Origin of the sequence: Ramlibacter sp. (genome assembly GCF_036676645.1) — a bacterium.
GTDB lineage: Bacteria > Pseudomonadota > Gammaproteobacteria > Burkholderiales > Burkholderiaceae_C > Ramlibacter.
Genome location: NZ_JAKFCM010000005.1, coordinates 1 through 55471 on the forward strand (window position 1 = coordinate 1; position 55471 = coordinate 55471).

Sequence of the window (55471 nt, forward strand, 5' to 3'; positions counted from 1 at the left end):
ATCCGCATCGGCCGAGTGCCCATGGCGGGCCTCCCGCCTGGCCAGTGGCGTTACCTCGCACCGGGGGAGCGCTTCTAGCGCCGACGTGCAATCCGCGGGTCGAGAATGTCTGCTCCTGGCCGGGAGCAGTCTGCCGCCTGGTAGTGCAATTGGGGCAGCAACGGCGTCGGCTGCCGCTCCTTGGACAGAGACTGCTTTGCAGCGGTACCAGTCTTTTGCGTAGGCGACCCTAATGTCGCCGGTGCGCGCAACAGCTGCCACTCGCGCCTCTGCCGTCGGCCGCGTTAGGTAGCCGGAATCCGGCTCGATGTACTGCCTGCCTACGCTCGACGAAGTGATCAGTAGCCAGCGAAACCGGGACGTAGATTGATGGATTTTGATGCCGGCCGCGCGTCGAAGCCGTCGCGGCCACGGGCGAGAACGCAGAAGTCCAGGAACTCCTGGAAGCTTGGCAACGTGCTGACCGCGGGGACGGAGACTGACGAGCGCACCCGGCCTGCCCGATGGGCCCCATGTTCTTGCACCGTAGTAACATAAGTGCTACCTAGCGAGCACACCCAAGGTGAAGCAGTGGCCCTAACTCGTGACTTCAAGGAAATGGTGCTGGCGCGCGTCCAAGCCGACCCCAAGTTTCGCGATGCCTTACTTAAGGAAGGCATCGAGACCCTGCTGGCCGGAAACGTGGACACTGGCAAGGCGATCCTGCGCGACTACATCAAGGCGACGGTCGGCTTCGAGCAGCTTGGCGCCGAGACCGGCTCATCGCCCAAGAGCCTGATCCGCATGTTCGGCCCGACTGGCAACCCGCAGGCGCGCAACCTGTTCAGCGTCATCAGCCACCTGCAGCGCCATGCCGGGCTGACCCTGCATGTGACGGCCAATCCACAGTAGGACGGGGCCCGGCTCAAGATGAACAACAACACGCCGGGGCAAGAAGGAGCGGAGCCACTGCCAGCAGCCGCGAAGCTGGTGGCGTTCTATCTCAGTCGCGACCGCGTGCTGTCGCTGATCGACACCGAAAGGCTGCCACCGCTCCATCTGCAAGCCCTTCAAGGCGCCGATGTGCCGATGGCAACGGCCATCCTGACGAATGCCGTCGGCGCGCATTTGCTGCAGGCAATCGCTGCCGGGGGAGTTCGAACGCTGCAGCAGCTTGCCTTCGACGGGTCTCTGACCGACGGCACGCCGTTCATCTACAACGGCCACTTCTTCGGCAAGGGATTCGGCGCCGACAACAAGAAGCCCGGCCTGACGCTGACCGGGCCGCTCGACGAGCCGCTCGAAGGCAAGAAGCTGGTCCTGGAGTTCTCCAAGAACGGGCTGGTCAACGACACCGCATACACGCGCATGTCTGGATCGACGCGCCTCTTCGCATACGCCTACGTCGCGGAAATCACCGATGACACGGTGCGGGCCATCCCGTACGCGATCGGGGATCTGGTGACGAGCCGCTCTACGATGGCACTGCCGTTCGCCTCGACCTTGGAGCTGCGGCCCAACGACATCCAGCAGTTCTCCGGCAGCGACCCGATGTGGGCTCCGACGAAGGCCGAGTTCGCTCGCATGGCCGAGGTGACGGAGCGAAAGGTCAAGGAGACCATCGCCGGCTTGCTGGGCGAGCACGAGGTACCGGCGGACTGGGGCGGCGAGGAAAGCGATCTGTTCTCTGCGGAACTGCTTGTCCGCGGCCAGCGCCGCACGGGCGCATTCCTGCTCAAGGGTCCGGCAAAATTCCATCCGATGATGCCGAGAGACCTCGGGAAGAACGGCGACCAGCTGTACCGCTTGTTCAACATTCCCGCGGCCATCTACATCGTCCAGCACTGCCACACGATCAGCCCTTCGGTCCGCAAGACCGTCGAAGCCTTCGCGCTTCAACGGTCGCTTACGGCCCCTTGCCGCTACGTGATCATGGATGGCTACGAAACGGCGCGCCTGCTTCGCGCAGCCGGGGCGTGGCCGGCATCGAAGGGTTCGCCGCAAGAGATGGCGGGAGGACGTTCATGACGCAGAACACGTTCAAGCCGGAGACACTGGGTGCCTGGGTGGTCCATCACGGTCGCAAGCTGCAGAGCGACCAACGTGGACCTGCCGAATTTTCGGCCATTGACGGCGCCGCCAAGGGTAGCTTGCTCCTCGCCGGGATGGCGTCATCGGACAAGGCGGACCTCTCGGCCAAGGAGGTCTCGGCGCTCGCGCAAGCGGCAAGCCTGAACCCGAAGACCGAACTGGCCGGCTATCTCGCCATGTTGAAGTCGCGTCAGTTGATCGATGTGACGGCCGGCGGCGCGGTGTCTATTCTGGGCCTCAGCTCGCGCAAGGTCCTGCAGGAGTCCGCCGCGATCTTCGAGTCCCTCGGCCCCACGACCGAAGAGCGCGCTGCAATCGATCTGGCCGAAGAGGCATCGATCACGCCGCGAATGCAAGCGCGTGAGCGGAAGCGCCTCTCGGACGCGTTTGCCATGCAGCTCGGCGACGTGGATGAGCTGCTGCGGCGTTCGGCCGAGATCGGCTTCGTCGATGTCGAGCAGGACGGTACGGATCGCCTGCTGTTCAACGGCAACCTGTTTCGCCGCAACAGCGTGATGAAGTCCAAGCATGTGCTGGACAGCCTGACCGCAGGCGAGCGCGACCGCATCGCACAGGTCACCGAGCTCTTGTCGCAAAGCGGCTGCGTCGACCGCGACCGGGTGAAGAAGATGCTGACCGAGCCCTTGTTCGACAAGCTCATGGCTGCAGGCTTCTACGACGTGAACATGGTTACGAACGACCAGGGTGAGCACGCTTTCGTGACCGCACCGGCGGCGTTCCACAAATTCGTCGATCCGATGGTCGACGACGCGTTCGACCTGGCGAAGGCGCTCGTGGCCGCGCTCACCTACGGCATCGCCAAGAGCGATCCCGGACGCGGCCGGATCATGCTGCCGTCCGTGCTGCTGAACAGACTCGTGCAAGGCTATGAAGTCGGACCGGCGACCGCGATCGGCCAAGACTACAAGGTGCTCGAACTTCGGCGCGTCATCAGCCTGCGACCAGCCGGGAGAGGCATGTACTTCATGAAGCTGCAAAAGCGCGACATCGGCCAGGTCGCGCAGCAAGTGTTGCTGCACGGCGGCGCTAGCGACCAGGTACTGGGCTCGATCCCGTCCGCGGCGATGTCGGGCTACACAGGCCCCGAGGAGTCGCGGGCCACTTTCAGACGGAATCAGAACCGGCCGAGCCGGAAGCATACGGGGGACATCTTGCAGACGCTCCGTGAACAGGGGGGCGCATGATCAAGACCGTCGCAACAGACAAGGGCGGACGCGCCGAAGAGGGACTCGCCGCGCACTTCCGCAACATGGGCTTCTTCGCCCTGCGTGGCTTGCCGTTCCGCCACGACGAAGAAGACATCACCGATGTCGACGTATGGCTGTATGAGCGCGGTGCTGGCGCAGAGCGCCGTCGCTTCATCGTCGATTCGAAGAACAAGGCCAGGCCGAAGCTTGTCGAGCGCCTCTTCTGGACCTACGGTGCGCGCGACGCCCTCGGGATCGATGGCGCCTACGTGGCATCGGCCGGCATCCGCGAGGCCACGCGCCGGCTCGCCAGACGCCTGCGCATCACCGTCGTGGACCTGCAGACCGTCGTGATCGACGAGTCCACGGTCACCCATCGACTGACCCGCGAAGAGCTTGGCAAGCTCATCGGCGAGGCGGATCGCAACCGAGACAGTAAGAAGTGGCGTACGCATCTACACGACACCCTTGCCGCTCTATTGACCACCTTCGGAGGCAGTAGCGCGAACGTCGCACTACGCAGTGCCGGCTACTTTGCCGATCAGGTATTGACGGCAGCACCGGGCTCGCCGACTTGCCAGCTCGCAGCCCGAGGGTTCTATCTGTCCGTCGCGGCAGCGGCCATTGGCCTCGACTACGTCGTCGCGCAAGCTGCCTATCAATCCGCAGACCGATTGCAGCTGGAGGTGGAAGACACCGTTCGGTACGGATCGGACCACGCCGAAACGAAGCGCCGGCTCGATCTTGCCCTGCAGGTGGTGCGCCAGTACCTCCCCAACGGGGCGGCGCAGGCGAATCAGTTGCGCGAGAAGATCGCCAGTGACACGGAAGACTTCCAGGCCGACGTGATCGCGGAAGTCGCCCTGAAAATGGGCCGCACCGGAAGTCTTTTTGATGCCGCCCAGGATCTGGAGATGGCGGCCCATCTTCGCCGGTTGCCGGCCTACTCGTCATTGAGCACAGAAGCCCGCTCCATCTGCGGGGCGGTCATGGACTTCTTCGAGCTAGACCGCGCCCAACTTGCAGAAATGCTGGATTCCAGCGGGTCGCGCGGCTCAACCTCAGTAGCTCATGCCGCACAGACGGAAGAAGGGTAAGGGACAGCTGCCACGATGACGAAGCTCATCCTCAATGCCGTTCGCATCCGGCCCGCCGAAGGGAGCCACCTGCTGGTCGGCGTACAGCCCTACGACAAAGAGACGCTTGCCGGACTTCGTCGTGAGCGGGCCGGACAGTACTTCTTTCGCAGGGGCGGTGTCGACGGAAACAGCATCCTATCCGTTCCGCTGGACGCCGTCTTGGCGAGCATAGGCAACCAGGTCGATGAAGTCGATCTGTCCAAAGCCCATTGGCTGGTGGCGCCTCTCGCACTCGACGCATTGCTTCGAACATTCGTGCGTCTGGGTCGGCCAGTCATCCGCGCGGCGCACCCGCTTAGAGTGCTCTCGCAGCGGCCGGCGAACTTGCTGCCGACTGACGCCGGACTGCCGGAATGGCTGCAGCGCCGTATCGTGCTCGAATTCGAGACACGAACGTTATGGGCCACCGGGAGCAAGCCGCAGACCGTCATCCTCTGCAGCGTTCGAACACGCAACATCATTGACGCCGACAGCCGCGTGCTGCTTGAACACGATATCCCGCTGATCGGCCGATACGTTGCACGAAAGCACCTGGAGGACGATCCGCGCACGATCGACTCGTTCAAGCTCGCGGGTCGTGTTGCACGGGTCGACGGTGGCAGACTGATCCTTGAAGACACTGGCGATGGACCTCAATGGATCGCCCTACAGGACGCCTTCCTTGAGCCAAGAAAGGAGAACGTCAATTGGTGCATCGAACACTTGCTGAAGGGTCGCGCCGTCCGGGCCATCGAGCAAGCTGACGACGCAGCCGCACATCATCTGTCGGGACCGCAACGGCTGGAGTTGATCCGACGGACCTTTGACTACCTCCGCGGCCTCGACCTCGAGCTCGCGCCGGGCGTAGCACTCGAAATCGGACAGATGATCTCGCAAGCTGCCAACACCTGGCGCCAACGAACCGAAGCGATTCAGAAGCCGTTGCTGGTGTTTGATCCCGACGGCACGCGCACGGACCGTTGGAACGAGCGCGGTCTGGACCAACACGGGCCGTACGATCGCCGCAGCTTCACCCCCAAGCAGTTGCGCATTGCCGTGGTTTGTCAGGCGCACTACGAAGGCCAGGTCGACGCCTTCTTGGCCAAGTTCCTCGAAGGCCTGCCCGAAATCCAGACGGGCAAGGGCGAATGGGTACGTGCGCCTTACGCGAAGGGATTCGTGCGCCGCTACATGCTGGAGTCAGCGAAGATCACGTTGTTCGCCGCCCGCGGACAACGCGCGAACGACTATGCGGCGGCGTGCCGTGAAGCGATCGCAGCCGCCACGAATGGCGGCTTCGAGTGGAGCCTGGCCATCGTCCAGATCGACCAGGAGTTCAAGGACCTGCGCGACGAGCTGAATCCGTACTACGCCACCAAGGCCATCTTCCTGAAGCATCGCGTCCCGGTTCAAGAGATCACCGTCGAGACGATGAACTTCGCGAACCAGCAGTTGGTGTTCGCGTTGAACAACATGAGTGTGGCCACCTACGCGAAGATTGGCGGCATCCCTTGGCTCCTGAAATCCCAGCCGAGAGGCGCGCACGAACTCGTGATCGGTATCGGTTCGCAGGACCTGACGTCGGACAGGCTCGCGCAGCGGAAGCGAATCGTCGGCCTGACCACGGTCTTCAGCAGCGACGGCAACTACTTGCTGGACGACATGACAGCAGCCGTGGACTATGACGGCTACGCCTCAGCGCTCTTGGACTCCTTGAAGCGGTCGATCTCCCAGGTTCGCAACGCCGATGGCTGGCGCAGCTCGGATGATGTGCGCTTGATCTTCCATGTGTTCAAGGAAATGGCAGATGGCGAAGCCGAGGCGGTTGGCAAGGTCGTGCAGCAGCTCGGCCTGACTCAGGTGAAGTTCGCGTTCCTGCATATCGTCGACCACCATCCGTTCGCGATATTTGACGAGGCCAGTAAGGGAACGCGGAGCCGAGACGGCATGAAAGGAGTTCTCGCGCCGGAGCGCGGGCTTTCGGCGCAGATCAGCGATCGAGAAACCCTGTTGTTCTTCACCGGCGGCCGTGACCTGAAACAGGCCCGGGACGGCCACCCCATGCCGACGCTCTTGCGCCTGCATCGTCAATCGACGTTCCAAGACATGACGTATTTGACCCGCCAGGCCTTCGACTTCTCGTGCCACAGCTGGCGCATGTTCACGCCGGCGCCGCTGCCGATCACAATTCATTATTCGGAGTTGATGGCGCGGCTACTGAGCGGGTTGCGCAACGTACCCGACTGGGACCCCGACACGATGCTCGGCCCCGTGAGTAGAACGCGATGGTTTCTCTAACGGACCTCGACCACTGGTCGCTTCGAAGGACTCTGGCGCGCGCAGCGGCAGACGACAGCAGTCAGCCTCCGCAGGCGCGCGGCTTCGCCGCCTGGGTCCAACAGGATCTCCCGGTTCAGCTCGCTCTCCTCAAGGCGCTGGCAGGCGAAGCGGTGTGCTTGGCAGATCAGCGACAGTCCAACATCGTTGCCCTCCTAGGATATGCAACCACTGTGGACGCGTCGTACGCGTCGGGCTTTGCTGACGGCGTTGCGTGGCTTCGACAGCGCCAATACTTCATCGCGGGCCGGGCAACGGGCTTCGAAGTCAACGGCCTTGCGCTGTTGGGCGTCGCCATCGGCCTGCGGGCGACCGCCGATGCGGGCGGCGAGGCAATCGCATGGCTCAAGGGCCTCCTGACGCAATCGTTGCAGCAGCATCGTCCGGCAGACTGGAACGAAGCGCTGATCGCTGCCGCCGCTGAAGTGCTCGGCGATCGATCTGCAGTCGGCAAGATTGCGGCAGATCTTCGGGTCGCCTTAGGAGCAAGGGGTGTGCTGACGGCAGAGCCGGCCACACGGGCCGAGGCGTGGGACCTCATCGCCGGGCTGACTGGTGCGGACGACGGGATGAGCCGCGCCGCGACTCAAGCTGCAGCACTCGGCTTCCTCGTCAGGGAATCGTCCACGCTGCGGACTGGTACGAGTTCCATCTCGGATGTTGCCAACGTTCTGAGCGGGCTGAATCGCTCAATGCGGCGGTGGGTCTGGGAGTCCAAGCCGAGAACGCCGCGGTCCGCCCTCGCGCGCTGGGTCGTCGACAACGAGTACCACGTCCAAGACATGCTTTGGGTCGTTTTGGCGCCTGTGTTCCCGGACCTTGACGACGAGGAGTGGCTGAAGTCGCTGGGCCAGCACCATCCCCGCGCCGATCTCGCGATCCCTTCGCTGCGGGCCATCATCGAGGTGAAGTTCGCGCGCAAAGATGGAAAGTCGTTCAGCGAACTCATTCAAGAGGTCGCTGCCGATGCCAGCACTTATCTGCAGGACGGCAGCGGCTACGCCAGCATCATTGCGTTCATCTGGGATGATGCCGCACGAACCGAAGAGCATGCCGAGCTGCGCCAAGGCTTGCTCCGCGTCCGCGGAGTGGTCGACGCCATCGTTCTGTCCCGTCCACAGAAGATGGATCGATCCCCTCCTGCCGCTTCGGGCAACAAGGCCTAAGCGTGTGCCGCGCGTGCCTGGCTCGAGCCTCTCGACAGTAGGCTTCGAGGTCGATCGCCATCGGTGGCCATCCATGGCCAAAAGACGCCTCCGATGGCCCTAAATACAGTTGCGGTCAATTCGAAGGCCCTGGACGATGCGAGTTGGTAGCCGGAATCGTCGGCGCGCCGAACGACTGGTTCCTTTCCAAGCTGTCATTGGCTGGCCCCATCTCGAACGGCGGCTATCAGTCTGAAGCGGTCATTCAGCGACGCTGCGCCTAGCCTGAAAGCCTCCGCGCGCAGTAGCAGCGCGATGGCTGCTTCCGACCCGAAGCGGACGTCGCTTGCGTGGGCTGGCAACGTGCCGTCCTCTGATCGAGCGGCTACGGCAAGTGCTCTCTCAGGGTTCGGATGCGTCCGGCTGGCGCAAGGAGTCCATGACGCTGCGCCAGCCATGCGCGTCGTCCGCGTCGCGCCCGAGCATCCATCGCATCCACGCGAGCGCGCGTGCGTGGTCCTGCGCCGCCAGCGCGAGATCGATGGCCTGCGCGACCAGGCGCAGCGTCGGCCGGTTCTTCGTATCGGCCCACGGGATCTGCGCGCCGGGCCAGCGCTGGGACGCGGCCACCACGAGTGCGGCGGCGGCATAGGCCAGTTCCCGCGCGGCGCGCGTGATCCCGGAGGTTGCGGCCTGTGCCGTCATTCCACGGGCCGCTATCAACAAGTCATCCATCACCGGCACCGTGCAGCACAGCAGCGGACGCTCCTGCAGCCAGCGCGCTGCCTCCTCGGGCGCGCCGAGCAGATCGTTCGCCTCGGCTTCCAGGCTGGTGAAGACGGGCACGACCGTGCCGAATCGGCGCGTCCATGGCGCCAGGGCGCGCTTGACCTCCTGGCCCGGCTGGATGCGAAGCAAGGTGACCCCGTCCGCCTGGTCCACGCGGACCGGGTGCAATTGCGCAAAGGCTTCCGCTTCGAGGTGAGGCAAGGGCGTGCGCAGCAGCTCCGTCCAGGCCTGCACCTTGCCGTGTGGCGGATGCGGCGCGACATCCCGGGGTGCGGGCGCCTCGGGGGCCTCCGGATCGGGGGGAAGCGGCTCGTTCCCGGGCCTCGCAAGCGTTGCGCTTGCCCGCAGTTGCGCGGATGCCGCCGCACTCATCCTGCGATTCGCCTGCGGCGCTGCGGGTGCCTGTTTCTGTGGATGCTCATGGAAGCCCTGCTCCTTCTTGCTGCGCGAGTCTAGTCAATCATGCATCCTCTGTACATCTTTGATCGCATCGGGAGCAGGGCCAGGCACATGGTGGTTGCATTGCCGTCCGCCCCGTAGTCTGCCCTGCACCCGTGCATTGCAAGAAGCAACAAGGTTGGACAACCCGGAGTGCGCCGCCTAGGCTGACTGGCCGTTCTTGAACCGGGGGCATCCAAGGTGGCATCGACGTCAGGCCTCATGGGCAACGCGATCGAACGCGACAGTCGTCCGGCCCTGATCACGTCGATCAGTGCCGTGACGCTGGCGACCCACGACATGGCGCGCTCGGTGCAGTTCTACCTGGCGCTGGGATTTTCCTTGCGCTATGGCGGGTCCTCTGCATCCTTCAGCAGCTTCAGTGCAGGCAGCGGGTGCCTCAATGTCACCACGGAGGGCAGCGAACGCGACTGGTCCTGGTGGGGCCGGATCGTCTTCCATGTGGCGGATGTCGATCTGCTCTACGGCCAAGCCCTGGCGGCCGGCCTGCAACCCCAGGCAGCCCCGATGGACGCCACCTGGGGCGAACGCTACTTCCACATCACGGATCCCGATGGGCACGAACTGAGCTTCGCCAAGCCCTCCGCGGCGCCGCCGGCCCGCAGTCACGGCTGACCCTGGATACACGGCCAATACAGAAAAGCCGATGACGAAACGCAGCGATTACATCGTTGGGGCAAATTGCCCCCTGCCGCGACACCCGTCAGCAGTTCCAGACCGCACCCGGTGCGGCCTCGAGGCGCCTGGCGCGGCAGCCACCACCCCGTCACTCCATCGATGAGGAGAGCGCCATGCCAGACCCGATCGTTTCCGCCCTGCAGCAAGCCTTGCGCGGACGTGTCGTCGGACCGGAAGACACCGACTACGACGCCGTCCGAGCCCTCTACAACGGCATGATCGACAAGAAGCCGCGCGTCATCGCCCGTTGCGTCGATGCAGCGGACGTCATTGCCGCGGTCAACTACGGCCGCGAGCAAAAGCTGCTGATCGCCATCCGGGGTGGCGGACACAACGGCCCGGGCCTGGGCAGCTGCGACGGCGGGCTGATGATCGACCTGTCCCTGATGAAGAGCGTGCGCGTCGATCCCGGGGCGAAGACGGTGCGGGTGGACCCGGGTTGCACATCGGGTGACGTGGACCACGCGACGCACGCGTTCGGCCTGGCGGTGCCGTTCGGCATCGTCTCCACGACCGGGATAGCGGGCCTGACCCTCGGTGGCGGCACCGGCTACCTCACGCGCAAGTACGGGCTGACGATCGACAACCTGCTCGAAGTGGACATGGTGCTGGCGGACGGCACCTTCGTGACGGCGAGCGAGCGCGAGCATCCCGACCTGTTCTGGGCCGTGCGCGGGGGCGGCGGCAACTTCGGCGTCGTGACCAGTTTCCTGTTCAGGGCGCATCCGGTCCGCATGGTGTACGCGGGACCGGTCTTCTGGGAGGCCACGCATGCCAAGGCGGTCATGTCCGCCTACCGCGATTTCCTGCCCACCGCGCCGGAGGACCTGGGCGTGTTCGTCGGCCTGAAGACGGTACCCCCCATGGACCCGTTCCCGAAGGACTACTGGGGGCGACGCGCCTGCGCCATCATCGGCAGCTACAACGGCAGCGCGGCCGAGGGCGAGAAGATCATGGCCGGGCTGCTCGGCAAGCTGCCTGCGCCCATCTTCAACTGGATGGGCGAGATGCCGTTCCCGGCGATCAACGCGTTGTTCGATCCGTTCTTCCCGAAAGGCCTGCAGTGGTACTGGAAGGGCGACTTCGTCAAGACACTGTCCGGCTCGGCCATCGACACCCACATCGCACAGGCGGCCGATGCGCCGAGCGACTTCTGCCTGATGCACCTGTACCCCCTCGACGGCGCCGCGCAGCGCGTCAAGAAGGATGCAACGGCCTGGAACACGCGCGACGCGACCTGGTCGATGGTGATCGCAGGGATCGACCCGGACCCGGGCAAGGCAGAGGCGCTCAAGAGCTGGGGACGCGCCTACTGGAAGGCCATCCATCCGTTCAACATGGAGGGCGCCTACGTCAACTTCATGATGGACGACGAGGCCGATGGCCGTGTGCAGGCGACCTACGCAGACAACTACGCCCGCCTCGCGGCGGTGAAGGCCCGATACGACCCGCGCAACCTCTTCCGCGTCAACCAGAACATCAAGCCAGCCGCCTGAGCTTGACATCGTGCCCGTGCGAAGGCGCGTTCCGGGACGCGGGGCGCACTTGTGGGCCCGGCATGCGAAGCGAACAATCCTCGTCCCGCCTTTCTCGCGCAAGGAGTTCGCCCATGTCTGCTGATCCGTTCGCCCAGCTGAAAGCGTCGCAGCGCGAAGGCTGGTCGCTGTTCGCCCCGCTCGAGACCCACACCACGGTGACCGCGGCCGAACTCGTTCGCCACGCGCGCATCCGCGCAGGGCAATCGGTGCTCGACGTCGCCTGCGGCACCGGCGTGGTGGCCCTGACCGCCGCGCGGATCGGCGCGAAGGTATGCGCCCTCGATCTTTCGCCGGCGCTCATCGAGCACGGTCGCAGGCATTCGGCCCTGGCCGGCGTGGAGGTCGATTTCCGCGAGGGCGACGTCGAGGCGCTGCCCTACGAGAACGCCGGCTTCGATGTGGTCGTCAGCCAGTTCGGCCACATGTTCGCTCCCCGGCCGGAGGTCGCCGTCGGCGAGATGCTGCGCGTGCTGAGGCCGGGTGGCACCATCGCCTTTTCCACGTGGCCGCCCGAGCACTACGTGGGCCAGATGTTCGCGCTGGTCGCCAGGTACGTCCCACCGCCCGCCGGGGCCGCGCCGCCGCCGCTGTGGGGCGATCCCGGTGTGATCCGCCAGCGCCTGGGCGAGGCCGTGGAGGCTCTCTCCTTCCGGCGCGGCGTGATGATCTTCCCCGCACTGAGTCCGCAGCACTATCGCAAGGGCATCGAGGAGACGCTGGGGCCCGTCGCCAAACTCGTCGCCGGGCTCGAGGACGACCCCGCGCGGCTCTCGGCTTTCCGCTCCGAGCTGGACGGGTTCGTTGCGCAGCATTTCGAGGGCAATGCGATCCGGCAGGACTACCTGATGACGAGCGCCCGGAAACGATAGTCCACGGGGCCCGTCCTGCGCAGGTCGGGCGGCCGCTTCACTGCCGGCGCCAGGCTCTCAAGGCTTGGCCGCAACCGCTTCGGCCAGGTGCCGCAGCAGCACCGCCCCATTCCCGCGCCACGCACTGCCGTGCATGCACGCCAGCGTGGTCGGCCTCAGCTGCGCCAGCCGCCCGAGGACCTCGGCGGTCTGCGGCGCATGGGCGTAGTAGTCCATCGGCTGGCGGAAGGCCTCGCTCGGCCCCAGGATGTCCGCCTCGGTGAGCGCCCGATCGCCGTGCCCCGGCTGGGTGAGGATGTCGCCGCAGAAGAAAGTGCCGGTCGACGCGTCCATCATCAGCCCGCAGTCCCACCCATGCGGCACGTGCGGCGTGTCCAGCCATTGCAGGGTGTGCCGGCCCAGGCTGAGCTGCTCGCCGTCGGCCAGCGCGCGCGGGGTGCGGTCGACGACGTCGGAGACGGACACCATCGCCGCGATGCGGCTGCAGACCGGTACGGCCTGCGGCGCGGCGGCCAGCCACAGGTCGAGCGAGCCGCACTCGTCGGCCTCGAAGTGGGACAGGCCCACGTAGCGCAGGCGCTCCACCGGCATGACGGCGGCCATGGCCTCGCGCACCAGCCCGTACAGCTTGCGTGGGCCGGTGTGGAACAGCAGCGGCTCGTCGTCCAGCACAAGGTACTGGTTGAAGCTGAAGCCGTTGCCGTCCGGGAAGTCGATCGGCGTGTTGATGCGGTAGATGCCGTCGGCGATCTCGTGGATGTTGGTGCGGGACTGGGGATTGGTGATCATCGGTTGGCCTCGCTGGTTGGGAGACCGCTCGTTTTAGCCCAAGGCTGCCGGACCGTTGCACGCAATCCCTGGGACATTGCTCCTGCCGTGCCGGCCGACCGCCGAGCCTTCCGCGGCTACCGCTGCCCGAACGCCAAGCCGGCGAACAGGTCCTTGTGCTCGCGCGGTTGCGAACGCCAGTACTGCCTGGGTGCCTGCACCTGGGCACCCAGCTCGGCCGCGGCGCGCCAGGGCCAGCGCGGGTCGTACAGCATGGCGCGCGCCAGCGCCACCGCGTCGGCTTGGCCACTGGCGACGATGGCCTCGGCCTGCGCCGGTTCGGTGATCAGGCCGACGGCGACCGTCGGCAGACCTGTTTCGGCGCGGATGCGTTCGGCGAAAGGCACCTGGTAGCCCGGGCCCAGCGCGATCTTCTGCTGCGGCGAGACGCCGCCGCTGCTGACGTGCATGGCCGCGCAGCCGCGGGCCTTCAACTCGCGCGCGAGTGCGATGCTGTCGGGCAGGTCCCAGCCGCCCGGCACCCAGTCGGTGGCGGACACGCGCACCCACACCGGCATGCCCGCAGGCACGGCCGCCCGCACCGCGTCGAACACCTCCAGCGGGAACCGCATGCGGTTCTGCAGGCTGCCACCATGGGCGTCGGTCCGGTGGTTGGCCAGCGGCGAGAGGAACTCGTGCAGCAGGTAGCCGTGCGCCAGGTGCAGCTCGATGCCGTCCAGGCCGAGCCGCACGGCGCGGCGCGCGGCCCCGGCAAACTGGTCGCGAACGCGGGCCAGGCCGGCGGCGTCCAGCGCGGCCGGCGCATGCTCGGCCGGCGAGTGCGGCACCGCGGAGGGCGCTTCGGCGATCCAGCCGTCCGGGTCGCCGGGCGGGATCTGCGCGCCGCCGTCCCACGGCGCACGGCTGGATCCCTTGCGCCCCGCGTGGGCGAGCTGCACCGCCACCGCAATGGGCGAATGCGCGCGGATCGCGGCGATCACCCGGCCGAGCGCGCGTTCGTTCGCGTCGCTGTACAGCCCCAGGTCGGCGGGCGAGATGCGGGCAGTGGGCGACACCGCGGTCGCCTCGATGATCAGCAGCCCGGCACCCGACAGCGCCAGGTGGCCGAGGTGGATCAGGTGCCAGTCGGTCGCGCTGCCCTCCTCGGCCGAGTACTGGCACATCGGCGCGATGACGATGCGGTTGGGCAGGCGCAGCGCGCCCAGTTGCAGTGGTTCGAACAGTCGGCTCATGCGGGCTCCCGTGGACGAGGCTCATTGTGTCGGCTCCCGATGGGATGGCACCCGCGGACATGCACGGCAATGGCGGAAAGGCCGCCTGCTCGGCCGCACATCGCGATTGCCAACGCCCTCCATCCCCGGCACGATTTCGTCGCGTGCGGGGCACCTCGTGACCCCGCCTGCCGGCGCCGGATGCGGAGCCGGGCTGAACACGAGGACCCACGGGCGCCGCCGATGTTCTTCCTGTGGCCCGAGTCCCTTTGGCTGATGCCGGTGCTGCCGCTGCTGCCGGTGGCCTACCTCTGGCTGCTGCGGCGCCGGCACCTGGCGGCCCTGCGCTACAGCAGCCTGCGCATCGCGCGCGAAGCGGCGCACGGGCGCCACTGGCGGCGCCACCTTCCACCGGCGCTGCTCTGGCTGGCCTGCGCGGGGTTGCTGCTGGCCGCCGCGCGACCGGTGGCGCGGGTGACGCTGCCGTGGGCGCGCTCGACCATCCTGCTGGCGATGGACGTGTCGCTCAGCATGCGCGTCACCGACGTGCACCCGACCCGCTTCGAGGCGGCGCAGGAGGCCGCGAAGGTGTTCCTGCACAACGTGCCCGGGGGCATCGAAGTCGGGCTCGTCACCTTTGCCGGCAGCGCGCACGTCGCCCAGCGGGCGACGCTCGACCGGGCGTCGCTGGCCGCCGCCATCGACGGATTCCAGATGCAGATGGGAACGGCCGTGGGCGACGCCATCCTGCTGTGCCTGGCGGAACTCTTCCCGGACCACGGCATCGAGGCGGGCGGCGTGGGCTTCGGCCGAAATCCGCAAGGGCGCAGCCTGGACGAGAGCGCCAGGCCGCCGCCCGGCCCGGTCCAGCCGGTGGCGCCGGGCTCGTACACCTCCGCGGCCATCATCCTGCTGAGCGACGGCCGCCGCACCATGGGCGTCGAGACGCTCGAGGCGGCCGGGATGGCCGCCGAGCGCGGCGTGCGCATCTACGTGGTCGGGCTGGGGACCGCCGGCGATGCCACGACGCCGGAGGGCCTGCCGATCTACGTCCAGCTGGACGAGCCGACGCTGCGCGAAGTGGCGCGCATGACCGGTGGCGCGTACTACCACGCGGGCACGGCCGAGACGCTGCGCGGCGTCTACGAGAACCTGGGCTCGCGGCTGGAACTGCAGGCGCGCGAGACCGAACTGGCCGGCTTGCTGTCGTTCGCGTCGGCGCTGCTGGCGCTGGCCGCGGGCGGCTTGTCCGTGCTCTGGTTCGGTCGCATCGCCTAGGGCCGCGCTCAGCGCACCGCGGCCTCCCCGAGGGGTACCTGGCGCGTGCCGGGCTGCGCGATCGGGAAGTCGCGCAAGGCGGCCTGCAGCAGCGCCACCGGGCTGGCGCCGGAGCTGCCGCTGGCCTGGGACTGGAACACCACCCGGCCCGCGGCCAGGTCGCGGATCTGCACGTCCACCCGCTGCGACGCCCGCACGCCGGTGCCGCCGATCGGAAAGCCCAGCCCGATGCCGATGCCGCTGCCGCCTCCGCTGCCGCCCGCGATGCCCACGCCGACCGTCGGCCCGCCTCCATACGGCCCGCCCCAGGGGCCATAGGCCGCTGGGTCCTGGCTGGCCCCCAGCTGCACCGACAGGCGCGGCGCGGCGTCGTCGCGGCGCAGCCCCGCGCGCGCCAGCAGCACCTCGGCGGCGGCCTCCAGTTCGCCCTGCCGCGGCTGGACGGCCTGGGAGGGCAGGCGCTCGAAGCGATAGCCGGTTCCGGCCGGCACCTGCACCGGGCCGGTGAAGACCTGCACGGTCGCCGGGGGCGGCGCGCCGGCGCAAGCCGCCAGCAGGGCGGCGAAGGACACGAGCAGCAGGCGGCGATGGCGGGACGGATTCATGGGCCAATGGTCCCGCTGCATCGGCCGGCGCGGTGTAGGACCGCAGCCGCTGCACAGGCGGTGCGCGGCTGACCGGATCCCCTGCAGCTGGCTCAGCGCGCCGCGCTTTCGTGCACCGGGCAGCGTGGCACCGTACCGGGCGGGCACGGCGTCCCATGTCACCATGCGCGCACCACGAAAGGCACCCATGCCCTACGAACTGCACTACTGGCCCACCATCCAGGGCCGCGGCGAATTCGTCCGGCTCGCCCTGGAGGCGGCCGGCGCACCGTATGTCGATGTCGCGCGCGAGCCAGGCGGCATGGACGCGATGGCGGACTACCTGGCCTCACCCGAAGTGCGGCGGCCACCGTTCGCGCCGCCCTTCCTGGTCGACGGCAAGGTGGTGGTGGCGCAGACCGCGGCGATCCTGCTCCACCTGGGGCCCAGGCTGGGGCTGGTGGGCAAGCGCGAAGCCGATGCGCTCTGGACGCACCAGATCCAGCTGACGATCGCCGATTTCGTCGCCGAGGTGCACGACACGCACCACCCGATCGCGGTCGGCCTACTACGGGGACCAGCAGGCGGAGGCGCAGCGCCGCACCGCCGAATTCCGCAGGAGCCGGCTGCCGAAGTTCATGACCTGGTTCGAGGCGGTGCTCGAGCGCAATGCGCGCAACGAAGGCGCTGCGATGCCCCATCTCGTCGGCGGACGGCTCAGTTATGCCGACCTGTCGCTGTTCCAGGTCGTGGACGGCTTGCAGTACGCCTTCCCCAGGGCGGCGCGCCGTGTGTTGAAGAAGGTGCCGCGGGTGGCCGCGCTGCACGCCGGCGTGGCCACCCACCGCTGCTTGCGCGCCTACCTGGCGAGCGAGCGGCGGATCGCCTTCAACGAGCAGGGCATCTTCCGGCACTACCCGGAACTGGACGGCTGACCCGGGGACGCCGGAGCCTCGCCCGGCGGCTCGCCCGCTTCGGCAAAGGCCTTCAGCTTGGCCAGTGCCGCCTCCCACTGGCGCCCGATGACCTCCAGGGTCCGGCGCGCGGCCTCCACTTGCGTGGGATCGAACTGCCACAGCCGCTCGCGGCCGATCTTCAGGTCCTTCACCAGCCCGGCCTGCGCCAGCACCTGCAGGTGCTTGGTGACCGCCTGGCGGCTGATGTCGGTGTTGGCGGTGAGCTGGGTGATGGAGAACGCGCCGCCGGCGCACAGCACCGCGACCAGGCGCAGGCGCGTGGCATCGCCCAGGGCGAAGAACACTTGGGCGAGCTGCGACGGCGCGGCAGTCGGCGCGGCGCCGCCCGGATCGGCGTTCGCGGATTCAGCCCGCGGCTTCGGCATGGCGGCGGATGTTCTGCAACTGGGCGTCCCAGCCGCGCGAGTTCATGCGGAAGGCCTCCAGCCGGCGCTGTGGCGGCACCTTGTCGAAACCGGACTCCACGGTCTTCACCAGCGTGGCGCCGTTCGGGGCATCGTGCAGGGTCCAGGTCACCAGCGTCGGCTCCTCGCCGCTGTAGTCCACCTGCGGGTCGACCGCATACGGGTGCCAGCGCCACGCCAGCAACTCCTGGGGCTGCACGCGCTCGACCCTCACCTCGAACAGGATGTGGGTGTAGCCCTCGATGGTGATCGGCCCGCGCGCCACCTGGCCAGCCGCGAAGGCCTGCCCGCGCAGGTCGGCGCCGAACCAGCGCCCGAACGCCTCGGCGTCGGACAACAGCCGCCACACCCGGGCGCGCGGCGCGTCGATGAGGATGCTGCGCTCGATGCGGTCGCTGGACTGGGGCTCGTTCATGGCGGGTCTCCTTGGGGTGGGGTGGGAGGAATGAAGAAACGCAACTGGATCGTTGCATGAATTCTGCGCCGGCTTCCAAATTTACGCAACCACCTGGTTGCTTTTTTTGACAAAACCCTCGAACCCGGCCATCCGGCGCGCACCGCGGCGGCCTCCCGACGCGACATATGCACGGGCCTGGCCCCTGGCACGGCAGCGGGGCCGGCCAACCCAGCCGGATCGTTTCTAATACGGACCCCGCCGCCAGGCTGCCGCCTCGGATCGCGGGCCGAGCCGGGCTCCGGCTCCCGGGCCTTGCAGGCCCACTTCGCACGGGCACTGCGCCCACCCGGACCACCACGAGGACCCGCATCGCCCGGCCAGGCACAGAGGATCGTTGTCTTGCACAGCACGTTCGGCACATCGCGGCTGGTCCGCCTGCTCGGCCACTGGACGCCCGTGGAGGCGGACCGGTCGGGCCTGGACTTCGCCGAGCGCACCAGCCTGTGGGTGGGCCCGCTGGAGGCGATCCGGCTGCAGGCGGCGCAGCAGCCGGTGCAGGCGCCGCCCGCCGCGGATCGCAAGCCGCCGACCGCCGCCGCCACGATCCGCGCGCTGGACGAGGACTTCCGGCGCGTGCACGGCGTGCTGGCCCGCGCCATCGGGCAAGACCCCCTCGCCCTCGCCAACCTGCAGGCGGGCGATCCGGACATCGGCTACGCGCCCTTCCGCCACCGCCACCTGGAACTGCAGCGCCAGATGGAGCCGATGGCATCGGCCCTGCGCGACCACCTGCGGCAGACGATGCGGCGGCTGTCGCCGCGGCTGCGCGAACTGGCCGAACTGGACGCCGCGCTGGAAGACGTGCTGGCCGTGCGTGGGCAGAAGCTCCTGGCCACCACCGTCGCCCGGCTGGAGCGCCGTTTCAGGCAGTTGCTCCCGACCGGCCCCGGCGACCCTGGAGCGGCCGGGCCGCCCGGCCACTGGCTGCACGCCTTCGGCGAGGACTGGCGCAACGCCCTGCTGGCCGAACTGGACCTGCGCCTGCTGCCCGCAGCCGGGCTGCTGGACGCGGTCCGCAACGAACACCTCCAACAAGCATGAGCAATCGAATCTTCGGACTGGCCTTCTGCCTCGGCCTGCTCGCCCTGGGCTGGGTTGCCAGCGGCTTCGTCGGCACCAGCCCGCTGGCGCTGGCCATGACGGCCGTGATCGCGGCCGCCTACGTCATCGGAGCGAATGAACTGCGGCAGTTCCGTGCCGCCACCGGCACGCTGCGCGCCGCGCTGGACGGCCTGTCGGCGCCGCCCGCCGCACTGGCCGACTGGCTGGCGCGCGTGCCCGAGAGCCTGCGCGACGCCGTGCGCCAGCGCATCGAAGGCGAGCGCGGCGCGCTGCCCGGCCCGGCGCTCACGCCCTACCTGGTCGGGCTGCTGGTGATGCTGGGCATGCTGGGCACCTTCCTGGGCATGGTGGTCACCTTCAAGGGGACGGTGTTCGCGCTGCAGGGCTCCACCGACGTGCAGGCGATCCGCGCCGCGCTGGCCGAGCCGATCCGGGGCCTGAGCCTGTCGTTCGGCACCTCGGTGGCCGGCGTGGCGGCGTCGGCCCTGCTGGGGCTGATGTCGGCGATCGCGCGGCGCGAGCGGCTGGAGGCCGCGCGGCTGCTGGATGCCAGGGCCGCCGGCGCGCTGCTGCCGTTCTCGCTGGCGCACCAGCGCCAGGAAACCCTGCGCGCCGTGCAGTCGCAATCGCGCCTGCTGCCCGAAGTCGCCGAGTCGCTGCAGGCGATGATGGAACGCATCGAGCGCCGCAGCGAGCAGCTCGATGCGCAGCTGCTGGAGCGGCAGGCGCAGCTGCAGCGCGAGGTGACGGCGGCGTACGCGGAACTGGCGCGCAGCGTGGGCGCCTCGCTGCAGCAGAACCTGGCCGCCAGCGCGCAGGCTACCGGCGAGACCCTCCGGCCGATCGTGCAGTCGGCGATGGGGCAGCTGGTGCAGGAATCGCAGGGCCTGCAGCGGCGGCTGGGCGAGGTGGCGCAGGCCCAGGCGGAGGCCCTTGCCGGCCGGTTCGCGACGGCCGAGCAGGGACACCGCGAGCGCATGGACGAGATGGCGTCCCTGTGGCGCACCGAACTCGCCGCGCTGCGGCAGGAAGAAGGCCGCCGCGGCGAAGCCGCCGTGCACCGGATGGGCGAATGGCAGGCCACGGCCGCGCGGCAGCTGGCGGCGTTGCGCGAGGAGGAGCACCAGCGCGGCGATGCGGCGGTCCGGCGGCTGTCCGATCTGCAAGGCGCCGTCGCGCAGCACCTGGCCACGCTGGGCGCGGCGCTGGAGGCGCCGCTCACGCGGCTGCTGGACACCGCCGCCGAGGTGCCGCAGGCGGCGGCCGGCGTGATCTCGCAGCTGCACGAGGAGATGAGCCGCGTCGCCGGGCGCGACAACCTCGCGCTGCAGGAACGCACCGTGCTGCTGGAGCGGCTGGGCGCGCTGCTGCAATCGCTGGAGCAGGCCTCGGGCGAGCAGCGCACCGCCATCGACGCGCTGGCCGGCACCGCGACGTCGGTGCTGGAGCAGGCCCAGGCACGCTTCGGGCAGGCGCTGGACGCGCAGGCCGGCCGGGCCACGGAGATGGCGGCGCACGTCAGCGCCGGCGCGGTGCAGCTGGCCGGCGTGGCCGAATCCTTCGGCGAGAGCGTGCGCCGTTTCCAGGCCAGCCACGACAAGCTCGCCGACACGCTGCAGCGGGTGGAAGCCTCGCTGTGCCGGTCCACCGAGCGCAGCGACGAGCAGCTGGCCTACTACGTGGCGCAGGCGCGCGAGGTCATCGACCTGAGCATCGCCTCGCAGCAGGGGCTGCTGGACAGCCTGCGCCAGCTGCAGGGCAAGGCCCGGCCGGCGGCGCTGGCGGAGGCAGGCGCCCCGTGATCGGCCTGGACGACAGCGACGCCGCGGCGCAGGAAGTCGCGCCCGCCTGGACGGTGTTCGCCGACCTGATGTCGGGCCTGCTGGGCGCCTTCGTCCTGGTGCTGATCGGCGTGCTGGTCGGCCAGATGGACCTGGCGGCCAGCCTGGAAGCCGAAATCGCGAAGCGGCGCATCGAGGAGCAGCGCCGCATCGCGCTGGAGCAGGCGCTGGCGGTGCCGCTGGCCAGCGGCCGCATCACCGTGGACAACGGCCGCATCGGCATCAGCGGCAGCGTGCTGTTCGCGGTCAACTCCGACCAGCTGCGGCCCGAGGGCCGGCAGCTGCTCAGGAGCCTGGTGCATCCCCTGCGCGTGTACCTGGGCGAGCGCAACGAACTGCTGATGGTCAGCGGCTTCACCGACGGCACGCCGGTCCAGGACGGCAATCGCCGCTACCAGGACAACCTGGAGCTGTCGGCGCAGCGCGCGCTGACCGTGACGAGGGCGCTGATCGAGGACGGCATGCCGCGGTCGCAGGTGTTCTCGGCGGCCTTCGGCGCCGAGCAGCCGGTCGCGTCCAACGCCGACGAGAAGGGGCGCGCGCTGAACCGGCGGGTGGAGATGGCGCCGGTGCCGCGGGCGGCGGGAGCCCGGCCGGGGGGCCCGAATGGCTGAAGCCCCATCGACCCGCGACGACCCGCCGCGGACCCTGGCGCAACTGAACGCCTACATCCGCCGCGCCACCGCGGCACGCCGCGCCGAAGGCGACCACCCGGACGAACTGGGCAGCGTGCGACGCTTCCGCCAGGCCTGGGAGCGACACCGCACCGGCGACCGGCTGCAGCAGGCCGTCGCGCGCTCGCCCGCGAACGCCGGTCCGCTCAACCCGCACGCGCTGGTGCTGCGATCGCTGGAGCGCATGGGCGACTTGAGCCCCGACTACCTGCGGCGCTTCATCGAGCTGATCGAGGCGCTGCAATGGCTGGAGCGCGCCGCCGCGCCATCCCCGCGCGAGCGGCCCTCCGATGCGAATCGACCGGCCCGCCGGCGGCGCAGGAAATGACCGTCTTCCCCTGGCTCGACGCCGCCCGCGCGTTCGCGGCCCTCAGCGTCCTCGTCTACCACCTCATCGCCCACTGGGACTGGACCGGGTTCCCCGCCAGCGGCCCGCTGGCCTGGTTCCGCGGCGGCTGGATGGCGGTGGACCTGTTCTTCGTCATCTCCGGTTTCGTGATCGGCCTGTCGGCGTTCAGCCGCATCGACGCGCACGGCAGCGGCTTTCGCGCCGGCTTCCTGCGGGCCCGGCTGGCGCGCATCGTGCCGCTGCACGTGCTGACCCTGCTGGCCTACGTGGCGCTGGTGGAACCGTCCTTGATCCAGCGGGCCGACTTCTGGCCGAACCTGGGTGCGCACCTGCTGTTCGTGCACAACCTGTTCTTCGACTGGTACGGTGCGATCAACGGGCCCAACTGGTCGCTGGCCACCGAGATGCAGTTCTACCTGCTGATGGCGCTGGCGGCTCCATGGCTGCGACGGGCGCGGCCCGGGTCGATCGCGCTGGCGTCCATCGGCATCGCCTGGGCCTGGCGCTGGGGCGCCTGGACCCTGTACCAGCCGGGCCCGCAGGACGTCGCGTACATGGCGCAGACCCAGCTGCCCGGCATGCTGGACGAGTTCGCGATCGGGCTGCTGCTGGCCCGGTTCGTCCGCGCGCCCAGCGGCCAGGCCTTCCTGCGCCGCCTCGCGGCCGACGCCCGCCGGCGCTGCGCCCTGCTGGCGCTGGCCGCGCTGGGCGGGTGGGCAGTCGTCTCGCTGGAGCAGGCCTGGGACTACTGGGAGTGGCCGGCGATGGCGGTGTTCTTCCGCACGGCCCTGGCCGCGTGCGCGGCACTGCTGGTGCTGGCGCTGTGCGGCTGGCCGCCGCCGAAGAAGGGGGTGCTGGCCGCCGGCGCGCTGTACCTGGGCAAGGTGTCGTACGGCATCTACCTGTGGCACCTGCCGGTGCTGTTCCTGCTGGGGCAACACAGCGAGCTGGAGCCCTGGCAGGCCCTGCTGGTCGCCGTCCCGGCCACCGTGGCCCTGGCGGCGCTCGGCTGGCATGCCGTGGAGCAGCCGCTGCTGCGGCGCTGGACCCGCCCCGCGCAGCCGGCTCCCGCCGGCACGGGCACCGCGCCGGCGCGGCCGCGGCCGACCTGAAGCCGGTCGGCCCGTGCGCCGGCCGCCTCCGAGGGTGGCAAGATCGCCGCTTCCCAGCAAGGAATGCCCATGGTCCTCCTCGAATTCGCGATGTCGCCCACCACCACCAGCGGCGGCGAGAGCCTCAGTCCCTGGGTGGCCCGCATCCTGGACATCGTCGACCAAAGCGGCCTCAGCTACCAGCTCACCGCCATGGGCACCCTCCTGGAAGGCGACTGGGACGAGGTCATGGCGGTGGTCGGCGCCTGCTTCCACGCGCTGCAGGCCGACTGCCCGCGCATCGGGATGAACCTGAAGATGGACTACCGGGCCGGCGACGCCTCGCGCCTGCGCAGCAAGGTCGATGCGGTCGAAGGCCAGCTCGGCCGCAAGCTGCGGACCTGAGCCGGTCCGTCACTGCGCCTGCTCGCCGCCGCCCACCATCCAGGGCGTGCCGAAGCGGTCGGCGCACATGCCGAAGGCTTCGGTCCAGAAGGTCTTGCCCATGGGCATGATCACCGAGCCGCCGGCGGACAGCGCATCGAAGATGCGGCGCGCCTCCTGGGCGGTCGGGTATTTCAGCGCCAGGCTGAAGCCCCCCATCGGCTTGTGCTGGCCGGCCGGCGAGTCCGAGGCCATCAGCCGGCGCTCGCCGTCGAGCACCAGGCAGGCATGCATGATCCGGTCGGCCGAGCCGGGCGGGCAGGCGGCGGGGTCGGGCGACTGGGCGTAGGTCATGAAAGTCTCCATGCGCCCGCCGAGCACCTGCTCGTAGAAGCGCATCGCCTGCGCGCACTGGCCGTCGAAGAAGATGTAGCTGTCGAGACTGGGCATCGCGTTTCTCCTGCTCGTTGGAAAAGCGACGGGCACCCGGCAATTCGCGCGCCCGCCTGGCCCGACGACGAACGGGCGACCCCGAAATCGACAGCCGGTGCGCGGACGCTCCGCCCGGCCGGCGCCGCGGCCGGCGCAACGGCCCGTCAGCGGCCGTGGTGGGCGCGCGAGTCCTCGGGCGCCTGGCCTCGCTCGGCCATGCCGTAGTCGCGCAACACGCTGGCCACCCGCAGGCGGTAATCCTCGAACACGCTGGCACGGCCCCGCTCCTGGGCCAGGCGGTGCGCGTGCAGCCCGCGCCAACGGGCGACGGCGGCCTCGTCGCGCCAGAAGCTCAGCGACAACACCTTGCCGGGCTGCGACAGGCTCTGGAAGCGCTCGACCGAGAGGAATCCGTCCGCCTGCTCCAGCAGCGGTCCAAGGACCGCAGCGGTATCCAGGTAGGCCTGCTGCCGCCCGGCGCGAGGAATCACTTCGAAGATGACGGCGATCATGGGCGCACCTCGTCCAGGTCCAGCCCGCGCGCGAGCGTGCCCGGCACGGCTTCGCAGAAGCTGCGCTCCTCGCGCAGGATGAAGCGCAGCCGCTGGGCCACCTCGAAGTTGGCGCGGGCTTCCGCGTCCGCCTTCAGCCGCGCCCGGTAGGCCTCGTACGCCGCCAGGCTGTCGAACGCGACCAGGCCCCAGGCGATGTCGCTGGTCCCTTCATGGGGCAGGAAGTAGCCGGCCAGCCGCCCGCCGCAGCGCGGGATGATGCGGCCCCACTGCCGGGCGTATTCGGCGAAGGCCTCGCGCTGGAAGGGATCGATCTGGTAGCGGATGAAGCAGGTGAGGGTCATGGTCGTGTCCCGGTGGATGCGAGGCCGCCATCGTGCGCGGCAGGCCCGGGGCCCGGCTTCGCTGCGGAGCGAAGCACGGCCGGCCGCCCTGCTGCACACTCGAATGCATGAACACCAACCAGGTCGCCCGGATCGCCGCGCTGGTCGGCGAACCGGCGCGCACCGGCATGCTGATGGCGCTGATGGACGGCCGCGCGCTGACCGCACGCGAGCTGGCCGACGCCGGCCGCATCACGCCGGCCACCGCCAGCCGCCATCTGTCGCTGATGGTCGAGGCCGGGTTGCTGCGGGTGGCGCACCAGGGCCGCCACCGCTACCACCGGCTGGCCACGCCCGAGGTGGCGCGCCTGCTGGAAAGCATCATGCAGCTCGCGGCGCAGTCGCAGCCGGCGCCGCGCCGGGTGGTCACCGGCCCGCGCGACGCCGCCCTGCGGCTGGCGCGCACCTGCTACGACCACCTGGCCGGAGGGATCGCCGTGGCCATCGCCGACCGGCTGGTGGAGGACGGCGCCGTGGTGATCGAGGACGACACCGCGGCGCTCACCGACCGCGCCGGCCATGCCCTGCACCCGCTGGGCCTGCCGATGGAGGCTCTCGCAGCCGCAGGCCGTGGCAGCCGTCCACCCTGCCGCCCCTGCCTGGACTGGGGCGAGCGCAAGATGCACCTGGCCGGGCGCTTCGGCGCCCTGCTCTGCTCGCATTGCCTGGCGCAGGGCTGGCTGCGGCCCAAGCCCGGCACGCGCGGGCTGGACCTCACGCCGCCGGGCGCCATCGCGTTCCGCGATTGGCTCGGCGAGGAGCGCTGGCGCGCGCTGACCGCGCACGAATGAGCTCTCGTCTTTCGCCCTCCCCCGAGAGCGGGGGGCGCCAGCAGACCCTCAGCGCCGGCCGCCCACCATCGCCAGGACCTTGCCGACGTCCAGCGTGCGCGCCTGCTGCTGCATCTGCGGCAGGTAGCGCGCCTGCAGGTCCTGCGCTTCGCCGGCGATGCCGGCATAGGCCTCCTTGAGCATCTGCGACGACAAGGTCCGTCCACCGGCGTAGTAGCGCCGCGCGACGTGGCCCAGCGCATAGGTGGCCGCGAAACTCATGCCGGAGCTCACCGCCTGCCGCCCCACGCCACCCAGCAGCCCGCCGCCGACCCGTCCGAGCAGGCCACCCAGCAGCTTGCGGCCGGCCTGCTCGAGGTATTGCGAGGTCAGGCCCACGCCCACCGTCGCCAGGAAGTCCTTGACGTGCCCCTGGTCCAGTTCGTAGCCGTACGACTGGCCGATCCGGTACACCAGCCGCATCTGCAGCGGAATGATGGCCAGCGTCGACAGCGACTCGGGCAGCAGCTCCAGCGCGCCGTTGGTGATCGCGGCATTGAGGATCATCTGGTCGAGCTCGGCCTCGGCCAGGGTGGACGGGCGACCGCCCACCGGCTGCACCGGTGACGGCGCCGCGCGCACGCCGGCATCGGGCATGGGGCCTTCCAGCGGCGCCGCCGCCAGCGCCTGCGCATCGTCCGTGAACTGCTGCGCGCCGGCGTCGTCCAGCCCCAGGGAGGAACGCAACTGCGCCAGGAACCGCTGCTCGGGCACGGACTGCACGCCGTCGGCATCGCACACGCACACCGCCATCTCGTAGGCCAGTTGCCGCGCCTGCGGCGACTGCAGTGCCGCCGCGGCCTGGCCGACCGCCACACGCTTCATCAGCACGTCCTGCACCAGCGTGGGCAGGTGCACGGCGTCGGCGTGCGCCAGCCCTTCGGCAATGCGCCTGACTTCCTCCCGTTCGCGGTCGTGCTTGCCGCCGTCGGCAAACGCCGCCATCAGGCTGAGCGTGACGACGGCCTGGGTTTCGGACGGGCTCATGCGCGGGCACTCCTGGAAAAAGACCGTTGGGTCCCGCGCCGCGGCCGGGGTTCCCGTGCGCCTACCCGGGCACCGGCATGGTGAACCAGAAGGTCGCGCCGAGGCCGGGCCGGGCTTCGGCCCACACCCTGCCGCCCTGGCGGTTCACCGCACGGGCGACGGTGGCCAGGCCCACGCCGGTGCCGGGGAACTCGTCCTGGCGGTGCAGGCGCTGGAAGGTGCCGAACAGCTTGCCGGCGTGGGCCATGTCGAAGCCCGCGCCGTTGTCGCGCACGAAGAACTCGCCCGCGCCGGAAGTCCCGAACACGATCTCGGCCGGTGCCGCGCCGGAGCTGAACTTCCAGGCATTGCCCAGCAGGTTCTCCATCACCGAGCGCATCAGCCGCACGTCGCCCAGCACCACCAGGCCGGGCTGCACCTGCCACCGCACGTCGCGCCCGGGCGATTCGGCTTTCAGGCGCTGCAGGATTTCCGCCGCCAGGCAGCTCAGGTCGACCCGGCCGCGCACGACTTCGGCCCGCGACACGCGCGCCAGCGACAGCAGCCCCTGCACCAGCTGCACCATCTCCCCGGCGTTGGCGCGGATGCGCTGCAGGAAGTGGGCGGCCCGCGTGCCCTCCAGGTCCGGCCCCAGTTCCTGCTGCAGCAGTTGCGCGAAGGCGCCGATGCGCTGCAGCGGCGACTGCAGGTCGTGCGAAACCGAATAGGAGAACGCCTCCAGCTGCTCGTTGACCAGCCGCAGCGCAGCCTCCTGCGCCATCAGGTCGGTGATGTCGGTGTCCACGCCGACCCAGAAGATGACCCGTCCGTCCTCCCCGCGCACCGGGTTGGCCCGGTAGGTCGTGGTGTGCCAGCTGCCGTCGCGGGCACGGATGCGCCGGGTGCCCTGGAAGGTGGAGCCGTCCTGGCGGCACTGCGCCCATCGCTGGGCCATGTCGGCCCGGTCGTCGGGGTGGATCAGCTGGCGCCAGTGGTGGCCCAGCCAGTCCGGGGGCGCCCCGCCCACGAGGTCGTACCAGGCGGGACTGATGTAGTTGGCCCGGCTCCCGGTGTCGACCGTCCAGATCGGCAGCGGGGCCTGCTCGGCCAGGGTACGGAACAGCGCCTCCTGCTGCTGCAGCTCGCGCGTGCGTTGTTCGATGCGGTCTTCCAGCGTGGCATTGAGCTCGCGCACCTGCTCGACCAGGTGCATCAGGTGGCTGATGTCCTGCAGGGCGCCTTCCACCCGGACGATGGCGCCGGCGGCATCGCGCACCGGCTGCCCCACCGAGTGCACCCAGACCGCCCGCCGGTGGGGCGTGGTCAGCATCGCCTGGGCCTCGAAGGGTTCCCCCTGCTCCAGGGTGCGCCGCACCGCCGCCTGGAAGGTGGCTTGGGCGGACGCATCGAGGCGGGCGAGCAGTTGCGCGAGCGGGGTGCGGCGCTCGGGCCGGAAATCCAGCAGGGCGGCCGCCTCCGGCGACCAGGTGATGCTGGCGTCGGCCACGTCGTAGCTCCAGGAGCCCAGCCGCGCCAGGCGCCCGGTCATGCGCTGCATGTCGGCCTGTCGCTCCAGCTGGGCCTGGGCGGTCTTCAGTTCGTGCACGTCGGTGGAGGTGCCGTACCAGGACACGATCGCGCCGTGCGCGTCGTGGTTGGGAACGGCGCGCACCAGCTGCCAGCGGTAGCTGCCGTCGGCGTGGCGCAGCCGCATCTCCACCTCGACCGGCATGTCCAGGCTGGCGCGCTCCGCCCGCTCCCGGGCGACCCGGCGGGTGTCGTCCGGATGGGCCAGTTCCTCCCAGCCGACCCCGATCACGGCGTCCACCGGCTGGCCGGTGGCGGCGGTCCAGCGCTCGTTGACGAAGTCCACGATGCCGCTGGCATCGGTGATGAACACGATCTGCGGCATGGCCTGGGCCAGTTCGCCGAAGCGCTGCTCCATGTGCCGGCGGCGCCGGGCCTGCCGCTGCAACTGCCAGCCCAGCAACACGGCCGCCGCCATGGCAACCGCCCACAGGCTGCCGGTCAGCCAGGCGAACCGGCGCCAGTCGGCCAGCAACTGCGAAACCGACGACCCGACCGTGATGATCAGCTGCGGGTAGGCGGGCAAGGTCCGGTAGGCGAACACGCGGTCGATGTCGTCCCCGACGCTGATCGCGCGGAAGGCGCCCGTGGGCGACGAGGGCAGCAGCTGCGCGAACAGCGGCAGGTGCGAGAAGTCCTTGCCGAGCATGGCCGGTCGCGGCGGGCTGCGCATCATCAGCTGGCCGCTGGCGTGGAACAGGGCGATGGCGCCCTGCGCACCGAGCTCGAGCTCCTGCCAGTTGGCCTGGATGTGCGGCGGCTCGATGGCGGCCGCCAGCACCCAGCGCAGCCGCCCCGCGGGGTCGCGCACGGCGCGCGACGCCACCATGATGCCTTGCCCGGTCACGCGGCTGCGCACGATGCGGCCGACGTGGAAGTCGGTTTCCGGATGCTCCAGGTGGACCCGGAAGTACTCGCGATCCTGCACCGGGAATCCGGCACGGCCCTCCATCGACCAGAACAGGATGCGGCCCTGCGGATCGACCACCCAGAGGTTGCGCAGGAAGGACAGCCCGCCGATCGCGCGGCCCAGCATGGCCCGCACGCGCTCCGGATCCAGCTCCTGGGCTTCCATCAGGCGCAGCTCGTGGGCGGCCAGTTGCATGCGCACGTCCACCGCCTGCAGGTTGCGCGTGGTCTGCTCGGCCGTCACGTGGGCGATCGCGCCGGTCAGCTGTTCGCCGGCCCGCATCGCCTCGGCCCGGAAGTAGGCCAGCGCCATCGCCAGCAGGGCCCCGGAGGCCAGCCCGAAGGCGAGCACCGCCCACAGGATGGGCGGACGCCACGGACGCAGCCCCTGTGCCATCGGTGTCGAAACGGTCGGCCCGAAGTCGGCCGGCTTGCGCCGCTGCATCCGCATCCCCCCTATTGTTGTGCTGAATCCGGTCGGCCATGATGCGCGGGGGCCGCGCTCCCGGCACAAACAGGCCGGCACGTGTAAGGAAAGCGACAAGGCTTTGCCGCAAAGCCCGTCGGCGCGCATACTCGTGCCGATATTCGATGCGCCGTCCAGGCGCACTTCGCGGAGGATTTTCATGGGCTTGATGGATCGGCTGCTCGGCAAGGGCGGCGCCGGTGCCACGCGCGCGGCGGCCGCGCAAGGGCCGCAATCGACGCTGGGCTCGCCGCAATCGGTGCGCAAGGAGGTGGCTCGGCTGGCGGTGCGCGAGGCGCTGCGGCACAACGGCATCCCTGCGCAATGGATCCGCTCGGAGGCACTCACCACCGCCGCACCCGGGCGCGAAACCGGGGTGCACGTGCGACTGGTGGTGCAGCACTGGGACGCCCGCCTGATGCTGCACGCGGTGGCGTTGCAGGACGCCATCGAGAAGCGCATCGCGACACTGGACCCCGAGGCCGGGCAGTGGCTGATGGGCCTGTCGTGGCAGTTCGCCCTCGACGATGCGGCCGCCTGCCCGGCGCTGCCGCACCCGGGCAGCTGGACGTCCGGCCCCGGCGACTCGCCGGCCGCGCCGGCGGTGGACCCGCAGGGCGCCGGCGTGCCGGCCGGCGAGCCGCCGGTCGAGCGCGAGAAGCGGGCCGAGCTCGAGCGCCTGCTCAGCGCCCGCGACGCGCAGTTCGGCTCCGACGAGGAAGGCGGCGACGGCTTCGGCAAGACCCAGCCCATGCCCTTCGAGAAGACGCAGCCGATCACGGCACTCGACCTGCCCACGGTGCACGCGTTCGAGAAAACCCAGGTGATGGAGCACGGGCGGGCCTACCAGAAGACCCAGCCGATGCCGCCGTCCGAGCGGTCCGACGACCCGGGCTGACCGCGCGATCGGCCGGTGGCGCAGCGGCGGCGCCTGCGCCGGCCGCACTGCGCTGCGCTAGCATGCCCGCCGATGAGCAGCCCCGCAGCCGGCCTCCCGGCCGCTCCCCTCTGGACCCGTTTCCTGGCCTTCCTGGCCCCGCTGGTCCTCACCAACGTGCTGCAGGCGCTCTCCAGCACGCTGAACAGCATCTACCTGGGCCGCATGCTGGGCACCGCGGCGCTGGCCGCTGCGGTGGCCTTCTTTCCCCTGCTGATGACCCTGATCGCGCTGGTGATCGGGCTGGGCACCGGCAGTTCCATCCTGGCCGGGCAGGCCTGGGGCGCCAGGAAACCCGAGGTCGTGCAGCGCGTCGCCGGCACCACGCTGGCCGGCGCCGCCGCGCTCGGCATCGTCGTGATGGCGACCGGCCTGCTGGCGATCGGGCCGGTGCTGCAGGGCCTGCGCACCCCGCCCGAGGTGCTGCCGCAGGCGGTGGCGTACGCCCGGGTGATGCTGCTGGCGCTGCCGGCGCTCTTCCTCTCGATCGTGGCCGCCGCGCTGCTGCGGGGCGTGGGCGACAGCGTGACGCCGATGAAGGCACTGCTGGTCACGACGGCGTGCACCATGGTGCTGACGCCGGCCCTGATCCGCGGATGGATCGGGCTGCCGCCGCTGGGCGTGGCCAGTGCCGCCTGGGCGGTGCTGGCCGGCAACCTCGCCAGCCTGGCGTGGCTGGGCCGGCACCTCGCCCGGCGGCAGCACGTGCTGGCCTGGCGGGCGCTGGCGCCGCACTTGCGGTTCGAGGGCGCCCTGCTGCGGCAGGTGGCCCGGCTGGGCATCCCGACGGCGCTGTTCTTCATCACCGGCTCGCTGGCGGACCTCGCGCTGCTGTCCCTGGTCAATGCGCACGGGCTGCACGCGACCGCCGCCTGGGGCGCGGTCGGCCAGGTCACGGCCTACGTGCAGTTCCCGGCGATGTCGATTTCCATCGCGGCTTCGGTGTTCGCCGCACATGCCATCGGCGCCGGGCGGCTGCCGCAGCTGCGCGAGGTCACGCGCATCGGCCTGGGCATGAACCTGGCGCTGACCGGCGGCCTGGCGCTGCTGGTCGCCGTGCTGGCGCGGCCGGCCGCCGGCCTGTTCGTGGACGATGCCGCCGTGGTCGACCTCGCCTCGGCCGCGCTGCGCCTGACCGTGATCGGCAGCGTGCTGTTCGGGATGGCCAGCGTGCTGAGCGGCGTGATGCGCGCCACCGGCACCGTGCGCGTGCCCACGCTGATCACGATCGGCTGCCTGGCCTTGCTGATGGCGCCGCTGGGATGGGCCTTCGGGCGCGCCTTCGGCCTGCCCTGGATCTGGCTGGCCTACCCGGCCACGTATGGAATCGGCCTGTCGCTGCAGGCGGCCTACTTCTTCGGCGCCTGGTCGCGGCGCCCGGTGCGCGCACTGGTGTGAACCGGCGCCCGGCCGCTCAGAACAGGTCGCCGGTGCGCGGCGACGGCGGTCGCACGGTGCGCACGCTGCCCGCCCTGGGTGCGCGCGGCGGCAGCGGCGAAGCCTGGGCCAGCAGCGGCTTGTCCCACCGGCGGAAGTAGGCCGGCGCATCCTGCACGCGGCAGCCGAGCCAGTTGCCGTAGTCCTCCGGGTCCAGGATCACGACCATGCGCTTTTCGTCCTGCGGCCGGTGGAAGCGGCGCATCAGCGGGTGTTCGTCGGCGTTGACGGTCAACATGGCGAAGCTCAGGACCTCGCGACCGTCGGGATGCCGCCAGGGCGCCCAGACGCCGGCCACGCCGAACGGCACGAAGCCTTCCTGGTGGATCGCCCAGCGCACGCACTCGCCGCTTTCCCAGCTGGGCTCGTAGATCGCCTCGCAGGGGATCACGCAGCGCTGCCCGCGATGCCAGGCGTCACGGAAGCTGGGCAGCCGGCCCACCGTTTCGCTGCGCGCGTTGTAGGTGCGCCGGCCGAAGGCCAGTTCGGTGGCGAAGTGCGGCAGCAGGCCGAAGATGCCGTCGTCCACCACGCGCTCGAAGCCGGAGCCCTCCTGCGCCAGCCGGATGAACGGCGCCAGCCCCAGCGGCCAGGCATCGACGGGCTCGTCGTCGCGATCGCGCGCCACGCCGAAGAAGGCCAGCAGGCGATCGCGCCGGCTCACCGGAACGTAGTTCGAGCACATCGCGCGATGCTAGCCGGGGCGCCCGCCTCCCCCATCCGGCAGAGGACCGGGTGAGGGATAGCCCGCTATTGTTTGTGTAGCGAGCGCTGCGTACACTCCCCCTCCCCGCCAGGGTCGGCCGGCGGGCGCGAAAAGAACACCAAGGATGAGTTCCAGGGACAACGCAGCCATCTTCCAGTTGCTCGCGCTGCTGGAGGCGCGCTATGCGATCCGCGTGCTCTGGGCACTGCGCGACGGCCATCCCCAGACCTTCCGCCTGCTGCAGGACAGCGTGGGGGGCATCACGCCCAACACGCTGAACACGCGCATCAAGGAATTGCGCGAGGCCGGGCTGCTGGGACGCGGCCCGGACGGCTACTGCGTGACGCCGGCCGGTGCCGACCTGCTCAAGCGCCTGTCCGACCTGTCGGCCTTTGCCGCGCGCTGGACGGCCGCCCAGGGCCGCAAGCGGCAGGCGCCGCCCGCCGACTGAACGCCGGTCTTACGGCCGTGCCAGGGCCGGCCGGTAAACTCGCCGGCATGATCACCACTCCTTCCGGCCTTCAATACGAAGACACCGTCCCCGGCACGGGCGCCGAAGCCCGACCGGGCCAGCACGTGCACGTGCACTACACCGGCTGGCTCTACGAGAACGGCCGCGCCGGCGCCAAGTTCGACTCCAGCCACGACCGCAACGAGCCGTTCGCGTTCTCGCTGGGCGCCGGCATGGTGATCAAGGGCTGGGACGAAGGCGTCGCCGGCATGAAGATCGGCGGCAAGCGCACGCTGGTCATTCCGCCGCAACTGGGCTACGGCGCCCGCGGCGCCGGCGGCGTGATTCCGCCGAACGCGACGCTGAAGTTCGACGTGGAGTTGCTGCAGGCGCACTGAGCGCTGGGGGGTCGTTGCGGGTTCGATCCGCAATCCGTCCTCCGGCCGCCGAACACGGGCGTTGGCTGCTCAGAGGGCAGGCGATGGTTCCCGGCGTTCGCCGGGATGACACGGTTGGGTGTCATTGCGGGCTCGACCCGCAATCCCTCCCCCAAGCGCCGAACACGCGCGTCGCTGATCGGAGGGCGGGAGATGGCTCCTGGCGGTCGCCAGGGTGACACGGTTGGGTGTCATTGCGGGCTCGACCCGCAATCCATCCCCGAAGCGCCGAACACGCGCGTCGCTGATCGGAGGGCGGGAGATGGTTCCCGGCGTTCGCCGGGATGACATGGCAGCGGACCTTCGCCCGGTTGGCATGAACGCGGGCGATCCCGGCCTTCCCGCTGCCCATCCGTGGCTGCGGTCGGGCTGGTGCGGCTAGCCCGTTCGGGCTGGCTCAGCCATTTTTTGCCGGGCGGTCCCGATCGTCGCCTTGAAAAGGACTACCCTGCCCTTAGGTGCTCCGCAGCTTTCACCGCCGATTCGACCAACAACGAGATGAACCCCGAAGACCCCAAGATCGAACCGACCCTGGACGGCGCCCCGGCCCCGACCGACCTCAGCCCCGAAGCGCAGGAGGCCGCCGGCGCGGCCAACGAGGCCGACCTGGCGACCTCGCTCGGCGAACTGGAGGCCCTGCGCGCGAAGAACGCCGAGCTCTCCGAGCAGTACCTGCGGGCCCAGGCCGAGGTGCAGAACACCCGCCGCCGCGCCGACGACGAAATGGCCAAGGCGCGCAAGTTCGCCATCGAGAGCTTCGCCGAGAGCCTGCTGCCGGTGTGCGACAGCCTGGAAGCCGGGCTGGCGGTGCAGGAAGCCACTGCGGAGCAGATCCGCGAGGGCTCCGAGGTCACGCTGCGCCAGCTCAAGCAGGCGCTGGAGCGCAACAAGGTGGTGGAGGTCAATCCCGCCGTCGGCGCGAAATTCGATCCCCACCTGCACCAGGCCATCTCGATGGTGCCGGCGCCGGGCCAGGAGCCGAACACCATCGCCTCCGTGCTGCAGAAGGGCTACCTGATCGCCGACCGGGTGCTGCGGCCGGCGCTGGTGATGGTGGCCGCGCCGCAGTGAGCGCGGGGAACGTCTTGAAACAGGCCCGGTTATCCACAACTGGGCTGCAGTAGGGAATCAGGGGCCCCGGCCCCGCAGGTACAGGACAGGAGAGAAGACATCATGGGCAAGATCATCGGCATCGACCTGGGCACCACCAACTCGTGCGTGTCCATCATGGAGGGCAACACCCCCAAGGTCATCGAGAACAGCGAGGGCGCGCGCACCACGCCCTCCATCGTGGCGTACCAGGAAGACGGCGAGATCCTGGTCGGCGCCTCGGCCAAGCGCCAGGCCGTCACCAACCCCAAGAACACCATCTACGCGGTCAAGCGCCTGATCGGCCGCAAGTTCGAGGAAAAGGAGGTCCAGAAGGACATCCACCTCATGCCCTACCAGATCGTCAAGGCCGACAACGGCGACGCCTGGGTGGAAGTGCGCGGCAAGAAGCTGGCGCCGCCGCAGGTCTCGGCCGAGATCCTGCGCAAGATGAAGAAGACGGCGGAAGACTACCTGGGCGAGCCGGTCACCGAAGCCGTGATCACGGTGCCGGCGTACTTCAACGACGCCCAGCGCCAGGCCACCAAGGACGCCGGGCGCATCGCCGGCCTGGACGTCAAGCGCATCATCAACGAGCCGACCGCGGCCGCGCTGGCCTTCGGCCTGGACAAGCAGGAAAAGGGCGACCGCAAGATCGCCGTCTATGACCTGGGCGGCGGCACCTTCGACATCTCCATCATCGAGATCGCCGACGTCGACGGCGAGAAGCAGTTCGAGGTGCTGTCCACCAACGGCGACACCTTCCTGGGCGGCGAGGACTTCGACCAGCGCGTCATCGACTACATCATCGGCGAGTTCAAGAAGGAACAGGCGGTCGACCTGTCCAAGGACGTGCTGGCGCTGCAGCGCCTGAAGGAAGCGGCCGAGAAGGCCAAGATCGAGCTGTCCAACAGTGCGCAGACCGACATCAACCTGCCGTACATCACGGCCGACGCGTCGGGCCCGAAGCACCTGAACATCAAGCTCACCCGCGCCAAGCTGGAAAGCCTGGTCGAGGAGCTGATCGAGCGCACCATCGCGCCCTGCCGCACGGCCATCAAGGACGCCGGCGTGAGCGTGAACGACATCCACGACGTGATCCTGGTGGGCGGCCAGACCCGCATGCCCAAGGTGCAGGACAAGGTCAAGGAGTTCTTCGGCCGCGAGCCGCGCAAGGACGTCAATCCCGACGAGGCGGTGGCCGTGGGCGCCGCCATCCAGGGCCAGGTGCTGGGCGGCGAGCGCAAGGACGTGCTGCTGCTGGACGTGACCCCGCTGTCGCTGGGCATCGAGACGCTGGGCGGCGTGATGACCAAGATGATCGCCAAGAACACGACCATCCCGACCAAGTTCGCGCAGACCTTCTCCACCGCCGACGACAACCAGCCGGCCGTGACGATCAAGGTGTTCCAGGGCGAGCGCGAGATGGCCAGCGGCAACAAGCTGCTGGGCGAGTTCAACCTCGAGGGCATCCCGCCGGCCCCGCGCGGCCTGCCGCAGATCGAGGTCACCTTCGACATCGACGCCAACGGCATCCTGCACGTCAGCGCCAAGGACAAGGGCACCGGCAAGGAGAACAAGATCACCATCAAGGCCAACTCGGGCCTGTCCGAAGAAGAGATCCAGAAGATGGTGAAGGACGCCGAGCTCAACGCCGCCGAGGACAAGAAGAAGCTGGAGCTGGTGCAGGCGCGCAACCAGGGCGAGGCGCTGGTGCACTCGGTGCGCAAGAGCCTCGCCGAGTACGGCGACAAGCTCGAGGCCGGCGAGAAGGAGAAGGTCGAAGCCGCGCTGAAGGACGTCGAGGAAGCCCTCAAGGGCGAGGACAAGTCCCTGATCGAGGACAAGACCAACGCCCTGATGACCGCCAGCCAGAAGCTGGGCGAGAAGATGTACGCCGACATGCAGCAGGCCCAGGCCGCGCAGGCGGCGGGCGGCGCTGCCGGCGGCGCGGAGCAGGCCCCCGGGGCTGGTGCGGCGCCGGCCGACGACAATGTGGTCGACGCCGAGGTCAAGGAAGTCAAGAAGGGCTGATCGCGGCGCCCGGCCGATGAACGCGCGCCGCGTTGGTGAAGAGCCAACGCGGCGTTTGCGCTGAAAGAAACGATTACCACACGATGGCCACCAAGCGGGATTACTACGAGGTCCTGGGGGTACCCAAGAACGCCTCGGAAGAAGAGATCAAGAAGGCTTATCGCAAGCTGGCGATGAAGTTCCACCCCGACCGCAACCAGGGGGATGCGGCCAAGGACGCGGAGGTCCGGTTCAAGGAGGCCAAGGAGGCCTACGAGATGCTCTCCGACGCCGACAAGCGCGCGGCCTACGACCAGTACGGCCACGCGGGCGTGGACCCGAACATGCGCGGCCCGGGCGCGGGCCCGGAGGGCTTCGGCGGCTTCGCCGAGGCGTTCGGCGACATCTTCGGCGACATCTTCGGCCAGGCCCGCGGCGGCGGCGCACGCGGGGGCCGGCAGGTCTATCGCGGCAACGACCTGTCGTACGCGATGGAAGTGACGCTGGAGGAAGCCGCCGCCGGCAAGGAAGCGCAGATCCGCATCCCGACCTGGGACCCCTGCGACACCTGCCACGGCAGCGGCGCCAAGCCGGGCACCCAGGCCAAGCCCTGCGGCACCTGCCATGGCGCCGGCGTGGTGCAGATGCGCCAGGGCTTCTTCTCGGTGCAGCAGACCTGCCCGACCTGCCGCGGCGCCGGCAAGATCATCCCCGAGCCCTGCCCCACCTGCCACGGCCAGGGCAAGGTCAAGAAGCAGAAGACGCTCGAAGTCAGGATCCCCGCCGGCATCGACGACGGCATGCGCATCCGCAGTGCCGGCAATGGCGAGCCGGGCCACAACGGCGGCCCGCCGGGCGACCTGTACATCGAGATCCGGCTGAAGAAGCACGCGATCTTCGAGCGCGACGGCGACGACCTGCACTGCGTGGTGCCGATCTCCTTCACCAGCGCCGCGCTGGGCGGCGAGATCGAGGTGCCCACGCTGCAGGGCAAGGCCGCCATCGACATCCCCGAGGGCACCCAGGCCGGCAAGCAGTTCCGCCTGCGCGGCAAGGGCATCAAGGGCGTGCGCTCCAGCTACCCGGGCGACCTGTACTGCCACATCAGCGTGGAGACCCCGGTCAAGCTCACCGAGCACCAGCGCAAGCTGCTCAAGGAACTGGACGACTCGCTCAAGAAGGGCGGCTCGCGCCATTCGCCGGGCGAGGAGAGCTGGAGCGACAAGCTGAAGAGTTTCTTCAGCGCCTGACCGGGTCCATGCGGGCCCGGGCGGCGGCCGGCGGGCCGGCGCCGGTACGAAGCCAGACCCTGGCCAGCGCCATCGCCGCCAGGGCGGTCCCGCCGGCTGCGGCCAGGGCCAGCGCCCAGTCGGCCGCGTGCAACGGCCGCAGCTGCAGCAGCTGGCTGGTGAACGGCCACTGGACCAGCGCCACCGCCGAAGCCACCGTGCCGGCGACGATCCAGCGTGCCGGCGCCGAGCGCAGACCCGTCAGCGCGGCCGTCAGCGCGCCGCTGGTGAGCACGAGCAGGACCAGCGCCATGGCGCGGGCGTGCCCCACGTCCCTGTCGGCGCCGAGCGCGTGCACGTAGCCGCCCACCAGCAGCGCGGCCGCCAGCGCACCCACCAGCAGGATGCCCAGCCAGGCGTCCAGCGGGAAGAAGCGGGCCTTGCGGCCCCGCTCCACGGCGGCCAGCCGGCCCGGGGACGGCAGGTCCTGGAAGGCCAGCATGGCCGTCGGATGGATGACCAGCTCGACCCAGACGATGTGGATCGGCAGGAACAGCAAGGGCATTCCCAGCAGCGGGATGACGGCGGCGCCGGCGACGAAGGGGATGTGGACCAGCAGCAGGTAGGCGAAGGCGACGCGCAGGTTGCGGAACAGCTGGCGGCCCTCGGCCACCGCGTCGACGATCGTGCGGAAGTTGTCGTCCAGCAGGACCATCGGGGCGACCTCGCGCGCGCTCTGGGTGCCGCGCTCGCCCATGGCGATGCCGATGTCGGCCTCGCGCAGGGCCGGAACGTCGTTCACGCCGTCGCCGGTCACCGCCACGATCTCCCCCTGGGCCTGCAGCGCGCGCACCAGTTCGAGCTTCTGCGCCGGCGTCGCGCGGGCGACCACGTGCAGGTCCGCGGCCAGCCCGGCGGCGGCCTCTTCGGCGCCGGCCAGCGACAGCACCCGGGGTTGGCCGGCGCCCAGGCCGATCTCGCGCGCGATCGCCGCCGCCGTGGCGGGGTGGTCGCCGGTCACCATCAGGACCCGCATGCCGGCGGCCAGGCACTCCTGCACGGCGTCCTTCACGCCCGGGCGCACCGGGTCTTCGAAGGCCACCAGGCCCGCCAGCGCGAAGCCGCCGTCCGGTTCCACGCGGGCGGCCGCGGGATCGACCGGGCGCTCGGCGCAGGCCAGCACCTTGTGGCCGGAGCCCGCCAGTTCCTCGACCTGCGCCATCCAGTCGCGCTCCTGTGCGGCCGACAGGTCGCAGCGGGCGAAGACCGTCTCCGGCGCGCCCTTGAGGTAGGCGCGCAGGCCGCCGCCCGGGTCGCGCAGCAGCGTCTCGCGCCGCCTGGCCTCGGTGAACGGGAACTCGGCCACCGGCGCGCCGTCCGCGATCGGCACGCCCACCGCCCGCAAGGCGAGATCCAGCGGATCGGCGCTCTCCGCCCGGGTGGTCGCCACCGCCACGCGCAGCAGCCCGTCGAGGCCGAAGCCCGCCGCCGGCAAGCCATGCGCGAACACCAGCCGGCCTTCGGTGATGGTCCCCGTCTTGTCCGAGACGATGGCGCTGGTGCGGCCGATGTTCTCGACCGCGACGGCGCGCCGCACCAGTCCCTTGCGCCGGGCCAGGCGCAGCACGCCCAGGCCCAGGAAGAAGGTGTAGATCACCGGGAATTCCTCCGGCAGTGCCGCCACGGCCAGCATCACCGCGCTCAGCAGCGCGTCCACCCAGCCGTGGCCCTGGCGCAGCCGCACGGCCGCCAGCAGCAGGCAGACCAGCAGCGCCAGCACCAGCAGCGTGCCGACCAGTTCCGCGATCGCCTTCTGCAGGGGGGTCGCGGCATGCCGGCCGCCGGCGGCGATGCGCGCAATCTCGCCATAGCGGGTTTCGGGGCCGGTGAAGACGGCGCAGAAGGTGGCCGTTCCGCCCAGCAGGCGGGTTCCGGCGGTGACCCAGTGCGCCTCGGCCACGCGCCCCGCGCCGCCGGGCTCGCCCGCCAGCGGCAGCTTGCGCACCGGCAGCGACTCGCCGGTGAGCATCGACTCGTCGACCTGCAGCTGGCTGCCCGCCAGCAGGATGCCGTCGGCCGGGAACCAGGCTCCGGTGCCGACCTCGACCACGTCGCCGGGCACCAGCTGGCGCGCCGGCAGGTCCTGCCAGGAGCCGTCGCGCCGCGCGCGCGCCGTCGTGGCCAGGCGGCTGGCCAGTCCCGCGGTGGAGGCCAGCGTCCGCCGGTGCAGGTAGGCATCCATGCCCAGCAGCGGCAGCAGCGCGGCCAGCAGCGTCAGGGCCTCCCCGGTGCGGCCGAGCAGACCGGACAGGGCCGAGGTCGCCAGCAGGAACCAGATCATCGGATCGCGGGCCGTGTCCCGCGCGATCGCGCGCCAGCCGGCCGTTTGCGGCGCAAGGATGTCGTTCGCGCCGAATCGGCGCGACGCGGCCAGTGCCTGCGAGGTCGACAGCCCGTCGCGCCAGCGCCCGCCGCCGGCGAGCCGCCCGGTCGGGATCGCTCGTTCGGCCATGGTGCGGTTGTATCCCGAAGCGTGCTGCCCGCGGTAGCGGCGGCGCGGGCCGGCCGGCGCGCGGCCCGATCGGATGCTTGCCCGTTTGTCCCGCCAACGCGACAGTGCCATTGGCGGGCGCGGAGCCGGCCCGCAAAATGGCGGGATGTCGCTGAAGCTGTTCAGGTCGACCGGCTACCACTCCATCCTGACCCCCGGGGAGGCGCGGCTCGCGCTGCATCCGGGCTGGGCGGTGGCCATGGCTGCGGGCTGGGTCGGGCTGGCCTGCAACGTCTGGTTCTGGCAGGCGCTGGCCAGCGGCGGCCGGGACCTGCTGCCCGCCACCGGCGCGGCGCTGGCGCTGTCCGGCGCGGCCGGCTTCGCGCTCAGCCTGCTGGGCTGGCGCCGCACCTTCAAGACCGCCGCCACCGTCGTGCTGCTGCTCGGCGCCCTGCTGGCCGGCGGCGTGCTGACCCAGGACATCCCGGCCCGCCTGCTGGTCGACCCCACCCTGCGCCTGTCCACCCTGATGCCCACCTGGGCCAGCCTGTTCCAGTGGCAGGTGCCCACGCTGCTGGCGCTGCTGGGCGGCGTCCCGGTGATCTACCTCTGGAACGTCCAGCTGCGGCGGCTGCCCGGATCGGACCAGTTCCGCACCAACCTGGCCGGCATGGTGGCCTGGGCGCTGGTGTTCACCTGCGGCTTCGCCGCCCTCTACGCCCTGGCCTGAGCGTCAGAACAGCCGACCCTGCCCTGGCGGCGACGGCGGGCGGAACAGGGTCGTGTCCATCTCCACCCGCTGCCGGTTGAAGCCCAGCCGCTGCGTCGCCCGGCGGAAACGCTGGGCCAGCAGGTCGGCCCAGGGGCCGCTGCCCTTCATGCGGGTGGCGAAGTCGGCGTCGTAGTCCTTGCCGCCGCGCATGTCCTGCACGCGTGCCATCACGCGCTGCGCCCGCTGCGGGTAGTGCAGTTCCAGCCACTGGCGGAACAGCGGCGCCACCTCCCAGGGCAGCCGCAGCACGTGGTAGAAGGCGCTGCGCGCGCCGGCGTCCCAGGCGGCTTGCAGCACCTGCTCCATGTCGTCGGCCAGGAACGGGATCTGCGGCGCCAGGCTGACGCCGCAGGGCACGCCCTGCTCGGCCAGCGTTCGCAGCAGCCGCAGCCGCCGGTGCGGCGCCGCGGCGCGCGGCTCCAGCTTGCGCGCCAGGCCGGCATCCAGCGTGGTGATGGTGACGTACACGGCCGCCAGCTTCCTGCGGGCCATGGGCGCGATCAGGTCGAGGTCGCGCTCGACCCCGCTGGACTTGGTCACCAGCGAGAACGGATGGTCGGTCTCGTGCAGCACCTCGATCACCGAGCGCGTCAGCGCCAGCTCGCGCTCGACCGGCTGGTAGCAGTCGGTGGCCGTGCCGATCGCGATCATGCGCGGCTCGTACTTCGGCCACGACAGCTCGCGACGCAGCACCTGGGCGATGCCGCGCTTGGCGATGATCTTGGTCTCGAAGTCCAGCCCGGGCGACAGGTTCAGGTAGCTGTGGGTAGTGCGCGCGTAGCAGTAGATGCAGCCGTGCTCGCAGCCGCGATAGGGGTTGAGCGAGCGGTCGAAGTACACGTCGGGCGAGTCGACCTCGCCGATGGCGCTGCGCGGCTCTTCCCAGATCACCTCGGTGGCCGGCGGCGCCGGCGCACCGGTGTCCTCGCCTTCCCAGCCGTCGTCGAAGGCCTCGCGTTGGTCGCGCTCGAACCGGTGCGGGTGGCGCGTGGCCGTGCCGCGGCCCTTGATGGGCTCGACGGGGGCGCGACGATCGGTCATGCACTGTATTTTCATACAGTTCGAATGCCCGTGGGGGCGGATCCGGCCTACCCTCTCCCGAGCCGGCAGCGACCGGCCGCCGGAAAAGAGGCCTGAATGGACACCCTGCTGCTCTCGCGCATCCAGTTCGCCGCCAACATCAGCTTCCACATCCTGTTCCCCGCGATCAACATCGCGCTGGCCTGGTTCCTGGTGTATTTCCGCGTCCGCGGCAATGCCGCGCGCGGCAGCGACCGGGAGCAGCACTGGGAGGAGGCCTACTACCTCTGGACCAAGGTGTTCGCGCTCAGCTTCGCGCTGGGGGTGGTGACCGGCGTGACGATGAGCTTCCAGTTCGGCACCAACTGGCCGGGCTTCCTCGAGCGCGCCGGCAACGTCGCCGGGCCGCTGCTCGGCTACGAGATCCTCTCCGCCTTCTTCCTGGAGGCCACCTTCCTGGGGATCATGCTGTTCGGCCGCAGCCGGGTGTCGGACCGCATGCACCTGTTCGCGGCGCTGATGGTGGCGGCCGGCACCACGCTGTCGGCGTTCTGGATCCTGAGCCTGAACTCCTGGATGCAGACGCCCACCGGGCACAGCGTGGTCGACGGGGTGGTGCAGGCCGACGACTGGCTGCGGATCGTCTTCAACCCCTCCTTCCCCTACCGGCTGGTGCACATGCTGCTGGCCTCGACGCTGACGGCGTCGTTCCTGATCGCCGGGCTGTCGGCGTACCAGTACCTGCGCCGCGCCGCCAACGACGGCAGCGCGCTCGCCTTGCGGACTTCGATCACGGTCGCCGTGGTGGCCGTGCCGCTGCAGATCCTCGCGGGCGACCTGCACGGCCTGAACACGCTGGAGCACCAGCCGGCCAAGATCGCCGCGCTCGAAGGCATCTGGCACACCGAAAAAGGCGCGGCGCTCACCTTGTTCGGACTGCCCAACGAAGCCGAGCGCCGCACCGACTACGCCATCATGGTGCCCAGGCTCGCCAGCCTGATCCTGGCGCACGACCCGGACGCCGAGATCAGGGGCCTGAACGAATTCCCTGACGCGCACCCGCCGGTGGCCCCGGTGTTCTGGAGCTTCCGCGTGATGGTCGGCATGGGCGTGCTGATGCTGGTCGTGTCCTGGTGGATGGCGCTGGCCTGGTGGCGAAGGCGACGCGAGGCCGGCCCGGCCATGCCGCTGTCCCGCTGGCAGCTGCGCGTACTGGCGGCCATGACCTTCTCCGGCTGGGTCGCCACGCTGGCCGGCTGGTGGGTCACCGAGATCGGCCGCCAGCCCTTCCTGGTGCAGGGGGTGCTGCGCACCGCCGACCTGGTGGCGCCACACCCGCCCGGCGTGGTGCTCTCGACCCTGATCGGCTACCTGCTGCTCTACGCCTTCCTGCTCGTCGCGTACGTGGCGGTGCTGATGTACATGTCGACCCACCCGGCGCAGCAGCCGCCGCCCACGCCCCAGAGCGCCCGGCCCGGCACGCCGATCGGCGGCCGCGCCTGAGGAAAGGAGGACACCATGGACCTCGACTGGGCCCGGCTGCTGCCGCTGTTCTTCATGGGCGTGATGGGACTGGCGCTGCTGATCTACGTGGTGCTGGACGGCTACGACCTGGGCGTGGGCCTGCTGCTGCCCCTGGCCACCGACGAGCAGAAGGACGTGATGGTCTCCAGCATCGGGCCGTTCTGGGACGCCAACGAAACCTGGCTGGTGCTGGGCGTGGGCGTGCTGCTGATGGCGTTCCCGCACGCGCAGGGGCTGGTGCTCAGCAGCCTGTACCTGCCGGTGGCGCTGATGCTGCTGGGGCTGATCCTGCGCGGCGTGTCGTTCGACTTCCGGGTCAAGGCGCGCGACCACCACAAGGCGCTGTGGAACCGGCTGTTCGCGATCGGCTCGCTGATGGCGGCCGCCTCCCAGGGCTGGATGCTGGGCAGCTACCTGATGGGCTTCGACCGGGACCGCAACTCGCTCGCCTTCGCCGCCGGCATCGCCCTGACGCTGCCGACCGCCTACGCGATGATGGGCGCCGGCTGGCTGGTCATGAAGACCGATGGCGACCTGCGGGCCCGCGCCGTCGGCTGGGCGCGCAAGGTGCTGTGGCCCATGGGGCTGGCGCTGGTGGGCATCTCGCTGGCCACGCCCCTGGTCAGCCAGACGGTGTTCGACCGCTGGTTCTCGATGCCGCAACTGATCGGCCTGCTGCCGATCCCGGTGGCCTGCGCCGCCGCGTTCTACGCGGCCTGGCACGTGATCCGGCGGCCGCAGGTGGTGGCCGCCGGCTACGGCTGGATCGTGTTCGCCAGCACCGTGCTGATCTTCGTGATGGCCTTCCTGGGCCTGGCCTACAGCCTGTACCCGTACATCGTGATCGACCGCCTGACGGTCTGGCAGGCCGCCGCCTCGACCGGCTCGCTGGTGGTCAGCTTCATCGGCACGGCGATCACGCTGCCGGTGATCATCGCCTACACGATCTACATGTACCGCGTGTTCTGGGGCCCGACGCGGGAGTTGAGCTACGGGTCGGGCGCTTGAGGGCGACTGGCCCGAGCGGTCAGGCGCAAAGGCGGCGCCTGGCCTCCTCGTATTCCCGCTTCAATTTCGCTATGAATGCCGCGGCGCTGCCCACTTCGTGCACGGCGCCTATGCCCTGCCCGCAGCCCCAGATGTCCTTCCAGGCCTTCTTGCTGCCCTCGCCGCCGCCGAAGTCCATCTTGCTGGGGTCGCTCTCCGGCAGGTTGTCGGGGTCCAGTCCCGCGTTGCGGATGGAGGGCTTGAGGTAGTTGCCGTGCACGCCGGTGAACAGGCTGGAGTAGACGATGTCGTCGCTGGTGCAGTCGACGATCGCCTGCTTGTAGGCATCGGAGGCGCGCGCCTCGTGGGTCGCGATGAAGGCCGAGCCGATGTATGCGAAATCGGCGCCCATGGCCTGCGCGGCCAGCACGGCGCCCCCGGTGGCGATGGCCCCGGACAGCGCGAGCGGGCCGTCGAACCACTCGCGGATCTCCTGCACCAGCGCGAACGGGCTCTTGATCCCGGCGTGGCCGCCGGCGCCCGCAGCCACCGCGATCAGGCCGTCGGCGCCCTTCTCCACCGCCTTGCGCGCGAAGCCGTTGTTGATCACGTCGTGCAGCACCACGCCGCCGTAGCCGTGGATCGCGTCGTTGACGTCGGTGCGCGCGCCCAGCGAGGTGATGATCACCGGCACCTTGTGCCTGACGACCATCTCCATGTCGTGCTCGAGCCGGTCGTTGCTCTTGTGCACGATCTGGTTGATGGCGAACGGCGCGGCCGGGCGTTCCGGATGCTGGCGGTTCCAGGCCGCCAGCGTCTCGGTGATCTCGTGCAGCCACTCGTCCAGCTGCGACGCCGGCCGGGCGTTCAGTGCCGGCATGGCGCCGACGATCCCCGCCTTGCACTGCTCGATGAGCAGCTTCGGGTTGCTGACGATGAACAGCGGCGAGCCGATCGCCGGCAGCGCGAGGTTTTGCAGGGCGGGGGGCAGTCGGGACATGGGTCTCCTTGTCGTCAGAAGGCTTCCGGCGCCATCGCCATCACGCTCTCCGCGCCTTCGACGATGGCGTCGCGGGCGGCGGGCGCACGCGACAGGACGTGCTCGGCATAGAAGCGCGCCGTGGCGACCTTGGCCTGCATGAAGGCCGTGTCCTCGCCCCGGGCCGCCAGCTCCTCGGCCACCAGCAGCGAGCGCGCCAGTTGCCAGCCGGCCACCAGGTTGCCGGCCAGCAGCAGGTAGGGCACCGATCCGGCGAAGGCCGCGTTCGGGTTGCCGCGGGTCTCGCGGGCGATGAAGTCGACCACGTCGAGGAAGGCCTGGCGCGCCGCCGCCAGCCGCCGCAGCACGGATTTCGCGGCCGCCGAATCGCGCCGCGCCAGTTCGCCCTCGGTCTGCTCGATCTGTCCGGCGATCGCCCGGGCGACCTGCCCGCCGTCGCGCGCGGTCTTGCGGCCGACCAGGTCGTTGGCCTGGATCGCGGTCGTGCCCTCGTAGATCGGCAGGATGCGGGCGTCGCGGTAGTACTGCGCCGCGCCGGTCTCCTCGATGAAGCCCATGCCGCCGTGCACCTGCACGCCCAGCGAGGTGACCTCCAGGCTCATCTCGGTGCTGTAGCCCTTGACCAGCGGCACCATGAATTCGTAGAAGGCCTGGTTCTGCCGGCGGACCTCGGCATCCGGGTGGTGGTGGGCCGCGTCGTAGGCGGCCGCGGCCACGCTGGCCATCGCGCGGCAGCCTTCGGTGAGCGCGCGCATGGTCATCAGCATGCGGCGCACGTCCGGGTGGTGCACGATGGGCGCGCTGGCGTTGATCGAGCCGTCCACCGGCCGCGACTGCACGCGCTCCTTCGCGTACTCCGCCGCCTTCTGGTAGGCGCGCTCGGCGATCGCGATGCCCTGCACGCCCACCGCATAGCGGGCCGCGTTCATCATGATGAACATGTACTCCAGGCCGCGGTTCTCCTGGCCCACGAGGTAGCCGACGGCACCCCCGTTGTCGCCGTACTGCAGCACCGCGGTGGGCGAGGCCTTGATGCCCAGCTTGTGCTCGATGCTGACGCAGTGCACGTCGTTGCGCGCGCCCAGCGAGCCATCGGGGTTGACCAGGAACTTGGGCACCACGAACAGGCTGATGCCCTTGACGCCCTCGGGCGCACCGGCCACGCGCGCCAGCACCAGGTGGACGATGTTGTCCGCCATGTCGTGCTCGCCGTAGGTGATGAAGATCTTGGTGCCGAAGACCTTGTAGCTGCCGTCGGCCTGCGGCTCGGCGCGGCTGCGCACCAGCGCCAGGTCGCTGCCGGCCTGCGGCTCGGTCAGGTTCATGGTGCCGGTCCACTCGCCGCTGACCAGCCGGGCCAGGTAGGTGGCCTTGAGTTCGTCCGAGCCCGCCGTCAGCAGCGCCTCGATGGCACCGTCGGTCAGCAGCGGGCACAGGGCGAAGCTCAGGTTGGCCGAGTTGAGCATCTCGCTGCAGGCTGCGCCCACCGTCTTGGGCAGCCCCTGGCCGCCGAAGTCGGTCGGGTGCTGCAGCCCCTGCCAGCCGCCTTCGGTGTACTGGCCGTACGCCTGCCGGAAGCCGGGCGTGGTGCTGACCTGGCCGTCCTTCCAGCTGGAGGGATCGAGGTCGCCCGGCACGTTCAGCGGCGCGACCACTTCCTGGTTGAACCTCGCGCACTCCTCCAGCACGGCCTGCGCGGTGTCGAAGCCGGCTTCCTCGAAGCCGGGCATCGTGGCGATCTCGTCGATCCGCGCCAGGTGGCGGATGTCGAAGAGCATGTCTTTGAGGGGGGCGCGGTAGGGCATGGGAACTCCAAAGGGGCTAGGGGCTGGGGACTGGGGACTGGGGCTGGGGGAATACCGTTCGGTCCGAACCGGCAAGGGCTGTGATCGGAGCGGGGCTGTTTCCCTAGCCCCTAGCCCCTAGTCCCTGGCCCCTGCTGGTGAAGGCGCTACAGCGCCTTCACCAGCTCCGGCACGGCCTGGAACAGGTCGGCCTCCAGCCCGTAGTCGGCCACGCTGAAGATCGGCGCCTCGGGGTCCTTGTTGATCGCCACGATCACCTTGGAGTCCTTCATGCCGGCCAGGTGCTGGATGGCGCCGCTGATGCCCGCGGCGATGTACAGCTGCGGCGCGACGATCTTGCCGGTCTGGCCCACCTGCAGGTCGTTGGGCGCGTAGCCGGCGTCCACCGCGGCGCGGCTGGCGCCGATGGCGGCGCCCAGCTTGTCGGCCAGCGGCGTGATCACCTCGGTGAACTTCTCGGCCGAGCCGAGCGCGCGGCCGCCCGAGACGATCACCTTGGCGGCGGTCAGCTCGGGCCGGTCGCTCTTGGCGATCTCCTGGCCCACGAAGCGGCTCTTGCCGCTGTCGGCCACCGCGCTGGCGGCCTCCACCGGCGCGCTGCCGCCGGAGGCCGGCGCCGCGTCGAAGCCGGTGGTGCGCACCGTGATCACCTTCACCGGATCGGCGCTCTGCACGATGGCGATGGCGTTGCCGGCATAGATCGGCCGCTCGAAGGTGTCGGGGCTGTCGACCTTGGTGATGTCGCTGACCTGCGCCACGTCCAGCTTCGCGGCCACGCGCGGGGCGACGTTCTTGCCGCTGGCGGTGGCCGGGAACAGGATGTGGCTGTAGTCCTTGGCGATGGCCAGCACCTGGGCCGCCACGTTCTCGGCCAGGCCGTGGGCGAAGGGCTCGCCGTCGGCGTGGATCACCTTGGCCACGCCGGCGATCTGCGCGGCGGCCTTGGCCGCTGCGGCAGCATTGTGGCCGGCCACCAGCACGTGCACGTCGCCGCCACAGGCCGCGGCCGCCGTGACGGTGTTGAGGGTGGCGGCCTTGATGGACGCGTTGTCGTGTTCTGCGATGACGAGGGAGGTCATGGGGGGAAGGGGCTAGGTTCTAGGGGCTAGGTTCTAGGGGCTAGGGGCTAGGGGAGGACAGTTGGGACTTCAAGGCTCAGGGCTGCGGGGACCGGCTGTTGCCCTGGTCCCTAGCCCCCAGCCCCGAGTCCCTTCTCATTCAAATCACCTTGGCCTCATTGCGAAGCTTCTCCACCAGCGTGGCCACGTCCGGCACCTTCTGGCCGGCGCTGCGCTTGGGCGGCTCGGTGACCTTCAGGGTCTTCAGCCGCGGGCTGGCGTCCACCCCCAGGTCGGCCGGCGTCACCGTCTCCAGCGGCTTCTTCTTGGCCTTCATGATGTTGGGCAGCGTCACGTAGCGCGGCTCGTTCAGGCGCAGGTCGGTGGTCACCACCGCCGGCAGCGTGATGGCCACCGTCTCCAGGCCGCCGTCGACCTCGCGCGTGACCTGCGCCTGGCCGCCGGCCACTTCCACCTTGGAAGCGAAGGTGGCCTGCGGCAGGTCGGCCAGCGCCGCCAGCATCTGGCCGGTCTGGTTGGCGTCGTCGTCGATCGCCTGCTTGCCCAGGATCACCAGCCCGGGCTGCTCCTTGTCCACCAGCGCCTTGAGCAGCTTGGCCACCGCCAGCGGCTGCAGCTCCTCGTCGGTGTGCACCAGGATCGCACGGTCCGCGCCGATCGCCATCGCCGTGCGCAGCGTCTCCTGGCACTGCTGCACCCCGCAGGACACGGCGATCACCTCGGTGGCCACGCCCTTTTCCTTCAGCCGGACCGCCTCCTCCACCGCGATCTCGTCGAACGGGTTCATGCTCATCTTCACATTGGCGATGTCCACACCCGTGTGGTCCGACTTCACGCGGACCTTCACGTTGTAGTCCACCACCCGCTTGACCGGGACGAGAACCTTCATCAGGGGGCTCCTAAAGGGGAAGAATTGACGTTGACGTAAAGCCCAAAATTCTATGCCGCGGTGCGACATGGGCTCGGGGCAAAAAAGAACGATCGTTCGCTTTTGATTATAGGGACGGGCGGACGGTCGCCTGGCTCGGGCGTGGCGGATCGCATCTCTGTCATCGTCACGACATTTCGGTGCGCGCGCATCGCTCCACTCCGGGTAATTCAGGACCGACATTCGTCAAGCCCACGCTTACAGTGCGCCGACCCCTATCGCAAGGAGCTTTGCACGATGAAACGCCTGTCGCTTTCGGCCGCCGCCCTGGCCGCCGCCTTCGCCTGTGCCCCGGCCGCCGCGCAGACGGTGCTCACGCTGTCCAGCTGGGTGCCGCCCACCCACTCGCTGACCCTGGCGCAGAAGGAGTGGTGCGACCTGGTCGCGAAGAATTCCGCCGGCAAGATCAAGTGCAACCAGCTGCCGCGCGGCGTCGCCGCGCCCCCCGGCACCATCGATGCCATCAAGAACGGGCTGGCCGACGTCTCCTTCACCGTGCACGGCTACACCCCGGGCCGCTTCGTGCTGACCCAGATGGCCGAGTTCCCGTTCCTGGGCGACAGCGCCGAGCCGCTGTCGGTGGCCTTCAACCGGGTTGCCGCCAAGCACCCCGAGTTCGCCAAGGAGCACGCCGGCGTGCATGTGCTGACCTACTTCACGCACGGCCCGGGCATGGTCCTCAACACCAAGAAGCCGGTGGCCAAGCTGGAGGACCTGCAGGGCATGAAGTGGCGCGTCGGCGGCGGCATGGTCAACGAGATCGCCAAGACGCTGGGCATGAACGTCACGCTCAAGCCGGCGCCCGAGTCCTACGAGCTGCTGTCCGGCGGCGTGATGGACGGCACGCTGTTCCCGGCCGAGTCGGTCGACTCGTTCAAGCTCGACAAGCTGATCAAGTACGCCACCACCTTCCCCGGCGGCCTGTACAACACCAGCTTCGTGTTCATGATGAACGAGGACAAGTACAAGAAGCTCAGCCCCGAGGAGAAGAAGGCCGTCGACGACGCCTCCGGCGAGGTCGCGGCCCGCATCTTCGGGCGCGGCTGGGACAAGGTGGACAACAAGGCGCTGGAGAACATGAAGGCCAACGGCGTGCAGTTCACCAAGGCCGACGCCAAGTTCATCGCCGACGTCAAGTCCCACACCGCCAAGCTGGAGGAGAAGTGGGCCAAGGACGCCGAGGCCAGGGGCCTGAAGGACGCGGCCAAGGTGCTGGCCGAGTTCCGCGCCGAGATCGCCAAGGCAGCCAAGTAGAACGGCGGCCAGCTTGAACGGAAGGCGGCACCTTCTGCCCGGAGGTGCCGCCTTCGCACATGGGGGCGCGCGCAAGGTCCGGCGCGCCTGACGGAATGCCCAGCATGAAAAAAACCCTGGAGCTGCTGTGCGGACTGCTGTCCGCCGCGGCGCTGTTCGCCATCATGGCGCTCACCTTCTTCGATGTGCTCGGGCGCAAGTTCCTGAGCAACTCCATCACGGGTTCGCTCGAACTCACCGAACTGCTGATGGTGGTGGTGATCTTCAGCGCGCTGCCGCTGGTCTCCGAGCGCGGCGAGCACGTCGAGTTCGACTCGCTCGATCCCTACCTCCCCGGCTGGCTGCGCCGCGCGCAGGCGGTCGTGGTCCACCTGCTGTGCGCCGCCGTCCTGTTCGCGCTGGGCTGGCTGATGTGGGACACGGGCCGCCAGTTCCTGGCCAGCGGCGAGACCACCGCCCAGCTGCAGATCCTGAAGGCGCCGTTCATGTACGGCATGGGCGTGCTGTGCGCCGTCACCGGCGCCGTCCACCTGTGGCTGCTGGGCCAGCGGCCGGGCCGCGACCGGGCCGAGGGCGAGGGGGCCGCGCTGTGACGGAGGCCCTGCTCGGATTCGCCGCCATCTTCGCGTTCGCCGTGATGCGGGTGCCGCTGGCCTTCGCCATGGGCATCGTCGGCTTCGCCGGCATCGGGCTCACGCGCGGCTGGATACCGGCCATGGCCAGCACCTCGCAGGCCGTGTACGAGACCGGCTTCGCCTACACCTTGTCGGTGGTGCCGCTGTTCATCCTGATGGGCAATTTCGTCGCCCGCGCCGGCCTGGCGCACGAGCTGTTCCAGGCGGCCTATTCCTTCATCGGCCACGTGCGCGGCGGACTGGCCCACGCCACCATCGCCGCCTGCGCCGGCTTCGGCGCGATCTGCGGCTCGTCGATCGCCACCGCGGCCACCATGAGCAAGGTAGCCTATCCCTCGATGCGCAAGCTGGGCTACAGCGAGTCGCTGTCCACCGGGGTGATGGCCTCCGGCGGCACGCTGGGCATCATGGTGCCGCCCTCCACCATCCTGGTCATCTACGGGATCATCACCCAGTCCAACATCGGCAAGCTGTTCGCCGCCGGTGTCATCCCCGGCGTGCTGACCGCGCTGGCGCTGATGGCGGCCGTCTCGGTGATCACCGCGCGCGACCCCGAGCACGCCCCGCCGGGCGAACGGGCGAGCTGGTCCGAGCGCTGGCGCGCCGTGCGCGGCATCTGGGGCGTGGCGGTGCTGGTGGTGGTGGTGCTGGGCGGCATCTACGGCGGCTTCTTCACGGCCACCGAAGGCGCGGGTTTCGGCGCCTTCGGGGCCTTCCTGTTCGCCCTGCTGCGCGGCCGGCTGAGCTGGAAGGTGCTCTACCAGGTGCTGGTGGAGTCGGCCCGCACCACGGCCATGCTGTTCACGCTGCTGATCGCCGCCACCATCTTCGCCAACTTCGTGAACTTCACGACCATGCCCGGCGACCTGCGCGACTGGATCACCCACCTGGGCCTGTCGCCCACCATGATCGTGGTGGCCATGATGGGCATCTACGTGGTGCTGGGCACCGTGATGGAGGAGCTGACGATGGTGCTGCTGACCATCCCGCTGTTCTTCCCCATCGTCACCGGCCTCGGGTTCGACCCGATCTGGTTCGGCGTGCTGATCGTGATGGTGGTGCAGATCGGGCTGATCTCGCCACCCGTCGGCATGAACCTGTTCGTGCTCAACTCGCTGCTGCCCGGCGTCGGGCTGGCCACCATCTTCCGCGGCTGCTGGCCGTTCGTGGCGGTCATGGTCGTGATGCTGGGGCTGCTGATCGCCTTCCCCCAGCTGAGCCTGTTCCTGCCGTCGATGATGAAGTGAACGGGTCGGTGGCTGGGCGCCGGGCCGCCCCGGCGCCTGCGCTTCGTCCGCCGCCCTGACGGGCCGGCCGCGGCCAATTGGCGCGCCTGCAGAGGCGGGAATTCCCCGCCGTGCGCGGCCGGGTCCCACAATGGGACGAGCTTGTCCTCCGGGCCGAACCATGCAGTTCACCGCCGCCCCTGCATACCCTTCCCCCTTGGCGCCGCCCCATCCGGCTGCGCCGGCCGCGGCCGGGCTGGGCGCGGTGCGCACGCTGGCCGGACTGCTGGCCTGGCGCGTCGCCCAGACCCCCGAAGCCGAGGCCTACCGCCAGTACGACGAGGCGCGGGCCGCCTGGGCCGGCACGAGCTGGCGCGAGTTCGGCGAACGCGTGCAGCGGTTCGCGCGGGCGCTGGCCGCGCTGGGCCTGCAGCGCGGCGACCGGGTCGCCATCCTGCTGCCCAACAGCGTGGACGCGGTGGGCGTCGACCAGGCGGTGCTGGCCCTGGGCTGCGTGCCGGTGCCCCTGCACGTGACCGACAACCCCGGCAGCATCGCCTACATCCTGGGCGACAGCGAGGCCAGCGTGCTGATGGCGGACTCGCTGTCGCACTGGCAGGCCATCGCCCAGACGGAGATGGTGCCGGCGGCGCTGCGGCACGTCGTGGTGCGCCAGGGCGAGCCCGGCGCGATCGGGGGGCCGCCCACGGTGGTGTCGCTGCGCGACTGGCTGGCGCAGGGCGATGCCGCGCCGGCGGCCAGCCCGGCGCAGGTGCAGGAAGACGACCTGGCAGGCCTGGTCTACACCTCCGGCACCACCGGCAAGCCCAAGGGCGTGATGCTCACGCACGCCAACATCCTGTCCAACGTGAAGGCCGGCCTGGCGCTGCTGCACCCCCGCGTGGAGGACGTGTTCCTGTCCTTCCTGCCGCTGTCGCACACCTTCGAGCGCACCTGCGGCTACTACGTGGCCATCGCCTGCGGCGCCTGCACCGCGTTCGCCCGCTCGGTGCCGCAGCTGCCCGAGGACCTGCTGACCGTGCGGCCCACCATCCTGGTGTCGGTGCCGCGCATCTACGAGCGCGTCTACGGCAGGCTGCAGACGATGCTGGAGGAGTCCACGGTCAAGCGCACGCTGTTCCACTGGGCGCAGGCCGTGGGCTGGCGGCGCTTCTGCCGCGAGCACGGGCTGCCGGTCGAGGGCGCCGGCTCCGCCGCGATCGATGCGGCGGCCTGGCCCCTGCTTTCGGGCGCGGTCGCCAGCCGCCTGCAGGCCCGCTTCGGCGGACGCCTGCGCCTGGCCATCAGCGGCGGGGCGGCGCTGTCGCAGCCGATCGCGCGGACCTTCCTGGGCCTGGGCATCCACATCCTGCAGGGCTACGGCATGACCGAGAGCTCGCCGGTGGTGTCGGCCAACACGCCCGGGGACAACGACCCGCGCACCGTGGGTCGCCCGCTCGAGGGCGTGGAGGTGCGCATCGGCGAGAACCGGGAACTGCTGGTGCGCGGCCCGAACGTGATGCGCGGCTACTGGAAGCGGCCGCAGGACACGGCCCGGGCGATCGATCCCGACGGCTGGCTGCACACCGGCGACCAGGCGGCGCTGGAAGACGGGCGGGTGCGCATCCTGGGCCGCGTCAAGGAGATCATCGTGACCAGCACCGGCGAGAAGATCGCCCCCGTGGACCTGGAGACGGCGATCGCGGCCGACCCGCTGTTCGAGCAGGCCTACTGCTTCGGCGACCACCGCCCCTTCATCGCCTGCCTGGCGGTGATGGGCCGGGAACCCTGGGAGCGCCTGTGCAAGGGCCTGGGCCTGGACCCGGACCAGCCCGGATCGCTGGCGAATCCGAAGGCCGTGCAGGCGGCGCTGGCCCGCATCCGCGAGCTGACCCGCGACTTCCCGTACTACGCCCAGCCGCGCGCGATCGGCCTGCTGCGGGAGCCCTGGACGGTGGAGGACTCGCTGATCACGCCCACGCTCAAGCTCAAGCGGGCCAACCTGTCGGCCCGTTTCGCCAGCGAGATCGAGCGGCTGTACCAGCGCTGAGCCGCCCTGCGCCGGCTGCGGCCGCGGGCGCCGTTCGAGGGCTGGGAACCGGAGCGTGCCCGCCTTGCGTCCGGTCAAGTGCACCGGCACGGCCCCGGGCTAGATTGAATTGTCGGCCGGCACCCGCCGGCGCAAGGAGGCCTGCCATGTCCCTCACCCGGATCCTGCGTTCCTTCGTCGCGGCCCTCGTCCCCACGGCCGAGGCCCACTGCGACACCGCCGACGGCCCGGCCGTCACGGACGGCCGCCGCGCGCTGGCCACCGGCAACATCAACCATGCCCTCAAGTGGATCCAGGCCGACGGCGAGCCCGAGCTGAAGGAGGTCTTCGCCAAGGCCCTGGCCGTGCGCAGGCTGGGCCCGGAGGCCGCCGAGGTGGCCGACCGCCTGTTCCTGGAAACCCTGGTGCGGATCCACCGCATGGGCGAGGGCGTCGGCTTCACCGGCATCCAGCCCACCGGGGCACACGTCGAGCCCATCGTGGTGGCCGCCGACCGGGCGCTCGAAACCGGCGATGACCGCGAGGTGCGCGCGCTGGCGCCGGCCGAGCGGCGCGACGAGCTGCACCGCCGCTTCCACGTGGCGCTCGGCAAGAAGGGCTTCGACGTCGACGACGTTCCCGCCGCCCGCGACTACGTCGCAGCCTACGTGAGCTTCTTCAAGTACGCCGAGGGCGAGGACCACGAACACGGCCACCATGGCCCTGGCGGCGCGCACGCCCACCATGCGGAGCACCACCCCTGAGGCGGTGCGCTGGACGCCCCTGGTCCGCATCCGCGGGCGCTCCATGCAGCCCACGCTGGCGCCGGGCCAGCTGCTGCTGACGCGGCCGCCGATGGGACGGGTCGCCGTCGGCGACATCGTCGTGATCGGCGCCGCACCGGGCACCCGCTACGTCAAGCGGGTCGCCGCCGGGCCGGGGGATGTCGTCGAACTCGAAGCCGGCCGCCTGCGCGTCAACGGTCGTCCGTGGAACGGGCAGCGCCGGGTGGCCGGGGCGAGGGT

51 protein-coding genes and 2 pseudogenes (1 of these 53 cut by a window edge) are annotated in these 55471 nt (G+C 70.1%); 35 read left to right on the plus strand and 18 right to left on the minus strand.

Going from position 1 to position 55471, the window contains the following annotated elements; translation table 11 throughout:
• The 7 genes and pseudogenes from V6M57_RS00110 to V6M57_RS00140 all read left to right on the plus strand — a co-directional run.
• Positions 1 to 78 (plus strand): annotated as a pseudogene (locus tag V6M57_RS00110) (RNA-binding protein); the annotation flags it as partial.
• A gap of 492 nt (positions 79 to 570) precedes the next feature.
• Positions 571 to 891: a helix-turn-helix domain-containing transcriptional regulator gene (locus V6M57_RS00115; protein WP_332812940.1), complete on the plus strand. Its 321-nt coding sequence runs from the start codon at positions 571 to 573 to the stop codon at positions 889 to 891.
• Positions 892 to 909: 18 nt separating this feature from the next.
• Positions 910 to 2007: a methyltransferase gene (locus V6M57_RS00120; protein WP_332812941.1), complete on the plus strand. Its 1098-nt coding sequence runs from the start codon at positions 910 to 912 to the stop codon at positions 2005 to 2007.
• The gene (locus tag V6M57_RS00125) at positions 2004 to 3275 is read left to right on the plus strand and encodes a hypothetical protein (RefSeq protein ID WP_332812942.1); all 1272 of its coding nucleotides are present in this window, start codon (positions 2004 to 2006) and stop codon (positions 3273 to 3275) included. The genes V6M57_RS00120 and V6M57_RS00125 overlap by 4 nt, the downstream gene beginning before the upstream one ends.
• Entirely contained in the window at positions 3272 to 4375 is a 1104-nt protein-coding gene (locus tag V6M57_RS00130) for a hypothetical protein (protein ID WP_332812943.1), read from the plus strand. Before V6M57_RS00125 ends, V6M57_RS00130 begins: the two co-directional genes overlap by 4 nt.
• Before the next feature lie 15 nt (positions 4376 to 4390).
• Positions 4391 to 6694: an argonaute/piwi family protein gene (locus V6M57_RS00135; protein ID WP_332812944.1), complete on the plus strand. Its 2304-nt coding sequence runs from the start codon at positions 4391 to 4393 to the stop codon at positions 6692 to 6694.
• Positions 6682 to 7899: a hypothetical protein gene (locus V6M57_RS00140; RefSeq protein ID WP_332812945.1), complete on the plus strand. Its 1218-nt coding sequence runs from the start codon at positions 6682 to 6684 to the stop codon at positions 7897 to 7899. Before V6M57_RS00135 ends, V6M57_RS00140 begins: the two co-directional genes overlap by 13 nt.
• A 381-nt stretch (positions 7900 to 8280) precedes the next feature.
• Here V6M57_RS00140 and V6M57_RS00145 read toward each other — a convergent pair whose 3' ends face one another.
• Positions 8281 to 9039 carry a hypothetical protein gene (locus tag V6M57_RS00145; protein ID WP_332812946.1) on the minus strand — a complete coding sequence of 253 codons (759 nt, stop codon included), beginning with the start codon at positions 9037 to 9039 and terminating at the stop codon, positions 8281 to 8283.
• Positions 9040 to 9327: 288 nt separating this feature from the next.
• Here V6M57_RS00145 and V6M57_RS00150 point away from each other — a divergent pair, with 288 nt between their 5' ends.
• From V6M57_RS00150 to V6M57_RS00160, 3 genes are all read left to right on the plus strand, one after another.
• Complete coding sequence (locus tag V6M57_RS00150) at positions 9328 to 9741, plus strand: VOC family protein (RefSeq protein ID WP_332812947.1); 414 nt, start codon at positions 9328 to 9330, stop codon at positions 9739 to 9741.
• 176 nt (positions 9742 to 9917) lie between these two features.
• Complete coding sequence (locus tag V6M57_RS00155; RefSeq protein ID WP_332812948.1) at positions 9918 to 11300, plus strand: FAD-binding oxidoreductase; 1383 nt, start codon at positions 9918 to 9920, stop codon at positions 11298 to 11300.
• Positions 11301 to 11413: 113 nt separating this feature from the next.
• Positions 11414 to 12211: a class I SAM-dependent methyltransferase gene (locus V6M57_RS00160; RefSeq protein ID WP_332812949.1), complete on the plus strand. Its 798-nt coding sequence runs from the start codon at positions 11414 to 11416 to the stop codon at positions 12209 to 12211.
• Positions 12212 to 12268: 57 nt separating this feature from the next.
• On the opposite strand, the gene V6M57_RS00165 is transcribed toward V6M57_RS00160, so the two are convergent.
• Both V6M57_RS00165 and V6M57_RS00170 read right to left on the minus strand, forming a co-directional pair.
• The gene (locus tag V6M57_RS00165) at positions 12269 to 13000 is read right to left on the minus strand and encodes an MBL fold metallo-hydrolase (protein ID WP_332812950.1); all 732 of its coding nucleotides are present in this window, start codon (positions 12998 to 13000) and stop codon (positions 12269 to 12271) included.
• Positions 13001 to 13116: 116 nt separating this feature from the next.
• Positions 13117 to 14232, minus strand: a complete 1116-nt coding sequence (locus tag V6M57_RS00170) for an NADH:flavin oxidoreductase/NADH oxidase (RefSeq protein ID WP_332812951.1) — start codon at positions 14230 to 14232, stop codon at positions 13117 to 13119.
• A gap of 222 nt (positions 14233 to 14454) precedes the next feature.
• On the opposite strand from V6M57_RS00170, the gene V6M57_RS00175 reads away from it, so the two are divergent.
• Positions 14455 to 15489 (plus strand): VWA domain-containing protein, encoded by a 1035-nt coding sequence (locus tag V6M57_RS00175; RefSeq protein WP_332812952.1) that lies wholly within the window; start codon positions 14455 to 14457, stop codon positions 15487 to 15489.
• 8 nt (positions 15490 to 15497) lie between these two features.
• On the opposite strand, the gene V6M57_RS00180 is transcribed toward V6M57_RS00175, so the two are convergent.
• Complete coding sequence (locus tag V6M57_RS00180) at positions 15498 to 16094, minus strand: hypothetical protein (RefSeq protein ID WP_332812953.1); 597 nt, start codon at positions 16092 to 16094, stop codon at positions 15498 to 15500.
• A 187-nt stretch (positions 16095 to 16281) separates the two neighbouring features.
• Between V6M57_RS00180 and V6M57_RS00185 the strand changes: the two are divergent.
• Positions 16282 to 17008: pseudogene (locus V6M57_RS00185) on the plus strand (glutathione S-transferase).
• Here V6M57_RS00185 and V6M57_RS00190 read toward each other — a convergent pair.
• Together V6M57_RS00190 and V6M57_RS00195 are read right to left on the minus strand one after the other, a co-directional pair.
• Positions 16987 to 17415 carry an ArsR/SmtB family transcription factor gene (locus tag V6M57_RS00190; protein WP_332812954.1) on the minus strand — a complete coding sequence of 143 codons (429 nt, stop codon included), beginning with the start codon at positions 17413 to 17415 and terminating at the stop codon, positions 16987 to 16989. The pseudogene V6M57_RS00185 and the gene V6M57_RS00190 overlap by 22 nt on opposite strands.
• Entirely contained in the window at positions 17396 to 17869 is a 474-nt protein-coding gene (locus V6M57_RS00195; RefSeq protein ID WP_332812955.1) for an SRPBCC family protein, read from the minus strand. The genes V6M57_RS00190 and V6M57_RS00195 overlap by 20 nt, the downstream gene beginning before the upstream one ends.
• 381 nt (positions 17870 to 18250) lie before the next feature.
• On the opposite strand from V6M57_RS00195, the gene V6M57_RS00200 reads away from it, so the two are divergent.
• The 6 genes from V6M57_RS00200 to V6M57_RS00225 all read left to right on the plus strand — a co-directional run bounded on the left by V6M57_RS00200 (position 18251) and on the right by V6M57_RS00225 (position 23333).
• Positions 18251 to 18952, plus strand: coding sequence for a DUF3348 family protein (locus tag V6M57_RS00200; protein ID WP_332812956.1), 702 nt, complete (start codon positions 18251 to 18253; stop codon positions 18950 to 18952).
• A complete protein-coding gene (locus V6M57_RS00205; RefSeq protein WP_332812957.1) occupies positions 18949 to 20775 on the plus strand; it encodes a hypothetical protein in 1827 nt (608 codons plus the stop codon). The genes V6M57_RS00200 and V6M57_RS00205 overlap by 4 nt, the downstream gene beginning before the upstream one ends.
• Entirely contained in the window at positions 20772 to 21428 is a 657-nt protein-coding gene (locus V6M57_RS00210) for an OmpA family protein (protein ID WP_332812958.1), read from the plus strand. Before V6M57_RS00205 ends, V6M57_RS00210 begins: the two co-directional genes overlap by 4 nt.
• Positions 21421 to 21816: a DUF2894 domain-containing protein gene (locus V6M57_RS00215; protein WP_332812959.1), complete on the plus strand. Its 396-nt coding sequence runs from the start codon at positions 21421 to 21423 to the stop codon at positions 21814 to 21816. The genes V6M57_RS00210 and V6M57_RS00215 overlap by 8 nt, the downstream gene beginning before the upstream one ends.
• Positions 21813 to 22949, plus strand: coding sequence for an acyltransferase family protein (locus V6M57_RS00220; RefSeq protein ID WP_332812960.1), 1137 nt, complete (start codon positions 21813 to 21815; stop codon positions 22947 to 22949). Before V6M57_RS00215 ends, V6M57_RS00220 begins: the two co-directional genes overlap by 4 nt.
• A gap of 69 nt (positions 22950 to 23018) precedes the next feature.
• Positions 23019 to 23333 carry an MTH1187 family thiamine-binding protein gene (locus V6M57_RS00225; protein ID WP_332812961.1) on the plus strand — a complete coding sequence of 105 codons (315 nt, stop codon included), beginning with the start codon at positions 23019 to 23021 and terminating at the stop codon, positions 23331 to 23333.
• 9 nt (positions 23334 to 23342) lie between these two features.
• Here the strand turns inward: V6M57_RS00225 and V6M57_RS00230 are convergent, their stop codons facing one another.
• The 3 genes from V6M57_RS00230 to V6M57_RS00240 all read right to left on the minus strand — a co-directional run bounded on the left by V6M57_RS00230 (position 23343) and on the right by V6M57_RS00240 (position 24600).
• Entirely contained in the window at positions 23343 to 23762 is a 420-nt protein-coding gene (locus V6M57_RS00230) for a VOC family protein (RefSeq protein WP_332812962.1), read from the minus strand.
• A gap of 146 nt (positions 23763 to 23908) precedes the next feature.
• A complete protein-coding gene (locus V6M57_RS00235; RefSeq protein WP_332812963.1) occupies positions 23909 to 24256 on the minus strand; it encodes an antibiotic biosynthesis monooxygenase family protein in 348 nt (115 codons plus the stop codon).
• Positions 24253 to 24600, minus strand: coding sequence for an NIPSNAP family protein (locus V6M57_RS00240; RefSeq protein WP_332812964.1), 348 nt, complete (start codon positions 24598 to 24600; stop codon positions 24253 to 24255). Before V6M57_RS00240 ends, V6M57_RS00235 begins: the two co-directional genes overlap by 4 nt.
• Before the next feature lie 107 nt (positions 24601 to 24707).
• Between V6M57_RS00240 and V6M57_RS00245 the strand changes: the two genes are divergently transcribed.
• Positions 24708 to 25430, plus strand: coding sequence for an ArsR/SmtB family transcription factor (locus tag V6M57_RS00245; RefSeq protein ID WP_332812965.1), 723 nt, complete (start codon positions 24708 to 24710; stop codon positions 25428 to 25430).
• A 48-nt stretch (positions 25431 to 25478) separates the two neighbouring features.
• On the opposite strand, the gene V6M57_RS00250 is transcribed toward V6M57_RS00245, so the two are convergent.
• Both V6M57_RS00250 and V6M57_RS00255 read right to left on the minus strand, forming a co-directional pair.
• The gene (locus V6M57_RS00250) at positions 25479 to 26456 is read right to left on the minus strand and encodes a YcjF family protein (RefSeq protein ID WP_332812966.1); all 978 of its coding nucleotides are present in this window, start codon (positions 26454 to 26456) and stop codon (positions 25479 to 25481) included.
• Positions 26457 to 26517: 61 nt separating this feature from the next.
• Positions 26518 to 29376 carry a PAS domain-containing protein gene (locus V6M57_RS00255; RefSeq protein WP_332812967.1) on the minus strand — a complete coding sequence of 953 codons (2859 nt, stop codon included), beginning with the start codon at positions 29374 to 29376 and terminating at the stop codon, positions 26518 to 26520.
• Positions 29377 to 29557: 181 nt separating this feature from the next.
• Here V6M57_RS00255 and V6M57_RS00260 point away from each other — a divergent pair, with 181 nt between their 5' ends.
• Positions 29558 to 30295, plus strand: coding sequence for a hypothetical protein (locus V6M57_RS00260; protein ID WP_332812968.1), 738 nt, complete (start codon positions 29558 to 29560; stop codon positions 30293 to 30295).
• Positions 30296 to 30367: 72 nt separating this feature from the next.
• Positions 30368 to 31732, plus strand: coding sequence for an MATE family efflux transporter (locus tag V6M57_RS00265; RefSeq protein WP_332812969.1), 1365 nt, complete (start codon positions 30368 to 30370; stop codon positions 31730 to 31732).
• Positions 31733 to 31748: 16 nt separating this feature from the next.
• Here V6M57_RS00265 and V6M57_RS00270 read toward each other — a convergent pair whose 3' ends face one another.
• Positions 31749 to 32456 (minus strand): SOS response-associated peptidase, encoded by a 708-nt coding sequence (locus V6M57_RS00270; protein WP_332812970.1) that lies wholly within the window; start codon positions 32454 to 32456, stop codon positions 31749 to 31751.
• 145 nt (positions 32457 to 32601) lie between these two features.
• Here V6M57_RS00270 and V6M57_RS00275 point away from each other — a divergent pair, with 145 nt between their 5' ends.
• The 5 genes from V6M57_RS00275 (at position 32602) to dnaJ (ending at position 37717) form a co-directional block, all read left to right on the plus strand.
• A complete protein-coding gene (locus V6M57_RS00275) occupies positions 32602 to 32928 on the plus strand; it encodes a winged helix-turn-helix transcriptional regulator (protein WP_332812971.1) in 327 nt (108 codons plus the stop codon).
• A 47-nt stretch (positions 32929 to 32975) separates the two neighbouring features.
• Complete coding sequence (locus tag V6M57_RS00280) at positions 32976 to 33326, plus strand: FKBP-type peptidyl-prolyl cis-trans isomerase (protein ID WP_332812972.1); 351 nt, start codon at positions 32976 to 32978, stop codon at positions 33324 to 33326.
• A 537-nt stretch (positions 33327 to 33863) separates the two neighbouring features.
• Positions 33864 to 34436, plus strand: a complete 573-nt coding sequence (grpE, locus tag V6M57_RS00285; RefSeq protein ID WP_332812973.1) for a nucleotide exchange factor GrpE — start codon at positions 33864 to 33866, stop codon at positions 34434 to 34436.
• Positions 34437 to 34538: 102 nt separating this feature from the next.
• Entirely contained in the window at positions 34539 to 36488 is a 1950-nt protein-coding gene (dnaK, locus tag V6M57_RS00290; RefSeq protein ID WP_332812974.1) for a molecular chaperone DnaK, read from the plus strand.
• Positions 36489 to 36571: 83 nt separating this feature from the next.
• Positions 36572 to 37717: a molecular chaperone DnaJ gene (gene dnaJ / locus V6M57_RS00295; RefSeq protein ID WP_332812975.1), complete on the plus strand. Its 1146-nt coding sequence runs from the start codon at positions 36572 to 36574 to the stop codon at positions 37715 to 37717.
• Here dnaJ and V6M57_RS00300 read toward each other — a convergent pair.
• Positions 37707 to 40208 carry a cation-translocating P-type ATPase gene (locus V6M57_RS00300; protein WP_332812976.1) on the minus strand — a complete coding sequence of 834 codons (2502 nt, stop codon included), beginning with the start codon at positions 40206 to 40208 and terminating at the stop codon, positions 37707 to 37709. The two genes, dnaJ and V6M57_RS00300, sit on opposite strands and share 11 nt — an antisense overlap.
• Before the next feature lie 145 nt (positions 40209 to 40353).
• Between V6M57_RS00300 and V6M57_RS00305 the strand changes: the two genes are divergently transcribed.
• A complete protein-coding gene (locus V6M57_RS00305; protein WP_332812977.1) occupies positions 40354 to 40917 on the plus strand; it encodes a hypothetical protein in 564 nt (187 codons plus the stop codon).
• Positions 40918 to 40920: 3 nt separating this feature from the next.
• Here the strand turns inward: V6M57_RS00305 and V6M57_RS00310 are convergent, their stop codons facing one another.
• Positions 40921 to 42000, minus strand: a complete 1080-nt coding sequence (locus tag V6M57_RS00310; protein ID WP_332812978.1) for a PA0069 family radical SAM protein — start codon at positions 41998 to 42000, stop codon at positions 40921 to 40923.
• A 96-nt stretch (positions 42001 to 42096) separates the two neighbouring features.
• Here V6M57_RS00310 and V6M57_RS00315 point away from each other — a divergent pair, with 96 nt between their 5' ends.
• Positions 42097 to 43482 (plus strand): cytochrome ubiquinol oxidase subunit I, encoded by a 1386-nt coding sequence (locus V6M57_RS00315; protein WP_332812979.1) that lies wholly within the window; start codon positions 42097 to 42099, stop codon positions 43480 to 43482.
• Between the two features lie 15 nt (positions 43483 to 43497).
• On the plus strand, positions 43498 to 44511 hold the full coding sequence (locus V6M57_RS00320) for a cytochrome d ubiquinol oxidase subunit II (protein WP_332812980.1): 1014 nt from the start codon (positions 43498 to 43500) through the stop codon (positions 44509 to 44511).
• A gap of 19 nt (positions 44512 to 44530) precedes the next feature.
• On the opposite strand, the gene V6M57_RS00325 is transcribed toward V6M57_RS00320, so the two are convergent.
• The 4 genes from V6M57_RS00325 to V6M57_RS00340 form a co-directional block, all read right to left on the minus strand.
• Positions 44531 to 45490 (minus strand): NAD(P)H-dependent flavin oxidoreductase, encoded by a 960-nt coding sequence (locus V6M57_RS00325; protein ID WP_332812981.1) that lies wholly within the window; start codon positions 45488 to 45490, stop codon positions 44531 to 44533.
• Between the two features lie 14 nt (positions 45491 to 45504).
• On the minus strand, positions 45505 to 47295 hold the full coding sequence (locus V6M57_RS00330; protein ID WP_332812982.1) for an acyl-CoA dehydrogenase: 1791 nt from the start codon (positions 47293 to 47295) through the stop codon (positions 45505 to 45507).
• Positions 47296 to 47441: 146 nt separating this feature from the next.
• On the minus strand, positions 47442 to 48374 hold the full coding sequence (locus V6M57_RS00335) for an electron transfer flavoprotein subunit alpha/FixB family protein (RefSeq protein ID WP_332812983.1): 933 nt from the start codon (positions 48372 to 48374) through the stop codon (positions 47442 to 47444).
• A 139-nt stretch (positions 48375 to 48513) separates the two neighbouring features.
• Entirely contained in the window at positions 48514 to 49263 is a 750-nt protein-coding gene (locus V6M57_RS00340; RefSeq protein WP_332812984.1) for an electron transfer flavoprotein subunit beta/FixA family protein, read from the minus strand.
• A gap of 276 nt (positions 49264 to 49539) precedes the next feature.
• Here V6M57_RS00340 and V6M57_RS00345 point away from each other — a divergent pair, with 276 nt between their 5' ends.
• The 6 genes from V6M57_RS00345 to lepB all read left to right on the plus strand — a co-directional run.
• Positions 49540 to 50556, plus strand: a complete 1017-nt coding sequence (locus tag V6M57_RS00345; protein WP_332812985.1) for a TRAP transporter substrate-binding protein — start codon at positions 49540 to 49542, stop codon at positions 50554 to 50556.
• Positions 50557 to 50660: 104 nt separating this feature from the next.
• Positions 50661 to 51149: a TRAP transporter small permease gene (locus V6M57_RS00350; RefSeq protein WP_332812986.1), complete on the plus strand. Its 489-nt coding sequence runs from the start codon at positions 50661 to 50663 to the stop codon at positions 51147 to 51149.
• Positions 51146 to 52438 carry a TRAP transporter large permease gene (locus V6M57_RS00355; RefSeq protein WP_332812987.1) on the plus strand — a complete coding sequence of 431 codons (1293 nt, stop codon included), beginning with the start codon at positions 51146 to 51148 and terminating at the stop codon, positions 52436 to 52438. The genes V6M57_RS00350 and V6M57_RS00355 overlap by 4 nt, the downstream gene beginning before the upstream one ends.
• Positions 52439 to 52634: 196 nt before the next feature.
• On the plus strand, positions 52635 to 54467 hold the full coding sequence (locus V6M57_RS00360; protein WP_332812988.1) for an AMP-dependent synthetase/ligase: 1833 nt from the start codon (positions 52635 to 52637) through the stop codon (positions 54465 to 54467).
• Between the two features lie 146 nt (positions 54468 to 54613).
• Positions 54614 to 55210, plus strand: a complete 597-nt coding sequence (locus tag V6M57_RS00365; RefSeq protein ID WP_332812989.1) for a DUF6448 family protein — start codon at positions 54614 to 54616, stop codon at positions 55208 to 55210.
• Positions 55191 to 55471, plus strand: the 5' portion of a protein-coding gene (gene lepB / locus V6M57_RS00370) for a signal peptidase I (RefSeq protein WP_332812990.1). Its footprint extends 211 nt past the window's final position; only the first 281 of its 492 coding nucleotides appear in the window; it begins with the start codon at positions 55191 to 55193; its stop codon lies off the right edge, out of view. The genes V6M57_RS00365 and lepB overlap by 20 nt, the downstream gene beginning before the upstream one ends.

Excerpts from the sequence above, each read along its gene's own strand:
- V6M57_RS00270 (WP_332812970.1), bottom strand. The coding sequence starts at position 32,456 with ATGTGCTCGAACTACGTTCCGGTGAGCCGGCGCGATCGCCTGCTGGCC.
- grpE (WP_332812973.1), top strand. The coding sequence starts at position 33,864 with ATGAACCCCGAAGACCCCAAGATCGAACCGACCCTGGACGGCGCCCCG.
- V6M57_RS00365 (WP_332812989.1), top strand. The coding sequence starts at position 54,614 with ATGTCCCTCACCCGGATCCTGCGTTCCTTCGTCGCGGCCCTCGTCCCC.
- V6M57_RS00190 (WP_332812954.1), bottom strand. The coding sequence starts at position 17,415 with ATGCCGAAGCCGCGGGCTGAATCCGCGAACGCCGATCCGGGCGGCGCC.
- V6M57_RS00325 (WP_332812981.1), bottom strand. The coding sequence starts at position 45,490 with ATGTCCCGACTGCCCCCCGCCCTGCAAAACCTCGCGCTGCCGGCGATC.
- V6M57_RS00125 (WP_332812942.1), top strand. The coding sequence starts at position 2,004 with ATGACGCAGAACACGTTCAAGCCGGAGACACTGGGTGCCTGGGTGGTC.
- V6M57_RS00205 (WP_332812957.1), top strand. The coding sequence starts at position 18,949 with ATGAGCAATCGAATCTTCGGACTGGCCTTCTGCCTCGGCCTGCTCGCC.
- V6M57_RS00195 (WP_332812955.1), bottom strand. The coding sequence starts at position 17,869 with ATGAACGAGCCCCAGTCCAGCGACCGCATCGAGCGCAGCATCCTCATC.
- V6M57_RS00230 (WP_332812962.1), bottom strand. The coding sequence starts at position 23,762 with ATGCCCAGTCTCGACAGCTACATCTTCTTCGACGGCCAGTGCGCGCAG.
- V6M57_RS00350 (WP_332812986.1), top strand. The coding sequence starts at position 50,661 with ATGAAAAAAACCCTGGAGCTGCTGTGCGGACTGCTGTCCGCCGCGGCG.
- V6M57_RS00170 (WP_332812951.1), bottom strand. The coding sequence starts at position 14,232 with ATGAGCCGACTGTTCGAACCACTGCAACTGGGCGCGCTGCGCCTGCCC.
- V6M57_RS00330 (WP_332812982.1), bottom strand. The coding sequence starts at position 47,295 with ATGCCCTACCGCGCCCCCCTCAAAGACATGCTCTTCGACATCCGCCAC.
- V6M57_RS00280 (WP_332812972.1), top strand. The coding sequence starts at position 32,976 with ATGATCACCACTCCTTCCGGCCTTCAATACGAAGACACCGTCCCCGGC.
- V6M57_RS00220 (WP_332812960.1), top strand. The coding sequence starts at position 21,813 with ATGACCGTCTTCCCCTGGCTCGACGCCGCCCGCGCGTTCGCGGCCCTC.
- V6M57_RS00300 (WP_332812976.1), bottom strand. The coding sequence starts at position 40,208 with ATGGCCGAACGAGCGATCCCGACCGGGCGGCTCGCCGGCGGCGGGCGC.
- V6M57_RS00235 (WP_332812963.1), bottom strand. The coding sequence starts at position 24,256 with ATGATCGCCGTCATCTTCGAAGTGATTCCTCGCGCCGGGCGGCAGCAG.
- V6M57_RS00180 (WP_332812953.1), bottom strand. The coding sequence starts at position 16,094 with ATGAATCCGTCCCGCCATCGCCGCCTGCTGCTCGTGTCCTTCGCCGCC.
- V6M57_RS00145 (WP_332812946.1), bottom strand. The coding sequence starts at position 9,039 with ATGAGTGCGGCGGCATCCGCGCAACTGCGGGCAAGCGCAACGCTTGCG.
- V6M57_RS00155 (WP_332812948.1), top strand. The coding sequence starts at position 9,918 with ATGCCAGACCCGATCGTTTCCGCCCTGCAGCAAGCCTTGCGCGGACGT.
- V6M57_RS00175 (WP_332812952.1), top strand. The coding sequence starts at position 14,455 with ATGTTCTTCCTGTGGCCCGAGTCCCTTTGGCTGATGCCGGTGCTGCCG.
- V6M57_RS00250 (WP_332812966.1), bottom strand. The coding sequence starts at position 26,456 with ATGAGCCCGTCCGAAACCCAGGCCGTCGTCACGCTCAGCCTGATGGCG.
- V6M57_RS00255 (WP_332812967.1), bottom strand. The coding sequence starts at position 29,376 with ATGCAGCGGCGCAAGCCGGCCGACTTCGGGCCGACCGTTTCGACACCG.
- V6M57_RS00135 (WP_332812944.1), top strand. The coding sequence starts at position 4,391 with ATGACGAAGCTCATCCTCAATGCCGTTCGCATCCGGCCCGCCGAAGGG.
- V6M57_RS00245 (WP_332812965.1), top strand. The coding sequence starts at position 24,708 with ATGAACACCAACCAGGTCGCCCGGATCGCCGCGCTGGTCGGCGAACCG.
- V6M57_RS00150 (WP_332812947.1), top strand. The coding sequence starts at position 9,328 with ATGGGCAACGCGATCGAACGCGACAGTCGTCCGGCCCTGATCACGTCG.
- dnaK (WP_332812974.1), top strand. The coding sequence starts at position 34,539 with ATGGGCAAGATCATCGGCATCGACCTGGGCACCACCAACTCGTGCGTG.
- V6M57_RS00310 (WP_332812978.1), bottom strand. The coding sequence starts at position 42,000 with ATGACCGATCGTCGCGCCCCCGTCGAGCCCATCAAGGGCCGCGGCACG.
- V6M57_RS00345 (WP_332812985.1), top strand. The coding sequence starts at position 49,540 with ATGAAACGCCTGTCGCTTTCGGCCGCCGCCCTGGCCGCCGCCTTCGCC.
- V6M57_RS00340 (WP_332812984.1), bottom strand. The coding sequence starts at position 49,263 with ATGAAGGTTCTCGTCCCGGTCAAGCGGGTGGTGGACTACAACGTGAAG.
- V6M57_RS00335 (WP_332812983.1), bottom strand. The coding sequence starts at position 48,374 with ATGACCTCCCTCGTCATCGCAGAACACGACAACGCGTCCATCAAGGCC.
- V6M57_RS00275 (WP_332812971.1), top strand. The coding sequence starts at position 32,602 with ATGAGTTCCAGGGACAACGCAGCCATCTTCCAGTTGCTCGCGCTGCTG.
- V6M57_RS00160 (WP_332812949.1), top strand. The coding sequence starts at position 11,414 with ATGTCTGCTGATCCGTTCGCCCAGCTGAAAGCGTCGCAGCGCGAAGGC.
- V6M57_RS00305 (WP_332812977.1), top strand. The coding sequence starts at position 40,354 with ATGTCGCTGAAGCTGTTCAGGTCGACCGGCTACCACTCCATCCTGACC.
- V6M57_RS00165 (WP_332812950.1), bottom strand. The coding sequence starts at position 13,000 with ATGATCACCAATCCCCAGTCCCGCACCAACATCCACGAGATCGCCGAC.
- V6M57_RS00130 (WP_332812943.1), top strand. The coding sequence starts at position 3,272 with ATGATCAAGACCGTCGCAACAGACAAGGGCGGACGCGCCGAAGAGGGA.
- V6M57_RS00315 (WP_332812979.1), top strand. The coding sequence starts at position 42,097 with ATGGACACCCTGCTGCTCTCGCGCATCCAGTTCGCCGCCAACATCAGC.
- V6M57_RS00265 (WP_332812969.1), top strand. The coding sequence starts at position 30,368 with ATGAGCAGCCCCGCAGCCGGCCTCCCGGCCGCTCCCCTCTGGACCCGT.
- V6M57_RS00260 (WP_332812968.1), top strand. The coding sequence starts at position 29,558 with ATGGGCTTGATGGATCGGCTGCTCGGCAAGGGCGGCGCCGGTGCCACG.
- V6M57_RS00240 (WP_332812964.1), bottom strand. The coding sequence starts at position 24,600 with ATGACCCTCACCTGCTTCATCCGCTACCAGATCGATCCCTTCCAGCGC.
- V6M57_RS00120 (WP_332812941.1), top strand. The coding sequence starts at position 910 with ATGAACAACAACACGCCGGGGCAAGAAGGAGCGGAGCCACTGCCAGCA.
- dnaJ (WP_332812975.1), top strand. The coding sequence starts at position 36,572 with ATGGCCACCAAGCGGGATTACTACGAGGTCCTGGGGGTACCCAAGAAC.
- V6M57_RS00215 (WP_332812959.1), top strand. The coding sequence starts at position 21,421 with ATGGCTGAAGCCCCATCGACCCGCGACGACCCGCCGCGGACCCTGGCG.
- V6M57_RS00225 (WP_332812961.1), top strand. The coding sequence starts at position 23,019 with ATGGTCCTCCTCGAATTCGCGATGTCGCCCACCACCACCAGCGGCGGC.
- V6M57_RS00320 (WP_332812980.1), top strand. The coding sequence starts at position 43,498 with ATGGACCTCGACTGGGCCCGGCTGCTGCCGCTGTTCTTCATGGGCGTG.
- V6M57_RS00140 (WP_332812945.1), top strand. The coding sequence starts at position 6,682 with ATGGTTTCTCTAACGGACCTCGACCACTGGTCGCTTCGAAGGACTCTG.